This window comes from Kribbella sp. NPDC051587, from assembly GCF_044453945.1.
Classification (GTDB): domain Bacteria; phylum Actinomycetota; class Actinomycetes; order Propionibacteriales; family Kribbellaceae; genus Kribbella.
Genome location: NZ_JBITDE010000003.1, coordinates 1 through 57671 on the forward strand (window position 1 = coordinate 1; position 57671 = coordinate 57671).

A 57671-nucleotide genomic window follows, 5' to 3' on the forward strand; every position below is an offset into this window, starting at 1 on the left:
CGAACCGCCTTGGCCCGGGTCTGCTCGTCGTACTTACTCGGCATAGATGCCACCTTCCCAACGAAAGAGGTGCGCATCAAACCCGGGGTGGTTCACTCGCAACTGTCGCCTTGCCTGCGGTCGGTGCTGCGGGGCTCCGGCGGAGTGGTGGGTGCGGAGGTGAGTGCCTGGGGGTGATGTTGGGGCGGTGGTGGCGGGGGTGGTGGTTGGCTGTGTGGTGGGTGTGGGGGAGGACGGCCCGCGGCTGAGGGCGGCGGTTCCGGGCTTCCGCGTTCTCGTACGTGCTGAGTGAATTGCGCGGAGCCGGGCGGACGGGATCGGGTGGCTGTGTGCTTTGAGGGCAGGGTGCCTGCTGGCTACCTCTTGCCTCGCCGCCCCACCTGCCGTCACCGGATGGGGGCCGGATTTGGGGGCCTCTTGGTTGGGCTCGACTTCAGGAAGGAACGTGGCCGACTCATAGGCCTTTAAGAGCGAACAGCAGTGGTGCTCGTCAGGTGGTGAAGGTGATGGCGGTGGCTGGGTGGGTTGTGTTGGGTTGGTCGCCTAGGGACCAGGCGGCGACTCGGGAGACGGTGTGGGCGGGGATGGGGTCGCTTAGGCCGGGTACGGCGGGGATGTTGTAGGTGGCGTGGGCGTCGTGGGGGAGGGTGACGCGGTAGCCGCGGGCTAGGGCTGTGCGGGCGGTGGCGTGGACGCACATCTCGGACATGACGCCGGCGATGGCGAGGGAGCGGACGCCGGCGGCGATCAGGACTTCGCCGAGTGGGGTGGCGTCGAAGCCGTCGTCGCGGGGCTTGCGGATGACGTGTTCGCGTGGACCGGGCTTGACGGGGAGGTAGAGCTCCCAGCCGGGTGTACCGACCTCGTCGTCGGCGCCGGGTGGGCCGTCGTTTTGCAGGTGTACGACGACAGCGTTGGCCGCCCGCGCGCGGTCGAGGAGGTCGGTTGCGCGGTCGAGTAGGCGCTCGGCATCCGGTACGGCGTCGCTCCCGGATACGAAGGCGGTTTGCAGGTCCACGAGGATCAGCGCGTCGACAGGGCGCTGGTCCGTCGTGGGGGCGGAGTCAGAGTGGTCTGTGGTGCGCGGGTCGGGCATGGGGCCATCTTTGCGGGTGGGGAGCGGGGGCTCCAGGGGGTTTCTGTCGTTGCGGCATGGGATGCTGGGGGTGTGGCTGCTCGTAGGGGTTCTGCGCCGAAGTTGGGCGATGTGCTGCTGGTGACCGGGTCCGAGGGATTCCTGGCGGATCGGGCGGTGCGGTCGGCGATCGCGGCGGTGCGGAAGGAGAGCGCCGAGGTTGAGACGACGGAGCTTGATGCGTCGCTGCTGGATGTCGGCGAGTTCGCTGAGCTGACCGGGCCTTCGTTGTTCGCGACCGAGCGGGTGCTGGTGTTGCGCGCCCTGGAGAACCTGTCGGCCGAGATGGCTCCGCGCGTGATCGAGTACGCCGGTGCGCCGGCTGAGGATGTGCTGGTCGTGCTCGTGCATTCGGGCGGGCAGAAGGGCAAGGGCGTTCTCGACAAGCTGCGGAAGGCGTCGGTCACCGAGGTGGTGGCGACGGCACCGAAGGCTTGGGAGCTGCCGCAGTTCGTGTCCGGGGAGATCCGGTTGCACGGTGGGAGCATTGACGAGCGGGCCGCGACGGCGTTGGTGGACGCGGTCGGGCATGATCTGCGGGCGCTGGCCGGGGCCTGTGCGCAGTTGGTGTCGGACTCCGAGGGGCAGGCGGTGACCGCCGAGTTGATCGGGCGGTACTTCGGTGGCCGGGCGGAGGTCACGAGTTTCGCTGTCGCGGATGCGGCGATCCAGGGGCGGACCGAGCCGGCGCTGGAGCAGTTGCGGTGGGCGCTGGACTGCGGAGTGGCCGCCGTGCTCGTGACGAGCGCGATGGCGGGCGGGCTGCGCGGGCTGGCGAAGTTCTCGAGCGCGCCGAGTGGGATGCGCGAGGCGGACCTGGCCCGGGAGGTCGGCGTACCGCCGTGGAAGTTGAAGTCGCTCCGGCAGCAGTCCCGGGGCTGGACACCGGGTGGGCTGGCGACCGCGATCAAGGCGGTGGCGCAGGCCGATGCCGACGTGAAGGGTGCGTCCGGCGATGCCGGCTACGCCCTGGAGCGGATGGTCATCACGGTCAGCCGTGCCCACGGCCGCCGCTGAACAACCCCGGTACGAGGCAGCGTCCAGCCGTAAAAGGGCACGCAAAAACGATCGGCCGGTCCGGAAGACTGGCCGATCGTCAGGCGCGAATCAGAGCGAGGCGGCCTTCTTGAAGATGGCCGACTTGCGGTTGGCCGCCTGGTTGGCGTGGATGACGCCCTTGCTGGCAGCCTTGTCGAGCAGCCGACCGGCGACCTGAGCGGTCTCGGTCGCCTTGGCGGTGTCGCCGGCCTCGGCGGCCTCCCGGAAGCGGCGCACGGCCGTCTTGAGGGTCGACTTCACCGACTTGTTGCGAAGTCGCGCAGCCTCGTTCTGACGGTTGCGCTTGATCTGGGACTTGATGTTCGCCACGTGAGCAGAGCCTCGATCAGGAGTATGCGGTCAATACAGGAAAGGTGTCGCGCGCACAGGTCTGTAGCACCCGTGAGTGCGCGAAGAGCCAGATTACCAACAAGCCGAGCCTGTCACCAAACCGGCCGCGGTCGCGACTACGTTGGGTGGTCAGTCCTGCACGACGATCGGAGCAGCTGTGCCCAGTGATTTCGCTTTGAAGGCCATGAACACGGTTCACCGCGTCGTTCTCAAGCTCAGTGCGGGGAAGGCTGGGTGGCAGGCGGCGGACATGCCTGTGCTGAGGCTCACGACGATCGGGCGTAAGTCCGGCGAACCGCGGTCCGTGATGCTGACTTCGCCGTACCAGGAGGGCTCGACGATCGTGGTCGTGGCGTCTCGCGGCGGTGACGACAACCATCCGGCGTGGTTCCTCAATCTCCGCGACAACCCCGCGGTGGAGGTCACCTACCAGGGCGGACCCGTGCAGTCCATGCACGCCAGGGCCGCCACCGCGGAGGAGCGGGAGCGGTTGTGGCCGCTGGTCGTCGCCGATCACAAGAACTACGCCGGCTATCAGACCAAGACGACGCGCGAGATCCCGCTGGTGTTGCTGGAAGCCACGGACTAGCGCTCGGCGGCGGCCTTCAGGCGGTCGAGGGTGATCCGCATGTTGCGCCGGTTGATCTCGGAGCGCGGGCCGAAGGCGGCCTGCATCGGAAGCCTGACCAGGGCAGGGCGGCGGTCCGTCCAGGACTCGGCGACCGCGCAGCCGTCCGCGGTGGGCGTGAAGTCGTAGGACCACAGCGACACCTGAATCGGCCCGAAGAAGATCTCGAAGGTGAACCGGCGGCCCGGATCGGCCTCGAGCACCCGGCCCTGGGTCAGCCAGCGGGCCGCACCGACCCGGTTGCGGCCGATGAAACGAGCGCCGACGGCCGGCCCCGGCGTACCGGAATTCCACGTCACGCCGGTACATTCCGGGCTCCACTCGCCCATCCGGGGTAGATCGCTCACCAATGTATATAAGGCGTCAGCGGACGCTGCCACCGTGATGGTCTCGGTCAGATCCGGCATCGGGTTTTCCCTTGCGGTGCGATGACATCGTCGTGGCGAGCGTGACACCGCTCAGGGTGCGACGGCATACTCGGGGCCCCGTGACGCTGCTCACCACCGGCGCCGGATCAACAGCGAGCCCTCACCGTCCTGGAGGACCCTTGTCCCGCCGTACCCCGATCATTCTGGTCAGCGCGCTCGCCGCGTCGCTGGCCGGGCTGCCGCTGGTTCATGCCCAGGCAGCCGAGATTCCGGCGCTGCCGGACCCGCTGGTCAAGGAGTCGGTCACCGGCTCGTATGTCGTCCAGCTCGACGACGCCCCGGTGGCCGAGTACGACGGTGACATCGCCGGTCTGCCCGCCACCCGCGTCCCGGCCGGCGGCAAGCTGGTCAAGACCGCCGCGCCCGTCACGAGCTACGTGCAGCACCTGACACGTGAGCGCGACCAGGTCCTCAGCGCCGTACCGGATGCCAAGAAGCTCTACGACTACAACTACACGTACTCCGGCTTCTCCGCCGAGATGTCGTACGACGACGCCGTGAAGCTGGCGAAGTCGTCCGGCGTGAAGAGCGTCGAGCCGAGCGAGCTACAGCACCAGGACACCGTCGACACCCCGCGCTACCTCGGCCTGTCCGGCAAGGGCGGCGCGTGGGACCAGGTCGGTGGCGTCGACAAGGCCGGCGACGGCGTGATCATCGGTGTCATCGACGGCGGTTTCGTCCCGGAGCGGCCGAGCTTCGCGCCGATCAAGACCACCAAGGCGTCCGACGCGCTGATCGCGAAGAAGTGGAAGGGCACCTGCCAGGCCGGCGAGGAGGCCCCGCTCGTCACCTGCAACAACAAGGTGATCGGCGCCCGCTACTTCAACAAGGGCATCGGCACCCGCCCGATCCCGGAGGAGTTCACGTCGCCGCGCGACTACGGCGGCCACGGCACGCACACGGCCAGCACCGCCGGCGGTAACTACGGCGTCGAGATGTCCGTGATGGGTCGCGACTACGGCAAGGGCTCCGGGATGGCGCCGCACGCCCGGCTCGCGATCTACAAGGCGTTGTGGGCGGTCGACGCGACCGGTGGCGGTTCCGGTACCGACGCGGACATCGTCGCCGCGATCGATGCCGCGGTCGCCGATGGCGTGGACGTGATCAACTACTCGATCTCCGGCTCGGGTTCGACGTACGTGAACGCGACCGGTCTGGCCTTCCTGCGCGCCGCCAAGGCGGGCGTGTTCGTCTCCGTCAGCGCCGGTAACACGGGCCCCGGTGCGGCCACGGTCGGCAAGACCTACCCCTGGGTGACGACCGTTGCCAACGGCACCCATGACCGCGACATCCAGACCACCGTCACGCTTGGCGACGGCAGCAAGTACACCGGCGCCGGCATCGGCGCGGGCGTCGCGAGCTCCCCGGTGATCCTGGCCAAGGACGCCGGTCTCGCCGGTGCGAACCCGACCAACCTGGTCCTCTGCCAGGCGGGCACGCTCGACCCGGCCAAGGTGGCCGGCAAGATCGTGGTCTGTGACCGGGGCGTCAACGCCCGCGTCGACAAGAGCGCTCAGGTGAAGGCGGCCGGCGGTGTCGGCATGATCCTGCTGAACATCACCCCCGGCACGCTGGACTCCGACCTGCACACCGTCCCGTCGGTGCACCTGGACGAGAAGGCCGCCCCGGCGGTCAAGGCCTACGTGAGCGGTACGGCGAACCCGACCGCCACGATCAGCGCCGGTACGCCGGTCAAGGTCAACGCACCGAAGGTCGCAGCCTCCTCCAGCCGTGGTCCGTCCCCGGCCGGGAACGGCGACCTGCTGAAGCCGGACATGATGGCGCCGGGTACCAACGTGCTGGCCGCGACGACCTCGTTCGCCGCGAACGGCGGCGAGTACGCCTTCATGAGCGGTACGTCGATGTCCACTCCGCACGTCTCCGGTATCGCTGCCGTGCTGAAGAGCAAGCACCCGGACTGGTCGCCGATGGCGATCAAGTCCGCGCTCGCGACCACGGCCACCGACAAGGACACCGTCGGCAAGCCGATCCAGAACGACTCCGGTACACAGGCCACCCCGTTCGGGTACGGCGCCGGCATGGTCCAGCCGAAGAAGGCCATGGACCCGGGCCTGGTTTACGACTCGACGTACACCGACTGGGCCAAGTTTGTCTGTGGATCTGGTGAGGTGGCCGCCACCCACGAGCTGTGCGCGGGCGGCAAGATCGACCCGAGCGACCTGAACTACCCGACCGTCGCGGTCGGCGACCTGGCCGGCAAGCAGACCATCACGCGCACCGTGAAGAGCGTCAGCAAGCTGCCCGAGGTCTACTTCCCGAAGGTCGAGGGCGCGACCGGGCTCAAGGTGACGGTGTCGCCGAAGCTCCTGGTCATGCTCCCGGGCAAGAGTGCGACGTACAAGGTCACCATCGAGAACGCCGGTGCGCCGCTCGAGCAGTACTCGTTCGGCCGGCTGACGTGGAAGTCGGCCTTCCATAGCGTGTCCAGCACGCTGGCGGTCAAGCCGCTGACGGTGAAGGCGCCGGTGCAGGTCAAGGGCACTGGCGTGAGCGGTTCGGTGCAGGTGCCGATCACGGCCGGCTACACCGGCACGCTGAACACCAGCTCGGTCGGCCTGACCGCGGCGACGGTCGACGAGACCGTCATCAAGAAGGCAGGCGGCGTCTCGTTCCCGACCACCAACCCGCAGCCGAACGACCACGTCGCCAAGATCACGGTGAACATCCCGGCCGGCACCAAGTACGCCCGGTTCTCGACGTTCGACGCGGACTACCCGGCGGCCACTGACGTCGACGTGTACGTCTACAAGTCCGGTACGACGGCTGTGCTCGCCAACAGCGGCGGCGGTTCGGCCGAGGAAGAGGCGAACCTGGTTGCTCCGGCAGCCGGCTCGTACGACGTCTACATCGACTACTTCGCCGGTGCCGACAACCAGACGGTGAAGCTCAACCACTGGGCGCTGACCACGGCCGAAGGCAACCTGACGGTCACACCGGCCGCTCAGCCGGTCACGACGGCGGCGCAGACCACGGTCACGGCCAGCTGGACCGGCCTGACCGCTGGTACCCGCTACCTGGGCCAGCTCGCCTACACGGACGGCGGCACGGGCTCCGGCTCCACCGTGGTCCGCGTAGACAGCTAACGCACCAAACGAAAGGGCGCTCCCACCAGCACGGTGGGAGCGCCCTTTCGTCGTGTTCAGGGTCGAGCGAGGGTGATCTGGTTGCTCTTCTCCGTGCGGAGCAGCTTGCATTCACCGGTCGTGATCTCGCAGCGGAACAGCCGCTGCGGTCCCGTGGCGTCTTCCGCCCGGCTGACGAGCAGCACCTTGGTCGCGTCCTCGAACACCGGGCGCGGCGCGTTCTCGATCCGATCCGGTACGTCGAGCTTGGTGGTCTTCCCGGTGGCGACGTCGATGGTCAGCTTGCTCGTGGTGTTCACCACCTTCTTGCCATCGGGCGACAGCACCGCGGACAGGCCCAGCACGGCTTGCTCGCAGTGCTCGCGCTGAACCTCGATCGCGCTGCCCCGGAGGACGCCGATCTGCAAGCACTGGTTCTGCGTGGGCTCAGGGCTTGTGGTGTTCTTGAAAGTCTCGCCCTTTTTCGGTGCCGTCTGCTGGGGCCTTGTCGAGACGACCACGATGTCCGAGTCCGGAGTTGTCGTGATCCCGGCGTAGCCCTTCGGGACCTGCACCGAACGGGCCGCCTTCTCGCCCGGCTTCCACAGGTACAGCCGATCGGTGGAGAACGGATCGCCGGAGTCGAGCCAGATGCCGTTCTTGTTCCAGCTCGTCGCACCGGCACCGTTCGGAGGCAGCGGAATCGAGGCGACCTCGGCCCCGCTCGCGAGGTCGTGGACGACGACCCGGGCGGACTTCGTCGGGTAGGTGGTCATCGCGACCTGCTTGCCGTCCGGAGACAGGATCGGACTGAGAGCCTGCTTCGGGCCCAGGCGCTGGAAGCTTCCGTCGGTCTTCAGGATGCCGACGTGCGGTTGCACCGTCGGGCCGTTCTGCACGAAGTAGGAGGTCAGCCAGCCACCGGCGACGCGCGCTTCGACCGGGGTGAGTTCTTTTGGCAGCCGGACGGTGCGGGTGCCGTCGTACACGGTGCCCTTGGCGTTGACTCCGGTGGTGATGGTGTATGGCACCTTCGGCGCTGCGTCCGTGAGCGGAGCGGGGCGACCGGCTGGGTCTGCCTTGTCGGCGTTGAGGTGGGTGAGGCCCGTGACCGTCAGAGCCAGTACGGCGGCAACTGCGGCGGCGGTGGCGAGCATCGGCCAGACGGGCCGGCGGTGGGTGGTTTCGGCGAGCAGGCCGGGGCCTTGGTCGTTGGCCGGGATGGTGGCGGCCTTGGTGTCCAGGTAGTCGCGGAGGCGCGATTCGGTGTCGTTCATCGGAGTTCCTTCAAGCGGTCGGTCAGCGTCGCTAGGCCGCGGGAGGCGTTGGAGCGGGCGCTGGACTCGCCGATGCCCAGGAGCTGGGCGATCTCGGCGAACGGAAGGTCTAGGTAGAAGCGGAGGACCAGGACCTCGCGGTTCCGGGTGGGCAGGGCCTGCAGTGCCCGTTGCACCTGGAGCCGCTCCTCGCCGAGTACGGCGTCGCTCTCGGCGGAGGCGTTGGGGGCCTGGTGGGGTGGAATGTAGAGCCGCGCGACCCGGCGGCGGCGCAGGACCGAGCGACTGCGGTTGAGTACCGCGGTGCGCAGGTATCCGAGCGCTGCTGTCGACTCCTTCAGCGGCCAGTGCCGGTACAGGTTGGTGAAAGCCTCCTGTACGACGTCCTCTGCCGCCTGCCGGTCGTCCATCACCAGCACGGCCAGGCGGACGAGCCCCGCCCAGTGCTGCTGATAGAGCGCCGACACGGCGGTCTGCGCGTCATCACGCGCCAGCGCCCGGGCAGGGCCGCTGATGCTCACCATTTGATTCGTCACACCCCCAGAGACGCCCGTCCCCCGAAAACGCTGCTACCCGAGCCGCTCCCGCACCCACTCCAGGTGGACGAGCGCCTGCTCCCGCTGCCACGCCCGGATGGTCGGCAGGCCTGGCGGGGCCTCCTGAGCCGCTCCCCACCACTGGCCGCCCGCGATAGCGGCCATGAACCCGGTGATCGCGGGGTCGTCCGGCAGGGCCGGCAGCCGCACCGGACTGGCCCGCATGTCGGCCTGCAGGATCACAGTGTCGGTCCAGCGAGGGCCAAGGCCCGGGTGCGCCCAGTCGATGAAGACCACCCGGTCGTCGGTCAGGATGATGTTGTCGGCCCGCAGGTCGTAGTGGGCCAGCGCCTTGCCGTCGGCCATCACCCGCAGGGTGTCCTGAGCCATCGCGGCCAGCTCTTCGACCCGTCCCTCCAGCCAGTCCGGTACGGCGAGGCCGTCCGTCAGCACCTGGTCCCAGCGGCTCAGGAACTCGCGGCTCCGGACGGCGACCACAGGTGCCTCCGGCCACGGTGACGGGTCCAGGGCGTCAGTCAGCTCGGCCAGGGCGTCCAGGACGCGATCCACCTCCGGCTGCACCCAGGGGTGGGACGGGAGCCAGCCGGAGATGTCCTCGAAGAGCAGTCCGACCCAGTCACCGTCGTCGTACACGTCGAGCAGCCGGGGCGCCGACGCGAGCGGGCCGATGGCCTCGACGGCCACGATCTCCTGCCGGAACAGCGACGGCGTCTTCGGATTGAGCGCCGTACCGACGGTCTTGATGAAGGCGCGGCGGCCGGAGGCGGTGACGAGGCGGGCGGCGACGCCGGGGGAGAAGCCGCCCTGCTGGGTGGTGGCGGAGACCACGTCGGATCCGAGCGCGCCCGAGACCCAGGCCCGCACCGCGGCGGGCACCTTTTCGAAGGGTAAGCGGACTCCCGCAGCGTGTGCCATGGGTCACCACGGTAGGCGTCCCGGGTGCCGGCCGCGGCCATTTTTCAAATCCGCTGGCTCCGCATGGGATGATTGACCAGTTGTGCAGGTAGCACCACCCGAGACGAACTGGATCCCCTCCGTGCCCGCTGGCTCCACGAATGTGCCGCAGCCGGGTCGTACCGACCCGACGCTGATCCGGAACTTCTGCATCATCGCCCACATCGACCACGGCAAGTCCACGCTGGCCGACCGGATGCTGCAGATCACCGGTGTCGTCGACCCACGGCAGATGCGGGCCCAGTACCTGGACCGGATGGACATCGAGCGTGAGCGCGGCATCACGATCAAGTCGCAGGCGGTCCGGCTCCCGTTCGCCCCGAAACCGGACACCCCGGGTGGCCTGCTGGCCGCGGACGGTACGACGTACATCCTGAACATGATCGACACCCCCGGCCACGTCGACTTCACCTACGAGGTGTCGCGGTCGCTGGAGGCGTGCGAGGGCGCGGTGCTGCTGGTCGACGCGGCGCAGGGGATCGAGGCGCAGACGCTGGCCAACCTGTACCTCGCGCTGAACGCGGACCTGCAGATCATCCCGGTGCTGAACAAGATCGACCTGCCGGGCGCGATGCCGGAGAAGTACGCCGCCGAGCTGGCGCACATCATCGGCTGCCGCCCCGAGGACGTGCTCCGGGTCTCGGCGAAGACCGGTGAGGGGGTCGAGGACCTGCTCAGCGAGATCGTCGCGCAGATCGAGCCGCCGAAGGGCGTCAAGGACGCGCCGCCGCGGGCCCTGATCTTCGACTCGGTCTACGACACCTACCGCGGCGTGGTCACCTACGTCCGGGTGGTCGACGGCGAGCTGACGCACCGCGACCGGATCAAGATGATGTCGACCGGTGCCGTGCACGAGATGCTCGAGGTCGGCGTCATCTCCCCGGAGCCGATGAAGTCGAAGAGCATCGGCGTCGGCGAGGTCGGCTACCTGATCACCGGCGTGAAGGACGTCCGCCAGTCCCGGGTCGGTGACACCGTCACCGCCGCGATCCACGGTGCGACCGAGGCGCTCGGCGGCTACAAGCACCCGCAGCCGATGGTGTACTCCGGGCTGTTCCCGATCGACGGCGACGACTACCCGACGCTGCGCGACGCGCTGGAGCGGCTGCAGCTCAACGACGCCGCGCTGCAGTACGAGCCGGAGAGCTCGGGCGCGCTCGGCTTCGGCTTCCGCTGTGGCTTCCTCGGCCTGCTGCACATGGAGATCGTCCGCGAGCGGCTCGAGCGCGAGTTCGACCTGGACCTGATCTCGACCGCGCCGAACGTGGTCTACCGGGTCGACATGGAGGACGGCAAGGAGTTCGTGGTGACGAACCCGAGCGAGTTCCCCGAGGGCAAGATCGCCGACATCTACGAGCCGGTGGTGCGGGCGACGATCCTGAGCCCGAAGGACTACATCGGCGTGATCATGGAGCTGTGCCAGACCAAGCGCGGCAACCTGCTCGGGATGGAGTACCTGTCCGAGGACCGGGTCGAGCTGCGCTACACGCTGCCGCTGGCCGAGATCGTCTTCGACTTCTTCGACCAGCTGAAGTCGAAGACCAAGGGCTACGCCTCTCTCGACTACGAGCCGACCGGTGAGCAGGCCGCGGCGCTGGTCAAGGTGGACATCCTGCTGCAGGGCGAGACGGTGGACGCGTTCTCGGCGATCGTGCACCGCGACAACGCCTACGCGTACGGCGTCTCGCTGGCCGGCAAGCTCAAGGAGCTGATCCCGCGGCAGCAGTTCGAGGTGCCGATCCAGGCCGCGATCGGGTCCCGGATCATCGCCCGCGAGTCGATCCGCGCGATCCGCAAGGACGTCCTCGCGAAGTGCTACGGCGGTGACATCACCCGCAAGCGCAAGCTGCTCGAGAAGCAGAAGGAGGGCAAGAAGCGGATGAAGATGGTGGGCCGGGTCGAGGTCCCGCAGGAAGCCTTCATCGCAGCCCTCAAGACCAACGAGCCGGCGGAGAAGGCCAAGAAGTAGGTGCCCGCCATCGACATTCCGGCCGGTCTGCAGGTCGTTGCCTCGCGTGGGCAGGACTGGGCGGACTGGCTGGATCGGCTGCCGCGGTTGACCCGCGACCTGCTCGACGAGTGGGGACTGCGGGTCGACGGCGCGTCGGTGCACGGCGAGTGCGCGCTGGTCGTTCCGGTCCGCACCGGCGACGGACAGAGCGCCGTACTGAAGGTGCAGTTTCCGCACTGGGAGGCTGAGACCGAGCACCTCGCCCTGCGCGACTGGGCTGGGAACGGCGCGGTCCAGCTGCTGCGGGCGGATCCGCGGCGGTTCGCCTTGCTGCTGGAGCGGTTGGAGCCACGCGACCTCACCTCGCTGCCTGTTCTCGACGCGTGCGAGCTCGTCGGTACGACGTACCAGCGGCTGCATGTGGTCGCCGGCCCGCAGTACCGGACGTTGTCGGGGGAGCTGAAGCGGTGGCTGGAGCGGTTCCGGCAGCTGCCCGCATCGGCGCCGGTCCCGCACCGGTACGTCGAGCAGGCGATCTCGTTGTCCGAGGACTTCGTGTCGGACCCGGCCACCGACGGCCGGTTGATCCACTCCGACCTGCACTACGCGAACGTGCTGGCCGCCACTCGGGAGCCTTGGCTGGTGATCGACCCCAAGCCGCTGTCCGGTGATCCGCACTTCGAGGTCGCACCGCTGGTCTGGAACCGTTGGGATGAGATCACCGGTGACCTCCGCTTCGCCGTACAGCAGCGCTTCTACACCGCGGTCGACGCAGCCGGCTTCGACGAGGAACGCGCCCGCAACTGGGTGATCGTCCGCCAGATGCTCAACGTCCTCTGGGCCCTGGAGAGCGCGACCTCCGACGAGACTCTCCCGCAGGACTGGGTGACCCGCAACATCGCCATCGTGAAGGCCGTCCAGGACTGAGGCCTGTGAGGTGGGGCACGGTTGCTTCTGGTTGGTAGTCGCCAGCTACTAGCTTGAAAGCATGTCGCCGATGAGGGCCTCGCGGGCTCTGGCTCCGGTGGTGGTGTGCATCAGCCTGGTGGTGGCGGTCGGCGGAAGCCTTGGCTCGCCGCTGATCACAGCGGTCGCCACCCAGTACGGCGTTTCGCTGGCGGCCGCGCAGTGGACACTGACGATCGCGTTGCTGGCCGGTGCAGTAGCAACGCCGGTGCTGGGGCGACTCGGATCCGGGCCGCGGCGGCGCGGCGTCGTACTGGTGACTCTTGGCATCGTGCTGACGGGCAGTGTGCTGACCGTGCTGCCGTTGCCGTTCGCGTTCTTGCTGGCCGGTCGCGCTGCGCAGGGGGCGGGGCTGGGGTTGACCGCGCTGATGATGGCGACCGCTCGCGATCACCTCGATGAGCAGCACGCCGCGCGGACGATCGCCACGCTCTCGATCGCGTCGACCGTCGGTGTCGGGGTCGGCTATCCGTTGTCGGGTCTCCTCGCCGACCTGGGTGGTATCCGGGCCGCCTTCGCTCTCGGCCTCGTCCTCACCGCGGCGGCTCTTGTCGCGGCCGTGATCGTCCTTCCGGCGGCACCGCCACGGACCGCCAGTCGCGTCGACATCCCCGGCGTACTGCTGCTCACAGTTGCGTTGATCGCCCTGCTCCTCGTCATCAGCCAGACCGCGCTCTGGCACGAGCACACCGCGCTCGCCGTGGCGATCCTGGTGTTCTCGCTGGTCATGTTCGCCGTGTGGACATTCGTCGAACTGCGCACCGACAAGCCACTGGTCGACGTACGGCTCCTGCGGCATCCCGCCATCGCCGTCGCCAATCTCGTGATGCTGACCGGTGGCGTCGGCATGTACCTCCTGCTCAGCCTGATCAACCGCTACGTCCAGACACCGGCCGCCGCCGGCTACGGCTTCGGGCTGAACACCTTCCAGGCCGGACTCGTGCTGGTGCCGTTCTCGGTCCTGGGGTTCGCCGCCGGGCGGGTGATGCCCCACCTGCGGAGCCGCTTCGGCGCGCGATCGTTGCTCGCAGCAAGCACCGCGGTCGTCCTCGCGGCCTTCTTGCTCTTCGCGCTCGCCCGCGGTCACCTCGTCGAGCCGGTGCTCGCGATGAGCATCCTCGGTATCGGCGTCGGCTCGTTCTCCGCCGCGATGCCGGCCGTCATCCTGGCCGCGACCCCGGCGGCCGAGACCGCGAGCGCGATGGGCGTCAACCAGGTCGTCCGCAGCGTCGGCTTCTCCATGGGCAGTGCGCTCGGCGGGCTCATCCTCGCTGCCCACACCACCGCCGTCTTCCCCAGCGAAGGCGGGTACGGCGCCGCCGCCTGGACCGGGGCGGTCACCACGACCGTCACCCTGCTGATCGTCGCGGTGCTGTACCCGAAGCGCACCTAAAACACTGGTCCCAGCCCGGCGATCGGAGGAGGATGCCGGTATGCGCGTGCTGACGGTGAATGTGGTCGAGGAACTGATCCCGGGTCCGAAGGAGACGGGGCTGACCGCGATCGACAAGCGGCCGCAACCAGGACGCGTCGCGGTGGGAGAGCGCGGCCTCGCCGGTGACAGGGTCTGCGACACCGCGAATCACGGTCGCCCGGACCAGGCGCTCTACGTGTACGCCGAGGAGGACGCCGACTGGTGGTCCGGTGAGCTCAGCCGGGAGATCCCCAGCGGTCTGTTCGGTGAGAACCTCCGGACCGAGGGCCTCGACGTCACCGGGGCACTGCTCGGTGAGGTCTGGCGCCTCGGCGACGAGGTGGAGGTGATGGTCCGCGCGCCTCGCATCCCGTGCATCACGTTCCAGCACCGGATGGCCGAACCGCGATGGAGCAGGCGGTTCCACCAGGCGGGGCGTCCCGGGGCCTACCTCCGCGTCCTCCGCACCGGATCGATCGCGGCCGGCGACGCGATCACGATCCTCCACCGCCCGGACCACGAGGTGACCATCGGCCAGTTCTTCGGCGAGCAGAGCCCAGCGAAGATGCAGGCCATGCTCGATTCCGGCGTCGACCTCTGGGACGAGATCCGCGACACCGCGCGCCGGATCGCCGCCCGCCCCTAACGTCCGAAAAACCGGAGGCGGGCCCTCCGATCCTTCGGACGTTAGCGCGATGGGGTGGTTAACGTCCGAAAGACCGGAGACGGGCCCTCCGATCCTTCGGACGTTAGTGGGGTGGGGTTAGGAGGTGGTGAGTTTGTCGACGTTGGGGCCGCCGTTGGCGGTGGTGGCGACGGCTTTGATCTTGTTGCTTCCGGCAATCAGGTTGACGGTGAGGGTTTTGGTCTGCCAGGCGGTCCAGTCGCCGGTTCCGGCGAAGGCGAGTCCGGGGGAGACCGTCGTACCGTTGACTGAGACGTCCATCGGCCGGTTGACCGTCGTACCGTTGGCGTAGCGCAGTTCGATCGTGGCCGGGCCGGCCGTGGCCGCGTTGACCGTCCACTCGACTGCACTGCCGACCGCGTTGTCGTAGTTCACGAAACCGCGTCCGGTGAAGCCCTCATGGTTGGACTCGACGACACCGGCGGTGATGGTCGCGTCCTCCGCCTCGTAAGCGACAGGCTGCGGGTCCGTGGGCCCGCCGCCGTTGCCCGGGACGGTCTGCGTGGCCGTGTTCCATCCGGTGATCCGCACCGACGGTGAGGCACCCTTCAGATCAGATGTCCGGTACGTCGCTCGCAGCACGGTCGTCTCGCCAGGCCACAGGGATACCGCGTTGTCGTTCCACTGAACAGGCAGCACCGGCTTACCGCCAGCCACCACATGCGCATCAAGGTAGAACGCCGGCGTCTTCGCGGTCGACGTGTTCTTCAGCGTGACCGTGGTGATCGTGTTCTCGCCGGAGGTCGTCGTCGAGGCGTTGGCCGAGACCGGCGCCTGGGCGAGCGTCGACAGACCCTTCAGATCGGCGTAGCTGGTCGTCGGCGTGTAGTACCAGTCGGTGCTGTTCCAGTCGAGCGTGTCCGCCTTCGTGGACAGCCAGTAGATGTTCCGGCTCACCTCGGTACCCGACGAGTTCGTCAGTACGAGCTTCGCCAGGTACGTCGTCGACAGCCCGCTGACCGCGGGGATCGTCAACGCCGTCGCCTTGCCGCCGTCACCGGGCACCGTGACTCCGGCTGACTGCGAGAACTTCTCGGTCCCGTCGATGTTGTAGAGCTTGACCGACGCCGTCAGCCCCGACGCGGCCGCGTGGTTCTGGTTGATGACGGCAACGGACTTGGTGTCGTAGGAGTACTGGATGTGCAGCGGCTCGTTCGCCTTCTTGGCGCCGTAGTACGCGCCGTTCTGATCGAGATAGGCGTCGAAGAGCTGCCAGTGCAGGGATGTCCAGCCACTGTTGAGCATCCAGTAGATCAACCCGGTCGACGGGTTCGACGAGTCGGTGAAGTTGCGGTTGTGCGACTCGAACTCGGCGCGCACATTCTCGTACGCCGCGAGCTGCGCCTTCTTCACGTAGTCGTTCAGATCCGTCGGAGCGCCGTACCGGCCGGAGAGCGCGTTGCCGAACAGCTTCAGGTTGCCGAACGTCGACGACTCGGAGCGGTGGTACTGGTTGGCCGCGGGGTTCTTCCAGAGCACGTCGAGCTCGGCCGGGGTCAGCATCCGGTTCAGGGTGTCGAGGGTCGGGATGTCCGGTCCGGCCGAGGTCTCGGAGTTGAAGCTCCACGCGCCGCCGGAGTCGCTGTGCGCCTTGTCGTACCAATAGTTCGGCGGGATCCAGTCGTACGGCCCGTTCATCTTCATGCCGGACGTGCCGAGCTGCGGGGACGACTTCGCCGAGGCCGCCGAGATGATCGGCGTCTGCCAATCGGCCGCGGTCAACGCGTCGAGGTAGCCCTTCTCCTTCTCCGCGGTGGGCGCGAAGTCACTGCCGATCAGGAAGGTGAAGACGCTCGGATGGTTGCGCAGCCGCTCCGCCTCACCGGTCATCGACCGCTTGGCGACGTCCTTGTCCTCCGCGCTCCACGAGCTGCTCTCCCACTTGTCGCAGCATTCCCAACCGGGCATGGTCAGGACGCCGAGCTGGTCGGCCAGATCGAAGAACTCGTCGTTCTCGATGTGCCCTTCCAGACGAACCGTGTTGAGGCCCAGATCCTTGACATACTTGAGCTTGTCGGCTGCAGCGGTCGCATCCCAGCGCAGGAACAGGTCCGGCGAATAACCGCCACCCTTGACCAGGAACGGTCGCCCGTTGATCGAGTACGCCCGGCCGCCGCTGCTGTTCAGTGGCGCCTTCACATCCCGTACGCCGAACTTCGCCGTCGTACTGTCGGACGCCGTACCGCCGATCGACGCGGTCAGATCGATCGCGTAGAGCGGCTGCCCGCCCATCCCGGCCGGCCACCAGACGTTCGGGTTGTCCAACCCGATGGTGGCGAACGTGACGGTCTTCTTCTCCTTGGCCGCCAGCGCAACAGACTGACTGACCGGTACGCCGGCCACCGTGCCGCTGACCGTGGTCGTCACGGCGGCCGCGGAATCGTTGCGGACGTCAACCTTCGGTGCCAGGTCCACATGGTTCAGGGACGGAACCGTCAGCTTGGTGACGACGTGCGCGCCGCGTAACGCGACGGCACCACTTCGCCGTACCAGGACGTCTCTGACGATGCCCATGTTCTGATCCGGCGGGGTCTGGGCCCAGTCGATCCAGCCCATCGTGAGATCGCGCTTCGGATCGTTCGGATAGACCTTGAGTGCGATCGTGTTGCTGCCGGCATGCACCTGCGCGGTGATGTCGAGGTCGTTGCGGGTGTAGGCGCCGACCACCTGGTTCTTGTCGGCGACCCGGACGCCGTTCACCCAGACGTCGGCGCGGGACAGCACGCCGCTGAAGTCGAGGTAGGTGCGCTGGCCGGTGTCGGCGAGCTGCAGCTCCGAGCGGTACCACCACGGCACGGTGAACTGCGCCTTGTCGACGTTCTTCATGTTCGTCGAGAAGAACGGGTCGGGGTACTTGTTGTTCTGCAGGAGCCCGGCGTACACGGTCGACCGGGAGGAGACCGGCAGCCAGCCCGAGGTCGGGAAGCCGGGTTTGGTGACGGCGGAGTCGTCGGAGACCTGCGCGGAGGTCTGTAACAGGAAGCCAGGGATGGGACTGACCGAGGCAGCAGCCGCGGCGACACTGGTGGTCGGTGGCACAAGGCATCCGACGACCAGCGCACCGGCGAGCAACCAGCGGAGAGGAGATTTCATGGGCGATCCTCTGCACGAATGGTTAGGAAGGTTTCCTAACTATAGGCGCACCGCTACGGCTCCCGATAGCCCAGCGCGGCGGAGATCTTGCGGGCCGCCTCGGTCGCCGCGGGCGCCATCAGCGCCACCTGGGCGATCGATTGTTCGAGGGACAACGTGGAAATGCTGACCGCGGCGATCGCCAGCGCGGTGTGGTCGTGGATGACGGCGGCCACGCAGCGAATACCCGGCTCGTTCTCCTCGTCGTCCAGCGCGTAGCCGCGAGCACGGACCTGCGCGAGGTCGGCCTTCAGGCCGGCCGCCGTCGTGTGGGTGAGGGGAGTGCGGGCGGGCAGGCCGGTCCGGGTGATGTGCGCGTCCAGGGCCGCATCGTCCTTCTCGGCCAGCAGCGCCTTGCCGATCCCCGTGCAGTGCAGCCAGAACGCCTTGCCGACCCGGGACGGCATCCGGTACGGCTTGGGGCCGTCCAGGCGGGCGACGTAGATCGCCTCGTCGCCGTTGAGCAGGCCGACATGTACGGTGCAGCGGGTCTGGGCGACCAGGTCCGCGAGCACCGGGCGCGCGACGGTGGCCAGGTCGACGTTGGTCAGGGCGTGCCCGGCCAGCCGGAGCGCCTTCGGGCCCGGATGGTACGAACCGTCGTCGGCCTGCGCGACGAACTCGTGCTCCACCAGCGACGCCATGATCCGGTGCACGGTCGACTTGGCCAGCCCGGTCGCGTTCACCACGTCGGTGAACCGCGAGTGTTCCAGCACGGCGTCCAACACCATCAGCGTCTTGTCGATGGCCGAGGGCGAACTCATGTCGGACATCCTGCCACTCCTTATCTCGCCAGCCAGCCGCCGTCGACCGCGAGGATATGGCCGTTGACGTAGTCCGCCGCTGCGGAGGCCAGGAAGACCGCCGCACCGACGAGGTCATCCGGCCGCCCCCAGCGACCGGCCGGGATGCGGGACCGGATCGCGGTCTCGCGTTCCGGATCGGCCCGCAGGTCGGTGGTGTTGTCGGTACTGATGTACCCCGGGGCGATCGCGTTCACCTGAACGCCGGCCGCCCCCCATTCGTTGGCCAGCGCCCGGGTCAGTCCCGCGACCGCGTGCTTGCTGGCAGTGTAGGCCGGAACCGTGATCCCGCCCTGGAAGCTGAGCAGGGACGCGATCGTGACGATCTTCCCGGCGCCTCGCTCGACCATCGCGGCCCCGACCGGCCGGGTCACCGCCCAGGTCGAGTTGAGGTTCACGTCGAGCACGTGCCGCCAGTCCGCCGTACTGGTCCGGGCTGCCGGGCTGCGGCGGATGGTGCCGGCGTTGTTGACCAGGATGTCGATCCGCCGGGTCCCGGCCAGCTCGATCGCGGCCGCCTCGACGGCGTCCGGGTCGGCGAAGTCGGCGGTCACGACGGTGGCCTCGCCGCCGCCGTTCTGCTTGATCGCCTCCAGCGTGTCCTCGAGCGCGGCGTCGCGGGCGAACAGGATCAGCTCGGCGCCGGCCGCGGCGTACCCGGCGGCGATCGCTGCGCCGATACCGCGCCGGGCGCCGGTGACGAGCGCCGTACGGCCTTTGAGGCTGAACGCCTCTGCTGTCACCGGAGGTCCCGGACGTCGACACCGTCCATGTCACCGAAGGCCTGGTTCTCGCCTGCCATCGCCCAGACGAAGCTGTACGACGATGTGCCGACGCCGGAGTGGATCGACCAGCTCGGGGAGATGATCGCCTGGCGGTCGGCCACGAGCAGGTGCCGGGTCTCGTCCGGCTCACCCAGCAGGTGCACGATCCGCTCGGTCTCCGGAAGACCGAAGTACAGATAGCACTCGGTACGACGGTCGTGGGTGTGCGCGGGCATGGTGTTCCAGGTGCTGCCGGCGTGCAGCGTGGTCACGCCGAGCACGACCTGGCAGCTGCGGACGCCGTCGGCGTGGATGTACTGGTCGATGGTCCGGCGGTTCGCGGTCTGCTGGTCGCCGAGCTCGAGGCGGTTACCCTCGCCGGGGTTGACCAGCGTGGTCGGGAACTCGGTGTGTGCGGCGGCTGAGAAGAGGTAGAACGCCGACCCGGCGCCCTCGAAGACCACCTCGCGGGTACCGCGGCCGACGTACAGGCAGGCGCCGGTGGCGAGCTCGTACTTGGTGCCGTCGGCGGTGATCGTGCCCGGGCCGCCGACGTTGACGATGCCGGCCTCGCGGCGCTCGAGGAAGTACTCGCTGCGCAGCTCGGGCCAGGTGCCGAGCGTCAGCGGACCGCTCGCGGGCACGGCGCCGGCCAGCACGATCCGGTCGTGGTGGGTGAGCACCGCGGTGACCGTGTCCGGCGTGAAGAGGTCGTCGACCAGGTACTGCGCGCGCAGTCCGGCGGTGTCGAGTCCGGGCACCTGGGCGGGGTGGGTGGCGTGGCGGATCTGGAGTGGCGACTGTGCGTTCACGGAACTAGGTTCTATCTCACAGAACCTCCTGTCAAACCCCCGCTGAGCAGGCGTTGAGACGTGGAACTCTCGGCAGATTTGTTCCGGGTTCCGTGTCTTGACACCGAGTTCTGTTCGATGGAACCTTCCAGTCACTCGCCCGTTGCCCTCTGGGAGGCTCCCCATGACCGCTCTGGACTGGACAGTCCTGGTCGGCTATTTCGTGCTGATGGTGGTGATCGGACTCTGGTCCCGCACCAAGATCAAGAACGTCGTCGACTACTTCACGACCGGCGGCCGGATTCCCTGGTGGCTGTCCGGCATCTCGCATCACATGTCGGGCTACAGCGCGGTCATGTTCGTCGCGTTCGCCGCCGTCGCCTACAACTACGGCATCACGGTGTACGTCTGGTGGGCCGTGTCGATCGGTGTCGGTGTCGGCATCGGTGCCTTCCTGTTCGCCGCCCGCTGGAACCGGCTGCGGGCCAAGCACGGTGTCGTCTCGCCGCTGGAGTACCTGGCCCGGCGCTACAACCTCCCGACCCAGCAGGCGCTGGCCTACTCCGGTGCCGCGCTCAAGGTCGTCGACATCGCGTCCAAGTGGGTCGCGATCTCCATCCTGCTGAACGGATTCACCGGCGTACCGATGCGGTGGGGCATCCTGCTCACCGGCGTGGTCACGATGGCGTACGCGACGCTGGGCGGTCTGTGGGCCGATGTGCTCACCGACTTCGGCCAGTTCATCATCCAGGCGGCCGCCGGGATCGCCATGTTCGTCGGCGTACTGACCCACCTGGACGGCATCCCGACGCTGTGGAAGATGTGGGACCAACTGCCCGCGGGGCACGGTTCTGCGCTGAACGGGCCCTACACGCCGGTCTTCCTGATCGCGTTCCTGTTCATCAAAACCTTTGAGTACAACGGCGGCATGTGGAACCTGGCCCAGCGCTACATGGCTGCGCCGTCCGGCTCCGCGGCGAAGAAGTCGGCGCTGCTGTCGTCCGCGCTCTGGCTGGTCTGGCCGCTCGTCCTGTTCATCCCGATGTGCGCCGCGCCGCTGCTGGTGCACCCGGGCAAGGCCGAGCAGTCGTACGTCGCGCTGTCGCAACTGCTGCTGCCGAGCGGACTGATCGGGCTCGTGCTGGCCGGCTTCTTCTCGCACACGATGGCGATGGTCGCCTCCGACGCGAACGCGATCTCCTCTGTCATCACCCGCGACCTCGCTCCGGTCCTGGTGAAGAAGGTCCGCGAGATGACCGACGAGTCCGCGCTGAAGATGGCCCGGATCACCACGTTCACGTTCGTCACGGCGAGCATGCTGATCGCGATCGCCACCAACGGCGAAGGCGTCGTCCTGAAGATCGTGGTCGACCTGGTGGCCGCGACGATGGGCCCGATCGCCATCCCGCTGATGCTCGGCCTGCTGCCCTGGTTCCGGCGCAGCGGCCCGCGCGCCGCACTCGTCTCCTGGGCGATCGGACTGATCACCTGGGCGATCGTGAAATACGGTGTCGGCTCCACCGACACCACCCTGGTCGTCGCGTTGCCGTTGGCAACGTCTCTGGTCATCTACGTGGGCCTCGGCCTGCTGCTGCCGGAGCGCAAGGACGACGTCGACCACCTGCTCGACTCCCTCAACACCGACGACGACCCCGCGGAGGTCGCCGCCCGGCGCACCCCCGCTCTCAGCTGACAACCCCTTTGGAGAAAACCCCTATGCCCAACATCACCGTCGAACTCCTGTCCGGCCGCACCCTCGACCAGCGCCGCGAGTTCGTCGCCGCCGTCACCGACTCCGCGATCGCCATCCTCGGCGCCAAGCGCGAAGCCGTCCGCATCGTGTTCACCGAGATCGAGAAGTCCGACGTCGCCAACGGCGGAGTCCTCGTCTCCGACAGCTGACCGGCAGGCCGCCGCCCTCCCCTCCGCCCAGGGGAGCGGGGGCGGACCTGCATCACCCACTAACCGCCGCCCGCCATCGATGGAGCCCGCCGCCCACGCGGGAGCGTCCGGAGTTCACGTGACTTAGTGGGTGGTGTACGTCCGGTCCCCGAAATTGCAGTCGGCTGCTGGATTGCTCGAAGTAGGCTGTCGCCCATGCGAGTAGGAGTTTTCGGAGCCACGGGTCAGGTCGGTCGAGTGATGAGGGAGCTGCTGGTCGAGCGCTCGTTCCCGGTCGATGAGGTGCGGTACTTCGCGTCGGCGCGGTCGGCGGGGACGACGCTGCCGTTCGGTGATCGCGAGGTGACGGTCGAGGACTCGGCGACTGCCGACTTCGCGGGGCTGGAGCTGGCGCTGTTCTCGAACGGGAAGACGGCGTCCAAGGAGTTCGCGCCGCGGGTGGCCGCGGCCGGGGCTGTGGTGGTGGACAACTCGTCGGCCTGGCGGATGGACCCGGAGGTGCCGCTGGTCGTGTCCGAGGTGAATCCGGAGGATCTCGATCACCTGCCGAAGGGGATCGTCGCCAACCCGAACTGCACGACGATGGCCGCGATGCCGGTGCTCAAGCCGCTGCACGCGGCCGCCGGGCTTTCGCGCCTGGTGGTGTCGACGTACCAGGCCGTGTCCGGTTCTGGTGGAGTCGGGGTGAGCGAGCTCGAGGACCAGACGCGAGCGCTCGCTGAGGTCGGTGGACGGCTCGCGCTGGGGACCGCGGGCATCGCGCTGCCCGAGCCGAAGGTGTACGCCGGTCCGATCGCGTTCAATGTGCTCCCGCTGGCCGGGTCGATCGTTGCCGACGGCACCGGTGAGACCGACGAGGAGCAGAAGCTCCGTAACGAGAGCCGGAAGATCCTGCACCTGCCGAACCTCCCGGTCGCGGGCACGTGTGTCCGGGTGCCCGTCTTCACCGGTCACTCGCTGAGCATCCACGCCGAGTTCGAGCGGCCGATCACACCGGCCGAGGCAGTCGAGCTGCTCGGGGCCGCGCCTGGCGTCGTACTGGCTGATCTGCCGACGCCGTTGCTCGCCGCCGGCCAGGATCCCTCGTACGTCGGCCGCATCCGTCAGGATCAGTCGGTTCCGGACGGACGCGGCCTCGTGCTCTTCGTGTCGAACGACAACCTCCGCAAGGGCGCGGCACTCAACGCCGTACAGATCGCGGAGCTGATTCAGCAGCGGCGGTAGTCCTTGGTGTAGATGCCGTTGGTGGCTTGCAGGGTGTGGTCGTAGCAGCCGTTCGCTCCGAAGGACTGGAAGCGGACGGTCTGCTGCCCGGTGGCGTGGCGTTGGTCGCGGGGGACGTTGTAGATCCAGGACGCGCGGCCGTCGTAGGTCTCGTTGGTGAAGCCACGGGTGGTGCGGATGGTGTCGTGGATCTTCAGGTCGGTGACGACGTCGTAGCCGCCGGGGATGGTTGCGTTGGGCAAGAAGGTGAGGACGCCGGTCTTGCCGTAGTCGAGGTCGGTGAGCTCGACCTTGCCGCCGCTGGTGACGAGCGAGGTGTCGCGCCAGGTGGCGTCGAGGCTGTCGTTGGTCTCGCCTTCGGTCCACGTGTGCTTGCTGTCGTTGCGCAGCGTGCGTTGGACGGTGGTGCGGATCCGTCCTGCCGATGTGTCGACATAGCCACTGATCTTCAACGTACGTGACGCTTTGGTCGTGACAGAGCCCGTGGAGACCTGGTCGGACTTGGTCAGCGGGGCGACGGCGTACGAGGTGAGGGCGCCGTGGGTCTGCGCGCGGTGTGGGTCCGTCCAGACGTGCAAGTTCGGCACGGTGAACCAACCGCTCTGACCAGCCGGTACGCCGTTGACGTGGACGCGGAACTCGTGTGGCCTGCCGTCAGTGAGCAGCCCGGCGAACGGCGTCAGGTCGTAGGTCACCGGCTTGATGTCGAAGGCACGCGGCGCGGGGGAGGGGCGCCACGAGTACGGGTCCGACCAGCCACCGGTGTAGATGTACGGGTACGGCAGCGCGATCCCGGCCGGCTTGCCGTCGATCGAGACATCCACCTCCCTGTACGGCGATCCGTCCGGGCAGGAGTATCCCGTCTCGGCCGGGGCGGAGGTGTCCCAGAACTCCTCGCAGCCACCACCTGAGCCGGTCACGTAGACCTCGCCGAGGAGACGGGTCGTGTTCCGCGGGAGCGTCGCCGTACCGATGAGGTCGGATTCTTCGCGGCGCTGATCCTGCAGAGGCAGTACGACGTTCGCCGTCTTGGCGGCGGGGACGCGGCGACTCGTCGTGTAGAAGTCGAGCGTGACGGTGATGTCGAGGACGCCGGTGTAAGTGTCGTTGACGACGTTGCCGAGCTCCATCACGACGGGCTGCGGTTTGGTGAGCAGCGGGGCGTAGGAGGTGACGTCCTTCTCGACGTCCCAGGCGATGCCGTCGGTGCTCGGCTCGGGGGTCGAGGTCCGGAAGACGCCGACGCCGCCGATGGTGATGTGGCCGAGCCGGTCGTACTGGACGCCCTTCACCGCGCCGTGCATCCGCAGTACGACCTTCGACCACGGACCCTGGCAGGCGGCCGGGGGAGTGTAGGTCGAGGTGTACGGGTCGAAGTCGCGGAAGCCGTTCCGGACGATCTGCACCTCACAGTGCTTGGTGTCCGGTACGGCGACCGCCGGGGCGGGCGTCCGGGGATCGTCGTAGTCGGAGCCGAACTCCGACGGGGGCGGGGCCGCCGCGGCCGGCAGCAGTTGGCCGAGCAGCAGGGCGGAGAGTGAGAGAAGGGCCACAGGCCGTATGCGCATGTTGCGGAAACGTAATCGAGAAGGTGCAGGTGGGCAAGCGAGTGCCATGGTCTCCGGCCGGAGCTTGCACTACTCTCCAGTCACTTGACCCCCCGTTGGAGGCCATCGATGAACGCCGTGCTCAGCAACCGCAAGGACACCATGGCCCAGATGTTTCTGGACCGGGTCGCGGCGACGCCGCAGCGGGAGGCCTTCCGATACCCGGCCGGGGACGGCTGGACGTCCGTCACCTGGGCGGAGACCGACGCCCTGGTACGGCGCCGGGCCGCGAGCCTGATCGCGCTCGGTGTCGAGCCCGAGCAGCGGATCGCGATCGCCGCCAGCACCCGGATCGAGTGGGTCGACTGCTTCCTCGCGGCCGTCCTGGCCGCGGCCGCGACGACCACGATCTACCCGACCACGATGGCCGCCGACGTCGCGTACATCGTGGCGGATGCCGACGTACAGGTGATTTTCGCCGAGGACGCCGGTCAGGTGGACAAGCTGCGGGAGCACAAGTCCGAGCTGCCGTCGCTGCGCAAGATCGTGCTGATGGACGGGACGCCGGCCGCCGAGGACGGCGACTGGGTGATCTCGCTGGCGGACTTCGACGCGCTCGGTGCTGCCGAGCTGGACGCGGTCGACGACCGGATCGCCCAGGTGAAGCCGGAGCACCTCTGCACGCTGATCTACACGTCCGGTACGACGGGCCGCCCGAAGGGGGTGCGCCTGCCGCACTCCGTGTGGACGTACGAGGGCGCGGCGGTCGAGGAGACCGGCGTACTGAGTGCTGATGACCTGCAGTTCTTGTGGCTGCCGCTGTCGCACGTGTTCGGGCAGGTCCTGGTGGCAGTCCAGCTGCAGATCGGGTTCGCGACCGCGATCGACGGGCGGATCGACAAGATCGTCGAGAACGCCGCGATCGTCCAGCCGACGTTCATGGCCGCCGCACCGCGCATCTTCGAGAAGGCGCACTCCCGGATCAAGACGATGATGGCCGACGAGGGCGGTGTGAAGGCCAAGCTCTTCGACTGGGCCTTCGGCGTTGGTTCACGCGCCTCCAGGCTGCGCCAGCAAGGGACCGAGCCGACCGGTGTGCTCGCGGCCCAGCTCGCGGTCGCCGACAAGCTGGTGTTGTCGAAGATCCGCGCCCGCTTCGGTGGCCGCATCCGCTTCTTCGTCTCCGGCTCGGCGGCGCTGGACAAGCAGCTCGCCGAGTGGTTCCACGCGGCCGGCCTGCTCATCCTCGAGGGCTACGGGCTGTCCGAGACCGCGGCAGGCTCATCGCTCAACCGCCCGAGCGGCTACCGCCTCGGCAGCGTCGGCCCGGCCTTCACCGGGACCGAGATCAAGATCGCCGAGGACGGCGAGATCCTGATCAAGGGCGACGGCGTGATGAGCGGCTACCACAACCTGCCCGAGCAGACCGCCGAGGTGATGACCGCCGACGGCTGGTTCCACACCGGCGACATCGGTCACTTCGAGGACGGCTTCCTCTACATCACCGACCGCAAGAAGGACCTGTTCAAAACCTCCGGCGGCAAGTACGTCGCCCCGCAGGTGATCGAGGGCCGCTTCAAGACCCTCTGTCCCTACGCGAGCCAGTTCGTTGTCCACGGCAACAAGCGCAACTTCGTCTCGGCCCTGATCACGCTGGACCCCGACGCGATCGTCGCCTGGGCCGCCGCCAACGGCCTGGCCGGCAAGCCGTACGCCGAGATCGTCACCTCCGACGCCGCCCAGGCGATGGTGCAGGGCTACGTCGACGAACTCAACGCGGGCCTGAACCGCTGGGAAACCATCAAGAAGTTCACCATCCTCGACCGCGACCTCACGGTCGAGTCCGGCGAGATGACCCCCAGCCTCAAGCTCAAGCGCAAGTACGTCGAAACCCAGTACGCCGACGTCCTCGACGGGATGTACCAGTAGGGACTAGGACTCACGGCTCGTCGATGTAGCGACGCTCTTCGGTGACCGCGGTGGTGCGTGCCGCGCGCGGCCGGCGGCTGATCAGGAACATGGTGAGGACCAGCCCGAGCGCGCCGGCGCCCATCAGGATGTAGCCGACCATCGTCAGATCGACGCCGCTGATGTGGTCGGCGACGGCGAACGAGAAGATCGCGCCGACCGCGAGCAAGAACACTGATACACCGATTCCCATGATGGCCTCCTGCCATGAACCCCGAGGTTATGGACAGGACTGCAGTACCCCACGGGCACTCGGCGCTAAACCGCTTTCAGTCCTCGATGGGCGGGAGGGCTACCCGGATCACGATCAGGGCGAAGAGGATGAGCGTGAGGGCGTGGACGACCGTGCACCACAGGCAGATGGCGTTGATGCGGAAGAGCTCGGCCCAGATCAGGTAGCAGACCATCACGACGCCGACGACGACGCCGGCCAGGCGTAGGCGGCCCGGCCAGGGCGAGGCGGTGCGCCACAGGGGTGGCAGTGATAGGGCGAGCATGCCGAGGAAGAAGAGCAGACCGAGCAGAGCCACCGGTACGCCGAACAGTTTCGAGTACTGCGACGACGTCACCTTGAAGCAGTTGACCACGCCGGTCTCGGGGCAGGCGAGCGTCGTACCGGCGGTGAAGTGTTCATAGGTCAGGTAGGCCGAGACGAGGACGCCGACCACCGAGACGGCCAGCGTGAGCCAGGGGATCACGCCCAGGGACGATCCCCGGGCGGTCGTCGTACTCAAGTCAGGCCTTTCCGAGCTTGCCGGCGGCGGCCTTCACCGCGTCCGTGGAGCAGACGGCGGCGGGCTGGTTGTTGGTGATGCCGCAGATCGCCGCGGTGTAGACGTTCGCGGAGGCGTCGACCGCCTTGGCGATCGGGCTCGACGGGTCCTTGAGGGCCTCGGCGATCTCGGCCTGCGTCTTGCCGGCCAGGATCTCCGGGCTGTACGTCGCGCCGGAGCCGACGAACTTGCCGCCCAGGTCGATGAACGGGATCGAGCCACCGGTCTTCACGTACGGCGGGGCGTTGTAGGTCTTGAAGATCTGGTCGTCGGCCGCGCTCGGGGTGTCGAGCGGCTTGTACTGCCCGTCGGCGCCCTTCTCGTTGGTCGTCGTCTCGAGACCGGTGAAGGACAGCCACTGGCTGGTGTACTTCGCGCCGTGGAAGGACAGCGTCGGCGTGTTCGGGAACACGTCCTCGGAGGCGGAGTGCGTCGTACCGAGGTTGCTGAAGGTTCCGAACCGCGACAGGGCGACCGACACCGGCCAGCGCTCGGCGGCGCAGTACGGGCAGAACTCGGCGCCGATGTAGAGCACCCGCGGCTTGCCGTCCGCGGTCAGCGCGGGCGCGGTGATGGCCGACGGAGCAGCCTGTACGTCGTTGCTGCCGACCTTCGCGAACGTCTCCGCCGGGATCGAACTGAGCGCGGAGACGATCTGCGCGTCCGCGGCGCCGGAGGGACCGGTCGCGGTCTTGTTGTCGCCGCCACCGGCGACCTTGATGAGCACCAGCCCGCCGACGACCACCACGACGGCCACGACCGCGCCCACCGCGATCAGCAGCCGCTTGCGCCGCTCTGCCCGCTGCTGCTGCGCCCGCAACGCCGCCACTCGCTCACGCGCCTGAGCCTTCTGCTCGACCCGCCTGCTCATCCCGTATCTCCCTGCCTGGTCACCAAGTACAGAATCCCCCAAGAGCACAACTGCCGGTGATCGCCCGAAGTTCCACGTTGCGGGCAGAAATCGCGTCCTTGATCTCTCAGCAACTTGCGGGCAGCAACGATGTGCCCGTTTCGCCCTGGTCCGAAGGGACGTTTCCACGATGCTCGAATACTCCCGGCGCGACCCCCGTGGCGACCTACGGTCGGGCGTATGGCGGGCGCTGTGAGCTATCGAGACGTGTTCCGGGTACCGGAATTCCGCGCAATGTGGCTGGCCGAGCTGCAGTCGGTCGCGGGTGATCAACTGGCGCGGGTCGCGCTGTCCGTGCTCGTCTTCGCCGACACTGGCTCCGCGGCGCTGACCGGGCTGACCTACGCGCTGACATTCGTGCCGTCCCTGCTCGGCGGCCTGTTCCTCACCAGCCTGGCGGACCGCTTCCCGCGCCGCGACCTGATCATGTGGATCGACGGGCTCCGCGGTTGCCTGATCCTGCTGGTCGCCATCCCGGCGATGCCGTTCTGGTCGTTGTGCGTGCTGGTCGGGATCGTCTCCCTGCTTCAACCGGTCTTCAAGTCGGCCCAGGTCGCCTTGCTTCCCGACGTACTCGGCGAGGAACGCTTCAGCACCGGGATGGCGATCCGCAGTATCACCATCCAGTCCGCCCAGATGGCCGGCTTCGCCGGCGGCGGTCTGCTGATCGCGGTCTTCAACCCGTACGTCGTTCTCGTCCTCGACGCCCTCACGTTCTTCGGCTCCGCGATCCTGATTCGCTCCCGCCTCGCTCCTCGCCCGGCCGCTGACCGGGCTGCCGCTGCCGCTGCGGCGCCCGGCGTACGTCGTACCAGGGAGAGCGCTTGGGGGTTGTTGTTCGCCGACCCTGGCATGCGGGCCCTCACCCTGATGCTCTGGCTGATGGCGCTCGTCGCCGTCTACGAAGGCATGGCCGCCCCGTACGCCGCTCTGTTCGGCGGAGGGTCGGTCGCAGTCGGCCTCATCCTCGCCGCCGACCCGTTGGGCAGCGTGATCGGCGCGTTCCTGTTCAGCAAGTTCGTCCCCGAGGACCGCCGCCCTGGGCTTCTCGGCCCGCTCTCGATCGCGGCCGCGGCCCCGGTCGCCGTCTGCCTGCTGCGCCCCAATCTCGTCATCTCGATCATTCTCTTCGTCATCGCCGGTGCCTTCGGAACCATCGTCGTGATGCAGACGACCACCTCGATGACACTCCGCCTCCCCGACGCCCGCCGCGGCCAAGCCATCGGAGTGTCCAACTCCGGCCTCACGACCGCCACCGGCGTCAGTCCGCTCTTCGCCGGCCTCCTCGCCGACAGAACCAACGCCGCCACCGCCATCGGCTGGTTCGGCGTCGCCGGTACCGCTGCCGCCCTCTTGCTGGCTCTCGTCTGGTTCCGCGCCAACCGCTCGGCCCCGGTCCACACGCCGTGATGTTCCGCGCGTGTTCAAGCGCTGGTCCCCAGAGCACAGCAGACTGAGCAGGTTGCCGTTGCCGTCTTCGTGAGGAGCACTGGGATGAACCGGTTGGGTCGGATCGCGATTGTCGCTGTGAGCGTGCTGGGACTGACGGCAGGGAGCGCCTGGGGTGCTCCGGTGGCCTGGCCCGGTGGGTCGAGCGTGGCCACTGCTGACGGCAGCAACGTGTTCGGGGAGAACCTCAGCGGGCTGTCGTTCCAGAGCGCGAGTGTGGTCTGGGCGGTCAAGAACGGGCCGGGCAAGGCCTACCGTCTGGTCCCGGACGGAGCTGGTTGGAAGCCGGATCCCTCGGCTGGCAAGACGTTGCGGTACGCGAACGGCAAGGGTGACCCGGACGCCGAAGGTGTCGTCGCGTCGCCCGACGGGATCGTGGTGGCGACCGAGCGGGACAACAGCGACAACGACAACAGCCTGCTGAAGGTCCTCCGGTACGACGGGACCTCGTCGGCGTCGACGCTCAACGCCACCAGGGAATGGAACCTGACGAGCGACCTGCCCGACGTCGACTCCAACAGCGGGCTCGAGGGGATCTCCTGGGTGCCGGACAGCTTCCTCACGGCGCACGGATTCCGCGACGAACACACCGGTACGACGTACGACCCGGCCACGTATGCAGGTCACGGCACCGGCCTGTACTTCGTCGGTCTCGAGGACAACGGCGTGATCTACGCCTACGCCCTGAACCAGTCGTCGAGCAGTTACACCCGCGTCGCGACCATCGCGAGCGGCTTCTCCGAAGTGATGGACCTCGAGTTCGACGCCGGCACCGGCCGCCTCTGGGCCGCCTGTGACGACGGCTGCTCAGGCCGTACGACCACCCTCGAGATCAACACCGCCGGCAAGTTCGCCCCCACCGCGACCTACAACCGCCCCTCCGGCATGGCCAACCTCAACAACGAAGGCTTCGCCATCTCACCCACCTGCACCTCCGGCACCAAAACCGTCCTCTGGTCCGACGACAGCAACACCAGCAACCACGCCCTCCGCCGTGGCACCCTGCCATGTAGTAGCTAGTCGGAACGCCGACGCCGGGCAGGGCGTCGTACGGGGATGTGGAGATGGCTGTGAGCGTCGGTGTGGTGGCCGCGGTTGACGTGGTCTGGGTGCTGGGGCTCTTCGCGGTACGGCGGAGGGTGCGGCCGCGGCTGTTGTTGACGTCGGGACTCGGCTGGCTGGTCGGGGTGGTGATCTCGACCACTGGCATGCCGGCGGGGCGGGCGGTGCCCGTGGGGTTGTTGGTGGGCGCGATGGTGGCCTTGCTGTGGTCTTTGGCCACTCGGTCGGGCGTGACGTTCACCTGGGCACCGGACAAGACTTACAACCAGGACGACGGCCCCAAGCCGCGGATGGAGACCGTCGTACTGGTGGCGACTGCTTTGTTCGGGGTGGTGGCGATTGTGCTGCTCGCCACCACCCATTAGGCCGGAGTGAGGGCGGCGGCGTGTTTGCCGGTGGTGAGGGATTGGCCCTGGTCGATCATCTGGGCGGCGATGCGGTCGATGGCGGCCGAGAAGGCTTCGGAGTTGTCGGGGTCCCAGTCGGACAGGCGGGTCAGCATCCAGGTGCGGAACGCGCCGACGAAGCTCTGGAACATCTCTAGGCCGGCCGGGGTGAAGCGATATTCGCCGAGGGTCTCGGAAAGGTAGCCCGCGGCAACTAGTTGGGACGCGAGCGGCTCGACGACGCCGGGCGGCATCTTGAGGTCCGCGGTGATCGCGGCGAGGGTGGCCGAGCCGGTACTGCGGCCGCCGCGGAAGACACGCATGATGAGCCAGGCCTGGGCCATGTTGAGCGGGAGGCCGGACTCGGCAAGGACCTCGGGCGCGGGGTTGCGCTTGTGGTGCTGGACGACCAGGGCGGCGAGCTTGGAGAGTTCGTGCTCGGAGTCGAAGGACGAGGGAGCGGCGAAGTTGTCGCCGACATCGCTGGCGGCCATCCGGGCAGTGTCGCGGAGCGGGACCTGCTTGAGCAGTAGGGCGGTGAGGAAGCCGAGCGCGGCAACCGGGACCGCCCACAGGAAGACGACGTGCAGTGAGTCCGCGTACGCCGCGGTGACCAGTGACCGGGCGGCTGCGGGCAACTCGCGGACGCCGGCGACGGTCGACGCCAGGCGCGGGTCGATCTGAGCACTCTGTACGGCGGGAGCGAGCTTCTCCGGAAGTTGGTGAGCGTAGATCGAACCGAAGACCGCGACACCGAACGAACTGCCCATGGTGCGAAGGAAGCTGACGCCGGAGGTGGCGACACCGAGGTCGGAGTAGTCGACCGTGCTCTGGACGACGACGGTGGGGACGGGCATGCACAGACCGACGCCGACTCCGAGAACGACCATGAACCCGGCAGTCTCGACGTACGAGGTGTCGTTGGTGAGCAGCGACAGCAGGTAGAGCCCGCCGCCGATGAGGACGGTGCCGATGATCGGGAAGATGCGGTAGCGACCGGTCTTGCTGATCACCTGGCCGACCACGATCGACGCGACCAGCAGACCGCCGACCAGCGGCAGCATCTGCAGCCCGGACTCGGTCGCGGAGGCGCCGTGCACGAACTGCAGGTACGTCGGGAGATACGTGACCCCGCCGAGCATCGCGAACCCGATGATGAAGCTCATGATCGAGCAGACCGTGAACACGCTGGAGCGGAACAATCGCAACGGCAGCAGTGGTTCGGCGGCGCGGCGTTCGGCCAGGATGAACAACCCGAGCGCGAGCACGGAGCCCACGATCATCGCGATGATGACGGTGGACCCCCACGCGTACTCGTTGCCGCCCCAGGTGGTGACGAGCGTCAGCCCGGTCGCGGCGGCACCGATGAACAGGATGCCCAGATAGTCGATCTTCGGACTCGTCGGTGCTTTCACCGACGGAAGGGTGATCGAGGCAACGATCAGGACGACGATGCCGAGCGGGATGTTCACGTAGAACGCCCAGCGCCAGCTGAGGTGGTCGACGAACAGTCCGCCGAGCAGCGGGCCGGCGACGGTGGAGACGCCGAAGACCGAGCCCATCACGCCTTGGTACTTACCGCGCTCGCTCAGCGGTACGACGTCCGCGATCACCGCCATCGCGGTCACCATCAGACCACCGGCGCCGAGGCCCTGGATCGCGCGGGACCCGACCAGCCACAGCATCGAGTCGGCCATCCCGCACAGTGCCGAACCGCCGAGGAACAGCACGACGCTGAGCAGGAACATCGGTTTGCGTCCGTACAGGTCGCCGAACTTGCCGATCAGCGCGGTCATGATCGTCTCGGCCAGCAGATACGACGTGACCACCCACGACAGGTGGTTCGCCCCGCCCAGGTCGCTGACGATGGTCGGCAGCGCGGTCGCCACGATCGTCTGATCGAGGGCCGCGAGCAACATTCCGAGCATGATCGCGACCACTACCGCGTTCCGGGTGCCACGTCCTACCGGCTGAGCCTCGGTCTCCATGAGCCGAATGTAACGGGTCCCACACGCTCCGCAACCACAGAATCGCGGCGATCACATGACGAAAGAGTTCGCGGACCTGCGCCACTCACCAAGTGCCCCGGACGGTGGATTCTCGGGGCCGGCTGAGCGTGACGGGGTGAGCGCGACGGAGGTTGGTGAGTGGGGGCGGTCCGCTCTCCGGCGGTCCGTAGACTGGCCGGGTGCCGTCAACGTTGCCCGAGGGGGAGGTTGCGCCCCAGGACGGGGCGCTGCCGGAAGCCGCCGTCCGCGAAGCGGCTGATCGCCCGTTCGGCTTCTACCTGCATGTGCCGTTCTGTGCATCCCGCTGCGGATATTGCGACTTCAACACCTACACCGCCAAGGAGCTCGGCGGCGGTGGCTCCCAGGCGTCGTACGCGGAGACTGCCATCGACGAGGTGCGGCTCGCGCGGACCGTACTGAAGGACCTCGATCGCCCGGTCGAGACGGTGTTCTTCGGAGGCGGTACGCCGACCTTGCTGCCGGCGGCTGATCTCGCGGCGATGCTCAAGGCGGTTCGCGACGAGTTCGGTCTCGCGGCCGGCGCGGAGGTCAGTACCGAGGCGAACCCCGAGTCGGTTGATCCGGCGTACCTGGAGGCGTTGCTCGAGGCTGGGTTCACCCGGGTGAGCTTCGGAATGCAGAGCGCGTCGTCGCATGTGCTGAAGATTCTCGATCGCCAGCACACACCCGGTCGCGCGCTGCAGGCCGTGAAGGAAGCGACCGCGGCCGGCTTCGAACACGTGAACCTGGATCTGATTTACGGCACACCGGGGGAGTCGCTCGAGGACTGGCGTACGTCGTTGGAGTCGGCGCTGTCCGCGGATCCGGACCACGTCAGTGCCTACGCGCTCATCGTCGAGGACGGCACACAGTTGGCCCGCCGGGTTCGTCGTGGCGAACTCCCGATGCCGGACGACGACGACCTGGCCGACAAGTACGTGCTCGCCGACGACCTGCTCAGCCAAGCGGGTCTGAATTGGTACGAGGTCTCCAACTGGGCCCGCACCGACGACGCCCGCTGCCGCCACAACGAGCTCTACTGGCGCGGCGACACCTGGTGGGGCATCGGCCCCGGCGCCCACAGCCACGTCGGCGGCGTCCGCTGGTGGAACGTCAAGCACCCCACCGCCTACGCCGAACGCCTGACCGCCGGCCACAGCCCGGCCCACGCCCGCGAACTCCTCGACCCCGAAACCCGCCGCATCGAACGCGTCCTCCTGGAAGTCCGCCTCCGCGCCGGCCTCCCCCTGGACGTCCTCGACACCCCCGGCCGAGCCGCCGTCGACGAAGTCATCACCAACGGCCTCGTCACCCTCGCCTCCAACCGCCTAACCCTCACCAACCGCGGCCGCCTCCTAGCCGACGCCGTAGTCCGAGCCCTCCTCCCTTAACCACCCCCCGCTGGTTGACGTCCGGCGGCACGCTTGCTCGCCGCTCCAACTACGGCCGCGCACGCCGCTTATGGTTCCTCGCCGCTGCGGCCGATTTACAGTGGCGGGTGGCTGACGTCCGGCGCGTGGCTGAGGGAGATGGACCCGTCAGCGACCGCGTCCACGTCGCCTGAGCTTCCGGGCGTCGGTTGCGGCCGGTAGCGAGGAGGCCTGCAAAGTGACCCATCGTGGCGAACGCCCCCACAGGCCCTCACCGGCCATCACCCATTTGGTGGGTTCACCCATCAGGTTGTGGGTTCTGTGCCCGCATGCGAGTCCAGAACCCACCACCTCATGGGGTAACCCACCAGATGGCGGTCGCAGGGGCCACCGGGGGTAGTGCCGCGCCCGGCGACCCTCACCGGCCATCCTCATTTGGTGGGTTCACCCATCAGGTTGTGGGTTCTGTACCCGCATGCGAGTCCAGAACCCACCACCTCGTGGGGTAACCCACCAGATGGCGGCCGCAGGGGTCGCCGGGGGTACTCCCGCGCCCGGCGATACCGGATGGAGATCACGGTCGACGGTGTCCCTCGCTAACTGGTGGATTTTCGTCACCGAGTCCCCACAACTCGCCAAATTAGCGCGACCAACGCCGGCATTGGGGTCCGCCTGCTCGTTACCGGTGAACTTTTCGGCGCCTAGACCCGAAAAGTTCACCTATAACGCGAAACACGCCCCCTGCCGGTCGACCCTGTTCGCTGGGTGGAACGTTGTGTCCAAAGAGCGACCTGACCGTCTACTCGGGGCCGGTCTTGGGCCTCAGCCACAGCCCGGAAGCTCAGACAACGGGAACGCGATCGCCGACCGCGCCATCCCCCTCAGCCCCGCGCCGGACGCCAGCCGCCCGCCACTGTAAATCGGCCGCAGCGGCGAGCAACCACGAACCCACGCCCCCGGCCGCAGACGGATCGGCGAGCAACCACACTCGCCGTACCGAACAATCCCTCCCATCCCCCACGACACCCGACCATCCCCTTGAGGCATTTGAACGGATATCTCCTGAAGTGGTCCCTTCTCCCCTCGAATTTTCAGGGGAGAAGGGACCACTTGCGGGGTTATCCGTTCAAATTGCCGGAGGCGCCGGCGCGTGACCGAACGCCGTACCGGATCGGGGGCGGGCGCAGCGGCGGGACCATTGCCGCGCCGGGCGAGGCACCAACTGGGGGATTGAACAGGAAGTGGTGGGCGGGGACAGGTCATAGCTTGTTCAAGGGCGTGACAGGGGGTGCGGGCGCGACGGTCGGGTGTGTGGAAGTGATTGGTTGTTGGGTGTTGACGACTGTTGTGTGCAGCTGATGGAGTGGGAAGCGCTTGCCCACGCCTGAGGAGTTGCCGATGCCGCCCATTAGTCGACGACTGGTACTGCAGACGAGTTTGGCCGCCGGAGCGCTGGCCGTCGCGTCCGGTTCGGTGCCCTCCCGAGCTGGTGCGGTTGACGAGTTCGGGGTGCTGCGCGGTCGTTGGGTGGAGCTTGCGACTGGGGGTGCGATCGATGCGGCGGATCCCGTGTACGCCGGTGCGCTCGCCAATCTGACGCGCGAAGCCCAAGGCTTCCTCGACACGCTCAACGCGGATCCGAACCGGACGGCGTTGTGGTCCGACCTCCCGTTGAGTCCGGCATCGGGCAACTTCTCGATCAGCTACACGCGCCTCAAGACGATCGCTCTCGCTCGCGCGACCCGCGGTACGACGCTCACCAGTGATCCGGCTGCGGCGCTTGCGAGTGCGCTCGACTTCCTCAATCAGCGGGCCTACAACGAGACCTTGCCCGAGACCGGCAACTGGTGGTTCTGGGAGATCGGGGCGCCGCGCGCTCTGCTCGACACGTGCATCCTCGCGTACGACGTTCTGTCCGCCGACCAGCGTGCGTCGTACCTGAAGGCCGTTGACCGTTTCGTGCCGGACCCGAACCGCCGGACCAACTCACCATCGGTCCGCGAGACGGGCGCGAACCGGGTCGATAAGGCCCTCATTGTTGCCCTCCGCGGAATCGCCGGCGACAACGCTGCGAGCGTCGCAAAGGCCCGCGACGCGCTGAGTGATGTCGCCGAGAACGGCAAGAACAGCGTGTTCACCTACGTCACCAGCGGTGATGGGTTCTATCGCGACGGTTCGTTCGTCCAGCACGGCAACCTCGCGTACGTCGGTACCTACGGCAATGTCGCGCTCGGTGGTGTCGCCAATCTGTTCTCGCTGCTCGGCGGCTCGACCTGGGAGATCACCGACCCGAAGCGCACGGTGATTCTGGATGCGGTCGAGGCGAGTTATGCGCCGTTCATGGTGAAGGGCCTGATGATGGACGCGGTCTCCGGCCGCGCGATTTCCCGGGAGAAGGCGGGCGATCACCGCAACGGTCACGCGACCACGTCGGCTGTTCTGCTGCTCGCCAGTGGCGTCGCCGAGCCGTACGCGTCGACGTACAAGGCACTTGCCAAGGGCTGGATCAACGACGATTACTTGCCGGAAGCATCGATTCCGGAGATCTCCCGCGCGAAGGCGATCGCCGACGTCAAGCCGGCACCGGACAAGCCCAGGCACCTCCAGTTCCCCAACCAGGATCGCGTCGTCCATCGTCGCCCTGGCTGGACGTTCTCCCTCGCGCTGTCCTCTAAGCGGATGGCCCGTTACGAGTCCGGCAACGGCGAGAACCTCCGCGGCTGGTACGTCGGCGACGGCATGACCTACCTCTACAACGGCGACGAGGAACAGTTCTTCGACGCCTTCTGGCCGACCGTCGACGCCCAGCGCCTGCCCGGTACGACGGTCAGCTCCAAACCGCGTGAACCGCTCGGCAGCGGTCCCGGCACTGGCACGGTTGCCGCGTACGCCGATTGGGTCGGCGGAGCGTCGTACCAGGACACGTTAGGTGCCGTCGGCATGCATCTGATCAATCACGACAAATCCTTACAGGCAAGGAAGTCCTGGTTCTGTCTGTCCGACGCGGTCGTTGCCCTAGGCGCCGGAATCACCGGCACCGACGGCTACCAGGTCGAGACCGTCGTCGAGAACCGCATGAGCACCGCCCAACTGCTCATCAACGGTCGGACGGCAACGAACCACCTGTACGACGCCCCGCGCTGGGCGCACCTGAACGGTGTCGGCGGCTACCTGTTTCCGGAGGGCGGTCAACTCCGGGTACGCCGAGAGGACCGCACCGGCTCGTGGTCCGAGATCAACGTCGGCAATGACACCGCCGGATCAACGACGCCGTACACCCGCCACTACCAATCGCTGGTCGTCGAGCACGGTCTCGAGGCCGGCGACTACGCCTACATCCTGCTGCCCGGAGCCAACGCCTGGCAGACCGCCCTGCGCGCGCTCCACCCCGGAATCACCATCCTCGCGAACACCGCCACCGTCCAAGCCATTCGGTCGGTTCGGGACCGCGTGACGATGGCGAACTTCTGGGGCCCGGGATCGGTCGACGGCATCACGGTGGACGGCCCGGCCTCGGTGGTCGTGGGACCGACCACGATCGCGGTCTCCGACCCCAGTCGTACGGCGACCATCGTCCGGCTGACGATCGAGCGCCGTACCGGCGTGCCGGTGGTGCTCGACGTCGCGGTCGGCGGAACCCGCGGCGCGACCCAGATCTTCCAGCGAACCTGGTAACTGGCTGTGAATGCTGTAAAGATTCAGCACACGGTAATCGGCGTGGTTCGCAGCGTGACAACGCTGCATCGTATGTACTGACCTGAACTCGCCGGTATCTCAGCGTAACTATCAAAGCCTTGACATAACTGGTGAAAACGCTCGAAACTCAGCTCACTTTCGCGATCCGAGAGCGCTCTCAACTCCGTCCAGTTCCAGGGAGCCATTCCATGCGGCGCAGATACCGTGCCGGCCACCGCCCCAAACAAGCACTGCGTCCCACCGCACTACTTCTGGCCTGCGCCCTGACGCTGCTGACTGCCGCCTGCGGCGGGTCGAGCAATGCCGGCGATGCGCCGAAGATCGAGCTGACCATCGCGACCTTCAACGAGTTCGGCTACTCCGACCTGTACGACGAGTACATGGCCGAGCACCCGAACATCCGGATCGTCGAGCGGCATGCCGAAACGGTCGACGCGCACATCAAGAACCTCGACGCGAACCTGGCCAGTGGGTCCGGGATGGCCGATATCGAGGCGATGGAGATCGGCTGGATCTACAAGTACCTGGCCCGCGGGGACCAGTTCGTGGACCTGCGCGACTTCGGTGCGAACGACCTGAGGGACCGCTGGCTGGACTGGAAGGTGGCCGGTGCCACCACGCAGGACGGCCGGATCATCGGCTACGGCACGGATATCGGCCCGGAGGCGATCTGCTACCGCCGCGACCTGTTCGCCAAGGCGGGGCTGCCGACCGACCGGACCGAGGTCGCCAAGCTCTTCACCGACTGGAAGTCGTACTTCGAGACCGGCCGCAGGTTCAAGGCGAAGGTGCCGGGCTCGGCCTGGTACGACTCCGCGGTGCTGACCTGGGAGGCGATGCGGAACCAGCTGATCGAGGCCTACTACTCCAACCAGGACCGCTTCCTCGCCAGTGAGAACAAGGAACTGAAGTCCACCTGGGACCAGGTGGTTCAAGGCAGTGCAGACGGGCTCTCCGCGCGGCTGCCCGCCTGGAGCGAGCAGTGGAACAAGGCGTTCCGTGGCGACGCGTTCGCGACGATGGCGTGCCCGGGCTGGCTGCTCGGCGTCATCCAGAGCAACGCGGGCAGCGCCGGCAAAGGCAAGTGGGATGTCGCGGACGTGTTCCCCGACGGCGGCGGCAACTGGGGCGGGTCGTACCTGACCGTCCCGAAGCAGTCGCAGCAGCAGGCGGAGGCGGCCCGGCTGGCCGCTTGGCTCACCGCGCCGGAGCAGCAGGTGAAGGTGTTCAAGAAGGTCGGTTCGTTCCCGTCGACCCTGGACGCCTACGACGACCCGCAGGTGAAGTCGCAGGTCAATGCCTACTTCAACAACGCGCCGGTCGGGCAGATCTTCGTCAACCGGGCGCGGGCGGTGATCCTCAAGCAGCACAAGGGTCCGCGTGAGGGCGAGATCAACCAGGTCTTCAGCGCCGAGCTGGCCAAGGTCGACGAGGGCAAGCAATCCTCGCTGAAGGGCTGGAACAAAGCCCTGAACGATGCCGAAAAGGCCGCGAACACCAGATCGAGTGGGTAACGGGGCTCGCACACGCCCGTCAGCGCCAGAAAATAACCCCGGAAGGTAATACGGTGTGAACACACACCAACCAAGCCGGGGAGGACCGATGGACGACTCGGGTTCCCCCACGCTCGAGCAGGTCGCAGCGCTGGCCGGAGTATCGCGGGCGACCGTGTCGCGCGTGGTGAACGGATCGCCCAAGGTGCTGCCGGAGACGGTGGCCCTGGTCGAGCGCGCGATCGGCCAGCTCGGCTACGTGCCGAACCGGGCCGCCCGCGCGCTGGTGACCCGGCGTACCGACTCGGTGGCGATCGTCGTACCGGAGCCGGACAGCCGGGTGTTCTCCGATCCCTTCTTCGCCGGGATGCTGCGCGGCGTGAGCCGGACGCTGGCGCCGACGTCGTCGCAGCTCGTGCTGCTGCTCGAACCGGCCGAGGGCGATGACCAGCGGCTGTTGCGGTATCTGCGCGGCGGTCACGTCGACGGCGCGATGGTGATCAGCCACCACGGACGTGACAACGTCCTGCAGGAGCTGGCGCAACTGCCGCTGCCGATCGTTTTCAGCGCGCGGCCGCTCGGCGTCGACGTACCGGTGGCGAGTGTGGACGTGGACAACGTGGCTGGCGCGCGGACCGCGGTCGAGCACCTGCTGAGCATCGGCCGTCGCAACGTCGGCACGGTCGCCGGACCGATCGACATGACGGCCGGCCTGGACCGGCTCACCGGCTATCAAACCGTGATGGCCGAAGCGGGCCTTGCGGAAGCCGTTGCCTTCGGCGACTTCACCGCCGACGGTGGTGAGCTGGCCGCGATCGAGCTGCTCGACAAGCACCCCGATCTCGACGGGATCTTCGTCGCGAACGACCTGATGGCGACCGCCGTACTGCGGGTGCTGTCCGAGCGTGGCCGTCGGGTGCCGGCCGATGTCGCGATCGTCGGTTTCGACGACTCGGTGATGGCGACCACGACGACGCCGAAGCTCACCACGGTCCGCCAGCCGGTCGAGCTCCTCGGCGCCCGGCTGGCCGAGATGCTGCTGGCGAAGATCGGTGGCGCCGATCTGCACAGCCCCGAGGTCTACGGCACCGAGCTGATCATCCGCGAGTCCACCTGAAGCCTGAGATCTAAGGCGGATCGTTCTGGAACTGGAACTGCACGCGGACCGAGTCGTCCAGCGGTACGACGACGGTCGTGTTGGAGGCGGTCCAGTTCTGCGGGACCAGGAAGAGCCGGTTCTCGCCGACGACGAGCAGCCGCAGTCCGCGATAGCGATAGTTGAACGTCTGCCCGGTGCCGGGCCGGAGCGCGGTCTCCTCCAGACCGGGTGACCGCAGGGCGAGCTTCTCCTTCGTGTCAAGGATGACGACCGGGAAGCGGTCCAGGTGCCGCGCGTCGGACTTGGCCAGCCCGCGACCGGAGTACTGCGCTGTGGTCGCGGTCGCCCAGAACGCACTGGTCACCGTCACGACCGCGAGCAGAACGATCAGCACGCGCGGTGGACTGGGCGCTCCGTCGATCCGGCTGCGGAGATACGTGACGTAGGCGAGCGCCGCGGCAGACAGCCCGATCACGATCGGTACGACGAGTGCGTAGTACGGCATCTGGCCGAGGAACGGATAGGCGAGCAGCCCAAGAACGCCGAGCAGCAGTACGACGACGGTCACCCGGCTGGATCGCCGTACGGCGGCTGCTGTCGGGTGGATCGCGTTGTGGACGAGCAGCCCTGCGACCGCGAGCAGCGTCATCACCAGTAGCGGGACGAGTAGGGGCTGCGGACTGCGCATCACGTAGTCCTGCGTACTCAGGCCGATCGTGTCGACGTCGATGCCGAAGTACTCGTACTGCGAGCGCGCGGAGACGTACCCGAAGTAGAACAGCAGCGTGCTGATCAGCGTCACCGGCGTGACGATGCCGGCGGCGAAGCTCAGCCAGCGCTCGGCCTGCGACCGCTCGTCCGCCACCGGGTCAACCGCCGGTCGGCGTTTCGCTTGTGCTGGTGAGTTCGCCGGGCACGAAGGCGACCGAGCTGCCCACCTTCTCCGCAGCGCCCTTGAGGGTTTGGCAGTCCGCCTCGGACGCACACGTCACCACGGCTGCGACGACCACCTTGACGGGATCGCTACCCGCAGCGACCTGGCGCGCGCCGACGTAGCACGAGTCGCGCGAGTCCTTGGTCCATTGCACGTCCGGACAGGCCCGGCCCTCGCAGATTCCCTGGTCGAGCTGGAAGATGCCGTCCGGTTCGAGGGTCACCCCGCCGAGCGTGATGGTCGTCCCTTCGGCGAGGTCGACACCGGTCAACGAGACCGAGGCGCATTGCTCGACACCGGCGTCGTCGGCATTGCCGCCGGCGGGTGCAGTGGCCAGCTCGAAACCCGGTTTGCGCTGCTCCGGCTGGGTGCTCTCCGCATCGGTCGGCTCCGGCGCCGGCTCATCGGTCGACGTCGTTGTCACGCTGCCGTCAGGCGGCGTCGTACCGGCGTCTCCGGGCGAGCTGCCGCCCGACGACTGACCGCCGCACCCCACGGCCACCATCGCGATCGCTGCTACTAGTGTTGCCATCGCTGTGCGCATAACGGCCACCCCCAGAACTCAGGATGCGCCCCCGCCCGGGGGCGGACAAGCCTTCGCCGACTGCACCTAGGGGCAAGCTTTCGTTCACTCTCCGCTGTTGCATAAGTCCGTTTCTGTGACCATGGTGGTAGTTGTGAGGCAAGTGAGGCTAGGGGAGACCTGTGAGCGAACATGAGATCCGGATCGCGCTGGTTCTCAATGGTGGGGTGAGTCTGGCCGTCTGGATGGGCGGTGTGACGCACGAGCTGGATCTGATCCGGCGCTCGTCCGGGTCGGCCTCGGCGCCCGGTCCGCAGCCGTACGACGCAGTGCTGGCCGACCGCTGGCGGGAGTTGTGCCAGCGGGGCGGTGAACGGCGCCGGGTGGTCGTCGACGTGATCGCCGGAACGAGCGCCGGTGGGCTGAACGGGTCCTTGCTGGCGACCGCGATCTCGAACGGGTCGACGCTGGATCCGGGCGGTTCGGACGGGCCCTGGCTGCGGCAGAAGTGGGTCGGGCTGGGATCGCTCGAGGTGGGCAAGCTGGTGCCGTCGGCCGGGGAGAAGTCGACCTCCGTGCTGGACGGCAACTACTTCCTGCAGGAGCTGGAGAACCTGATCAAGGGCGTCGCTGATGCCGGTGAGACGGCGGCCGAGGAACCGGTCACGCTGTTCGTCACCGCGTCCGGGCTCGGGGTTCAGCAGTTCGAGGCGCGGGATGCGGCCGGCCAGCGCTTCGTCGTACCGGATCATCGGTATCTGTTCGCGTTCACGAGTGAGAACGCGGCCAAGTACGACGGCATTGATCGGTCGTTCGCGGTCAAGGACACCAACGGGTTGAAGGACACCAAGCTGCTGGCGCGGGCTGCTCGGGCGAGTGCGTCGTTCCCGGCCGCGTTCGGGCCGGTGCTGGAGACCCCGAAGCTGGCCTCGTCACCGCCACGGCTGCAGCCGACGCACGCCGACTCCGGTGCCTGGCTGGTCGACGGTGGAGTGCTCGACAACGCGCCGTTCGGGCCGGTGCTCGACGTGGTCGCGCGACGACCGGTCGCCGGTCGAGCGAGCAGATACGTCCTGTACGTCGTACCGTCCGCCGGGATCGGGAGTGCGTCGACGGCGTTGCCCGAGGCGAAGGAGCCGAGCTGGCGGGTGGCGGCGTTGTCGGCCGTGCAGTTCCCGCGCGAGGTGGACTTCCGCTCCGACGTCGAGCAGCTCGAGCGGTTGCTGCTGGAGGCGGACGCGTCCTGGTCGGACACCCAGCGACTGTTCGATCGTTGCATGGAGCAACCAGATGAGCGGGTGCGGCTGAAGGCCGCGGCGAAGGCTTTGCAACCGACGTACTCGCGAGGTCGCGCGGCCGGGGGAGTCTGGGAGGCCGTGACGATCGCAAGCCATGACCAGTCGACTGTGCTGGACGCGGCGACCGCGTTGTCCGAGGAGGAGATCGACGAGATCCTCGCGACCCAGCACCCGTGGGTGCCGAACCCGGACGGTTCGACCGCGCCGCTGCTGAACGACGCTGACGGTCATCCGCGCTGGCAGTGGGGGACCGGCTCGGCCGAGCGGGTGGTCCGGTTGATCCTGCGCTCACTGCGGAGCCGGATCGACGTGGCGCCGAAGAAGGCGCGACCCGAGCTCGAGCGGCGGCTGAAGGCAACCAGCGACTGCCTGCTCAAGGCGCAGGCCATCCGGGACGCGTTGAACGAGCAGCTCACCCTGGCGGAGCTCGATCTGCGTCCGGCCGGTGGCGCCGAGGCGGTCGCGGTCGGTCTGACCGACATCTTCGAGGACCTACAGGTCCAGCTGGCACTGGGTTCGGCCTTCGCCGACGTGATCTCGGTGATCGGCTGGGAGCTCGTCGAGACCGCGCTCGAGGTCGAGATCGTCTCGCGGTGTACGTCGGCCCGGACGCCGCAGCAGCGGAGTGCGCCATTCCAGTTCCTGCGGCTCGGGCCGGACATCGCCTTGACCCTGCTGGACGATCTGCCGGCCGGCTCGATCGCTGACGATCTGAAGGACCGGATTCTCTACGGCAGTCAGGTCGGGCACTTCGGTGCGTTCGGTGCGGCGGACTGGCGGCGCTGGGACTGGCTGATGGGGCGGCTGCACTGCGTGGCGCATCTGGGCGCGATGCTCGGCGCCGATGCGGACTGGATCCGCGAGACGCAGCGGCAGGTACTGCTGGCCGAGGGCTGGAAGCCGGAGGCGGTCGCGGACCGGATTCAGCGGCTGGCCGAGGACTTCCCGGCCGACGCCGGGCTCGGCGCGCTCAGGACGATGCGCGACGAACTAAACCAGTCGACCGAGGGACGTGCGACGACCAAGGGCCTCGCCGACCGGATGGTCGATGTCTCCAGCGGCCTCGGACCTCAGGTGGGCAACGCGGTCAAGGCGATGGCCGGGCGCAAGCAGCAGCCGGGTTCGTGGCTGTTGCGGACCGCGCGCTGGTTCACCGAGCCCGCTCGGCAGACGGTGTGGGGCCGCGTCGTCCGCGGGGTCAATCTGACCCCGGCGCACCGACCGCTGCTCTTCGAACCGTGGATGCCCGTGGTCACGATCGGTGTCGGCCTTGTGCTGCTGATCGTGGCCGCACAGATCAGCGCCGGCGCGGTGGCGCTCGCCGTACTGTCCGGGGTGCTGCTGGCCTCGGGCGCGCTCCTCGGCGCCCTCACCTTCTATGTACGGCGAGCGCGCCGGCTGATCCGTGCCTGGATCGAGAAGCGAATGCCTGAGCTCAGTCCAGCGTCACGAAATCGATGAGCTCCTCGACCCGGCCGAGCAGGCTGGGGTCGAGGTCGGCGAAGCTGTTCACCTTGGACAGGATGTGTTTCCAGGCCGCGGCGACGTCGGCCTGGTCGGTGGCCGGCCAGCCGAAGGTCTGCAGGACGCCTTTCTTCCAGTCCTGGCCGTGCGGGATCCGCGGCCAGGCCTTGATCCCGACCGAGGACGGCTTGATCGCCTCCCACACGTCGATGAACGGGTGCCCGACGACCTTCACGTACCGGTTGTCGATCTGCGCCGCGATCTTGGACTCCTTGGAGCCCTCGACCAGGTGGTCGACCAGGACGCCGAGCCGCCGGCCGGCGCCGGGCTGGAACCGGTTCACGATCCCCGGCAGGTCGTCGATCCCGCCCAGGTACTCGACGACGACTCCCTCGATCCGCAGGTCGTCGCCCCAGACCTTCTCGACCAGCTCGGCGTCGTGCCGGCCCTCGACGTAGATCCGGCTGGCCCGGGCCACCTTCGCCCGGACGTTGTCGACGGCGACCGACCCGGACGCCGTACGGATCTTCTTGGCCGGCCCGGCCTTCTTCGGCGCGACCAGGCTGACCGGCTTGCCGTCCACCCAGAAGCCAGGACCCATCGGGTACGTGCGGATCTTGCCGTGCCGGTCCTCGAGATCGACCACGCCGTGCTCCCAGCGCACGATCGCCCCGACGAACCCGGACGAGGGTTCCTCGACGACCATGCCCTTCGCGATCTCGACCTCGACGGTCCGCCCGTTCTTGGGCTTGCGCCAGTCCCCACTCAGTACGTCGTTCCCATACCGATCAGCCACCCGGACACCGTACCGGCTCCTAACGTCCGAAGGTCCGGAGACGGGCCCTCCGATCCTTCGGACGTTGTCTCGCAGCTGTCGCTAACGTCCGAAAACCCGGAGACGGGCCCTCCGATCTTTCGGACGTTACGGGTCAGGCGCGGGCGGGTTCGCGGGACGGGGTCAGGCGGGTGAGGAGGAGGAAGGCGATGAAGCCGGCGATCAGGCCGACCACCCAGGAGTAGTCGTACAGGGGCTTGAGCAAGGGGATCAGGCCGTCGGCGGGGAAGGGGCCGGAGCCGGGGTTGGAGTAGGCGCCGCCGACGGCGAGGACTGCGCCGAACAGGGTTGCGACCACGGCGCGCCAGTTCCAGCCGGACGCGTACCAGTAGCGGCCGGACGACTTGTAGAGGTCGGGCAGGGCGAGCGCCGTCCGGTCGATGAACCAGTAGCCCGCGATCAGCACGCCGGCGACCGAGGCGAGCACGCCGCCGTAGAAGGACAGCCAGACGAAGATGTAGATCGACGGGTCGGAGATCAGCCGCCAGGGCTGGATCACGATGCCGATCACGCCGGTGAGCAGACCGGCGGTGCGGAAGTTCAGCCAGCGCGGCAGGGCGTTCGCGAAGTCGTACGACGGGCTGACCACGTTGGCCGCCACGTTGCACGACATGGTCGCGAGGATCGCCATGATCAGGCCGACCGTGACGACCACCGGGTTCTCGAAGCGGCGGGTGAGTTCGACCGGGTCCCAGATCGCCGAACCGTAGACGATGACCGTGCCCGAGGTGGTGATGATCGAGACCAGCGCGATGAACGACATCGTCGTCGGCAGGCCGATGATCTGCCCGATCACCTGCTGGCGCTGGCCTTTGCCGAACCGGGTGAAGTCCGGCATGTTCAGGCTGAGCGTCGCCCAAAAGGCGATCATGCCCATCAGCGACGGCGCGAAGATCTTCCAGAAGTCCGCGTCCCAGCCGAGCTTCGACGGCTGCGACAGGATCGGCCCGAACCCGCCGGCCTTGACCAGGATCGCGATCATCAACGCCAGGAAGGCGACCGTGACCAGCGGTGCCGCCCAGTTCTCGAACCGCCGCAGGCCCTCGATCCCGCGCCAGATCAGCACCATCTGCAGTGCCCAGAAGAACGCGAAGCTGAGCCACATCGTCCACGGATGACCGGCGACCGCGGACGCGTCGGTCCAGCCCTTGCCGAACAGCTCACCGACGATCACGTAGATCGCCTGACCGCCGATCCAGGTCTGGATGCCGAACCAGCCACAGGCGATGAACGCCCGCAGCAGCGCCGGGAAGTTCGCGCCCCGGACACCGTAGAAGGCACGCGCGAAGACCGGGAACGGGATGCCGTACTTGGTGCCGGCGTGGCTGTTCAGCAGCAGCGGGACGAGCACGATCAGGTTCCCCAGCGTGATCGTCAGGAACGCCTGCAGCCAGTTCATCCCGAGCGCCACCAGCCCCGCGGCCAGCAGGTAGCTCGGGATGTTGTGCGCCATCCCCATCCACAGGGCGGCGTAGTTGTACGTCGTCCAGTTCCGCTCCGGCAGCTTGGTCGGGGCGAGCTCCGCGTTGCCGTACCGGCTGTTCGCGATCGCGTCCGGATCGGTCAGTTCGACCCGGCCGTCCGGGTGCGTCGTCTGCTCAGTCGTGGTGGCCATGGATCAAGTTGCGCCCTTCACCCAACCGCTGTCAACGAGTAACTGTCACTTCACCAGACGGAGTGCGAACGGGTACTTGTAGGGCAGGCCCTTGCTGGCGGCAATGGTCGCCAGGATGGCGAAGACGAGCGCGGCGGCCCAGATCACGAAGAACGTGACGAAGCCGATCAGCACGACCATCAGGATCGAGGAGACGATGTACCCGATCGTGACGGTGATCTGGAAGTTCAGCGACTCGACGGAGTGCGCGCGCACCATCGGCGACTTCTCGCCCTGGACGAGCAGCACGATCAGCGGGGCGATGAAGCCCAGCACGATGGTGCCGATGTGGGCCAGCAGCGACCAGGTGCGCTCGTCCTGCGGGCTCAACGGCTGCTGCTGGTACGCCTGCGGCTGCTGCTGGTACGGCGGGACGTTGTCGTCCTGCGGTGGACGGTGATTCTCGGGTTCGGCGTTCTGCGGTTCGGTCATCCCAGCACGGTAGGGGAACCAGGTGGAGCGATGGTCACGGTGTGGCCGCGAACGTGCACCTGTGCACGTTCGGGAACTCAGCTCGGCCCGAGCAGCGGGATGGTCGGCCGCCGGGGCGGCCCGAGGACGGCGTACGCGCGCTTGATCGCGTCCTGCAGCCCGGCCGGATCCCACGGCCAGCCGTCGGTGTGCTCGAGTGCCTTCTCCAGTGACGTCCCCGCGTGGTGCAGGTCGGAGATCGTGTTGGCGACCTGCCCGATCTCGTCCCGCTGCGCGGTGGCGAAGGCCGCGTCGACGACCGCACCATGACCCGGTACGACGATCGCGCCCTGCGGCATCGTCCCGATGATCCGTTCCAGCGTGTCCGGCCATTCGAGCGGGAACGAGTCGTCGCCGTACTGCGGCGGCTGTGACTCCTCGACCAGATCACCCAGGAAGAAAACGTTCACATCCGGTACGACGACCACCGCGTCGCCGTCGGTGTGCGCGTTCCCCAGGTACAGCAGCTCGACCCGGCGGTCCCCGAGGTCGATCACCTTCGCCACGGAGAACGTCTCGGCGGTCAGTTCAGCCGCGGCCACCGTGTTCTCGTGCGCGTACGCCGTCGCCTCCGTGAACACGCTGTTCCCGTTGACGTGGTCGAAGTGCGCGTGCGTGTTGACCACCCATCGCACCGGCTGGTCGGTCAGCTCACGAATGTGCTCCAGCAGTTCCGACGCTTCTTCGGTCGTCGCCCGGGTGTCGATCACCAACGCACCCTCGGACCCGACCACCAAACCGACGTTCAGGTCCCACTCGTCGTACCGCCGTACCCAGCACCTGTCGCCAACCTCGGTCCATACGCTCACGGCGACGACACTACTTGCCGATCACATCGCCCCTGGTCACCTGGTCCTTGCCGAGCCCGCGCAGGAGCAGCCCGACGTTGTCCCCGGCGTTCGCCACCGTGGTGGTCTTCCGGAACATCTCGATGGCGTCGATCTGGGTCTGCAGCAGCATCTGCCCGGCCCGGCTGACCACCACCTGGTCGCCGACGGCCGCGCTGCCCGACAGCACCCGCCCGGTCACGACCGTGCCGCGACCGGTGATCGTGAAGACATCCTCGATCGCCATCCCGAACTCTCCGGGCGGCGCGAGATCCTGCGGCCGCCCCTCGTGCGCCTTGGCAAGCAGCACCTGGGGATCCATCGGGTTCTCCCGCTTCCAGAACTTCCAGCTCATGGCCTGACCCTAGACCGCCGCCGGGGCGGAAGCTTAAGGTCGTTGCGAATCTTCCGGTGGCAATCACGAAACTTTCGAAGGGTGGTCCGTGTGACGACACGACGCGCGCTGGTGGTGCGGGGTGGCTGGGACGGGCATGTGCCGGTCGAGGCGACCGAGTTGTTCATCCCGTTCCTGAAGGAGAACGGGTACGACGTGACCACGTCGGAGAGCACCGAGAGCTACCTGGAGCTGGACGGGGTGGATCTGGTGCTGCAGTGCGTGTCGATGGGGGAGACCAAGCCGGAGCACATCAAGAGCCTGGCCGACGCGATCCGCGGCGGGACCGGGTTCGCGGGCTGGCACGGCGGGATCGTGGACTCGTTCCGGGACAACACCGACTACAGCTTCATCACCGGTGGTCAGTTCATCGCGCATCCGCACAACTTCACCGACTACCGCGTCGAGGTCGTCGCGGAGCACCCGATCGTCGAGGGCATCACGCACTTCGACGTACACACCGAGCAGTACTACCTGCACGTGGACCCGACCAACAACGTGCTCGCGACCACCACCCTGGCCTCGCACCCGGACTTCCCCTGGATCGAGGGCGCCGTGATGCCGGCGGTCTGGACGCGCACGTGGGGTGAGGGGCGCGTGTTCGTCTGCACGGTCGGCCACAAGCTCGACGACTTCGACGTACCTGAGGTGCGCACGATCATCGAGCGGGGGCTGCTGTGGGCGAGCAAGTGACTCGCGTTGGAATTGTCGGCACCGGCGTCATCTCCGGCACCTACCTGGACCACCTGTCCAAGCTCCCCGGCGTAGAGGTGGTTGCAGTCGCCGACCTGGACCTCAGCCGCGCCCAGGCCGTCTCCACCGACAGCATCCGCGCGCTCTCGCCAGACGACCTGTATGCGGCCGACGACGTAGACATCGTCGTTAACCTCACCATCCCCGCAGCCCACGCCGCCGTACACCAGGCTGCTCTGGCAGCAGGCAAGCATGTGTACGGCGAGAAGCCGCTGGCCATGGATCGTGCTGAAGCCGAACCACTCCTCAAGTACGCCGCTGCGAACGACCTCCGGATCGGCTGTGCACCAGACACCGTTCTCGGCACGGGAACTCAGACAGCCCGCGCAGTGATCGACCGCGGCGACATCGGGACACCGCATGCCGCGACTGCCTTCATGGTGACGCCCGGCCACGAGCTATGGCATCCGGCGCCCGAGTTCTACTACCAGCCCGGTGGCGGACCGGTGCTCGACATGGGCCCGTACTACGTGACCAGCCTGGTGACCCTGCTAGGGCCGGTACGACGGGTGACCGCGCGCGCCGGCCAGTCCAAGCAGGAGCGGATGATCCACACCGGTCCCCGCGCTGGGACGGTCTTCCCGGTCGAGGTGCCGACACACCTCACCGGCGTACTGGAGCATGAGTCCGGTGCACTGACCACCGTGCTGATGTCCTTCGACGTGTGGGCCGGACGGCTGCCGCGGATCGAGGTGCACGGCACTGACGGCAGCCTGTCCGTCCCAGACCCGAACGGGTTCGACGGGCCGGTGGAACTCGTTACCGCAGCGCAGCGCGAGTGGACCGAGGTGCCAACCGCGGGCGGGTACGCCGGAGCGGGTCGGGGCGTCGGTGTGGCCGACATGGCGCGCGCTTTGCGCAACAGCGAACCACACCGGGCGAACGGCGAGCTGGCGTACCACGTGCTCGACGTACTGGAGTCTTTTATCGACTCTGCCGTGCAGGATCAGCCCCTTGATGTGGCGAGTACGGTGACGCGCCCCGCAGCCGTTCCATTGGGAGCGACGCCTGACACCGCCTAGACTGGCACTCTGACTATTTGAGTGCCAAGAGTCTTGAGAGGGTGGTGCGCGTGCTGGACGAGCGCAAGCTGGATGTGCTCCGCGCCATCGTCGAGGACTACGTGGCGACCCATGAGCCGGTCGGCTCGAAGACACTGGTCGACCGGCACAACCTCGGGGTCTCCCCGGCCACCGTGCGCAACGACATGGCGGCGCTGGAGGAGGAGGGGTACATCACCCAGCCCCACACCAGCGCCGGCCGGATCCCGACCGACGCCGGGTACCGGCTCTTCGTCGACAAGCTGAGCACGGTCAAGACGCTGTCCGCGGCCGAGAAGAAGGCGATCACGTCCTTCCTCGGCGGCGCGGTCGACCTGGACGACGTCGTACGGCGGACCGTCCGGCTGCTCGCGCAGATCACCCGCCAGGTCGCGATCGTGCAGTACCCGTCCCTGAACCGGTCGAGCGTCCGGCACATCGAGGTCGTCACGATGACCCCGCGTCGGCTCCTGCTCGTGCTGATCACCAGCAACGGCCGGGTCGAGCAGCGGATCGTCGAACTGCCGCGCGACGTCGACGACCAACTGGTCGCCGACCTGCGCTCGCGGCTGAACACGGCGATGGTCGGCCAGCGGCTGACCGACGCGACCACCACGCTGGCCACGGTCACCGACGCGTTCGCGCCGGCTGACCGCCCGCTGGTCGCCGCGATCGTCACCACCCTGCTCGAGGCCTTCACCGACGAGATGGGTGAGCAGCGGATCGCGGTCGGCGGCGCCGCCAACCTGACCCGGTACGGCGACGACTTCGAGCGGAACGTGAAGCCGGTGCTGGAGGCGCTGGAGGAGCACGTCATCCTGCTCAAGCTGCTCGGTGAGGCGACCCACCCGCAGACGCTGACCGTCCGCATCGGTCACGAGAACCCGTACGAGGAGCTGGCCACCACCTCGGTGGTCGCGACCGGCTACGGGTCGAAGTCGGAGGCGCTGGCCACGCTCGGCATCGTCGGCCCGACCCACATGGACTATCCCAGCACGATGGGCGCTGTCCGCGCCGTCGCGCGTTACGTCAGCCAGATCCTGGCCGAATCCTGATGCCCTCAACCAACCCCTGGTCTGGAGTATGAGCACCGATTACTACGCCGTCCTAGGCGTCAGCCGTGACGCTTCAGCGGACGAGATCAAGAAGGCGTACCGCAAACTGGCGCGCCAGTACCACCCGGACGTGAACGACTCCGAGGACGCGCACCACAAGTTCCAGGAGATCGGCCGCGCCTTCCAGGTGCTCAGCGACCCGCAGAAGCGGCAGATGCACGACCTCGGTGGCGATCCCTTCGCGTCCGCCGGGGGCGGCGCCGGTGGGTTCGGCGGCGGCCAGGCCTTCACGTTCACCGACATCATGGACGCGTTCTTCGGCCAGACTGGCGGGGCCACCCGCGGGCCGCGGCCGCGCACGCGCCGCGGTCAGGACGCGCTGATCCCGCTGCGGATCGACCTCGCCGAGGCGGCCTTCGGGACGACCCGCGAGCTGAAGGTCGACACCGCCGTACTGTGTCCGACCTGCTCGGGTTCCGGCGCGGCCGCCGGCTCCGAGCCGGTCACCTGCGAGATCTGCCACGGCCGTGGCGAGGTCACCCACACCCAGCGTTCGTTCCTCGGCGAGGTGCGCACGATGCGCCCCTGCCCGAACTGCCGCGGCTTCGGGACGACCATCCCCAACCCGTGTGTCGAGTGCGCCGGTGACGGCCGCGTCCGCTCCCGCCGTACCGTCACCGTCAAGATCCCCGGCGGCGTCGACTCCGGCACCCGGGTGCAGCTGTCCGGCCAGGGCGAGGTCGGCCCCGGCGGCGGCCCGGCCGGCGACCTGTACGTCGAGATCGAGGTCGAGCAGCACGAGGTCTTCACCCGCAACGGCGACGACCTGCACTGCACCGTCACGCTGCCGATGACGGCGGCCGCACTCGGTACGACGATCGACCTGCCGACGCTGGAGGGCGAGACCACCCCGCTGGAGATCCGCCCCGGCACGCAGTCCGGTACGGCGATGACGCTGACCGCGCGTGGTGTACCCCGACTGCGGCACGCGGGTCGTGGTGACCTGATCGTCCAGATCATCGTCGAGACCCCGACCAAGCTCGACGACAGCCAGATCGACCTGCTCCGGCAGCTCGCGACGGCGCGCGACGAGGAACGCCCGCAGGGTCAGATCCAGGCCGCCCACAAGGGCGTCTTCGGTCGCCTCCGCGACGCCTTCGGCCAGCACTAACGATGGGTGTCGCGGTCTTCTTCGCCGCCGACCTCGACGGCGAAGAACTGACGCTGGACGGTGCGGAAGGCCGGCACGCCGCCGTCGTACGGCGGATCGGTCCCGGTGAGCGCATCCGCCTGACCGACGGACGAGGCTCGTGGGCCGAAGGGCCAGTGGCCACCGCCTCCAAGTCCGGCCTGACAGTGACCGTCGATCAGCGGGGGAGCGACCCGGCCTCGGCGGCCCGGCTGGTCGTCGTACAGGCCCTGCCGAAGGGCGAGCGGGCCGAGCTGGCCGTCGAGATGCTGACCGAGGTCGGCGCCGACGTGATCGTGCCGTGGAACGCGGAGCGGAGCCAGTTCCGCAGCAACCCGGAGCGGTCCGCGAAGACACACGCCAAGTGGCAAGCCTGGGCCTTCGAAGCCAGCAAACAGTCCCGCCGCACCTGGTTCGCCGAGGTTGCTCCCATCGCCACCACCCCCGAGATCGCGAAGCTCCTCCAGGACGCGGCCCTCCCCGTAGTCCTCCACGAAGAAGCCACCATGCCCTTGGCTGGCCTAGAGGTTCCGCCCACCGGCGACATCGTGATCGTCATCGGCCCCGAAGGCGGAATCACCCCCACCGAACTCGCCGCCTTCGCCGTCACCCCCGTCCGCCTCGGCACCACCGTCCTCCGCACCTCAACCGCCGGCGTAGCCGCCGCCTCGGCGCTACTAGCCCGCTCCCGCTGGAGTTAAACAAGGGTGGGGTAGTAGACCCACCCGTGCAGGCCGCGCGTGGATCTGCAGTCTTGCCCGCCCGGGTCGGCGGTGGTGCGGCGTGTGCGGCCCGCTGAGGTTGTCACAGGGAGCCGGCGCCTGCACTCGGCGGCCCGGCGACGGTCCTTGGCCTCGCCGTCGCGTGAACACTCCCAGCCCTCCGCGCGGGCCGTCGCCCCGCTCGGCAAGGTAGCGGCCAACGTCCGAAAGAACTGCGGGCGTGGTCTCCGGATCTTCGGACGTCAGGTGTGGTGAGCCCGGCTGGGTCGGGTTTGGGGAGAGTTTGCCCCGGCCGGGACGAGACCTGGGGCGGATTTGCGCCCCGAATCGGGCCAATATTCGCCCCACACTGGTTGGGCTCCGACCCGAATCCTCCCCGGAACCGAGGTGGGGGAGGCGGCCTGGGGCTGGGAAGTTCTCCCTGTCGTTTGCGGGGTGTAGCGCTCCCCAACGACATCTCGCGTTCTATGACCAGGCCGCGTTGGATGCGGGCCGAACATGCCGCCGCGTGGCGGATCTTGTATGACGGCGACTACCGCCTTGGAACTGTGCACCTTCACCACGATTGACGGCGTGGGGTCGGCAGCCCAGCACGGAGGTTGCAGCGGCTCTGCGGTGGAGTTAGCGGACGACCTCGACGGTTTTGGTGTCCATGTCGCTGATGGTGCCGTCGGCGGCTGAGGTCAGGTAGGCCTCGATCTGCCAGAGGCCGGGGGCGAGCTTGAGTTGGAAGGTGAACTCGGAGAACTTCTGGCCTTCGGCGGTGTTGACGACGCTCTTGCGCATGTCGCCGGTCTTCAGGTTGGTGGCTAGGTAGTTCACGGTTGCCTCGGAGGCGGCGGCCAGTCCTTGGACGGTCACCGGGCTGGTGGCCGCGGATCGATCGGTGGGGGACTCGATCGAGACGAGGGCCTCGACGTCGACTGCTTGGGCGCGGCCTAGTGGTGTGCTCGTGTCGATGGTGCCGAAGAGTTTGGCGCCGGCCTTGCCTCGCTGGGTGACTTGGACGGGCTGGGTGCTGTCGTTGAGCGCGCCTTGGACGGTGTAGACCAGTTGCTGTGCTGCGATCTCGGCGGTCGAGGCGTCGATCTCTGCTACCGGGAACTGCTTGAAGTCGACCGTCACTACTCCGTCTGCTCGGGTCACCGAGCTCACTTCGGCGCCTTTCCAGACGGAGTAGTAGTCGGGGTCCTCCGGCTGCTTCGCTGTCATGATCTGGACCGCTTGGAAGGCCGGTCGGCCGGAGACCTTCGTCCAGGTGCGGTAGAGGCGCGTGGTGGATCTGGCCTGCGGAGTGGGCTTCTTGGCGCTTGTCTTGAGCGGTACGGCGTCGCCGAGCCAGTAGATCGGCACGGCCTTGCTCGCGACCATCGGCTCGGGCTCGCCGGGTTTGACCGCCTGCGTCGACTGCTTCGGCAGGGTCGGTGCGGTGGTTGGGTCGTTGCGAGGGGTGACCGACGTACTGGTCGGTGCACCGCTGGCGGAGGTGAGGGTGCCTTGGCCGGCTACGGCGTCGCCGTCGTTGGCGGTGTTCAGGTTGCCGTTGAAGACGGTGAACGCGCCGATCGCGGCCGCCGTACCGATGGCGGTGAGGCCGGCGCCGACCACCCAGGGGCGGCGGGTGACGGGACGCCGTACGGCGTGGGCCCGGGTGAGGATCTCCGGCAGGGCATCGGTCGGCTCGATCCGGTTCGCCTCGTTGGCCAGCGACCGGCGCATCAGCTCGTCGAACGGGTCATCGTTGTTCATAGGTTCTGCTCCAGCACCTGGCGCAGCGACTTGGTCGCTCGCGCGGCATGGCTCTTGACCGATCCCCGGCTGATGCCCATCGTGTCGGCGATCTCCGCCTCTGACAGGTCACCGTAGTACCGAAGCACCATCACGGTGCGCTGTTTCTCCGGCAAGGTGCGCATCGCTTCGATGACCCGGTCGGTCTCGGCCGTCCGCAGCGCGGCCTGCTCGGCGCTGGGCTCGTCCGGCAGGCTGCGCGGCATGTGCTTGTCGACGACGACCAGGTGGCGCTGGCGGGAGCGGGTGCGGTTCACCACCGCGGTACGCAGGTAGGCGAGTGCCTTGTGGGGGTCGCGCAGCCGGTGCCAGCGGCCGTGCATCGCGACGAACGCGTCCTGCACGATCTCCTCCGCCGATCCGGTGTCACGCAGCAGCAAGGCGGCGAGGCGCACCAACGACGTGTAATGCGCCGTGTAGACAGCCGTCAGCGCCTCGTCGGCATTCCACGAGGACTCATGTGTCACGCACTCTTCGTACACCACCGCAGGTTGTGCCACACAACAGAGACGCGAAGGGCTCGTCCCAGGTTGACAACAGCGGCGGGTGAACCATCGTGGTGGCACTCTCTGTGCATGAAGCAGCACGGAGACGGTCACTGGTGCGGTCACCGGGACATCACGTACGCCGCTGTCGCGCGACTGTACGACCGCACGGGCCGGGACGGTCTGAGCCGCCAGGAGTACTCCGAGCAGCTCGACAAGGCGCAGGCCTACCAGGACCGCCCGCTGGGCGCCGGCGTGATCAAGAACTTCGGTGGCACCGGAAAACCCTTCGTGTACGCCGGAATCGGGCCGACCGGACACTCGGCGTACGCGAATCCTGACGCTCAGCGAGCACACTTCATGGCCGACCCGTATCGGCGTGGCGGCGACAACCTGCAGTCGAACACCGAGTACCTCTTCGAGGAGTTGAGCGCGGCCCACGCGGCCGAGTCGCCGCGTGAGGAGATGCACCACCTCGGTGCGGCCGTGCATGCCCTGCAAGACAGCTACTCGGGCGCTCACGCCTGGCGAGAGCTCTCCGTGTACGACGGGGATCCCACCGCGCGCGTGCAGTCGTTGCACGTGTTCACACCGGGGCACGTGGTCGGGCTGGACAAAGAGCGCAACACGCACGCGGACGAGTTCGACTCACCGCCGGCCAGGTCCGGGTCCACGTTGGCCGCGATCGAGGCGACGTACCGGATGTTGCGGGCCTACGAGGCGAACCGGGACAAGCCGCCGCAGGAGGCCGAGTTGGCGCGGCGAGAGGCGCTGGGTGAGCTGGTGCGGCCGGGGGAGAACGTCAAGGTGAACCTGCATCCCACGCCGGAGTGGACCGCCGAGCGAGACCAGCGGCTAGCACTGGAACAGGCCGGTCCGGGCGCTCAGCAGTCGGGTGAACTGAGCCAGTTGCGGGGTGTGCTGGCGGCTCAGGCCACCCCTGGTAGTGGGGTTCAGGTGCCGGCAGAACGGGCTGCTCGGGGCGTGTCCCGGGAAATTGGCAGTGAGGGTGTCGGACGAGGCGGCTAGCATGGACGGATCAACCTCAGTTCCCTGAGTCACACCGTTCGGGAGGAAGAGCCTGTCCAGGCCACGCAGTATCGAACCGGAGGCGCGCGCAGACGGCGCCGCCGCCACCCCGCAGACGTCGCACAAGATCGTCGTGCCCAACAGCATCGACATGGTGGCCCTGCTCGGAGCCCGGGACGAGTTCCTCCGCATCATCGAGAAGGAGTTCGCCGCCGACATCCTGGTCCGCGGCAACGAGATCACGCTGACCGGTGAACCCGCCGAACTGGCGCTGGCCGAGCGGCTCCTCGACGAGCTCGTCGTGGTGATCCGGACCGGGCACGGCCTGACCGCCGACTCGGTCGAGCGGAGCATCGCGATGGTCA

The 57671-nt window shown here is 67.9% G+C and carries 50 protein-coding genes (1 of these 50 running past the window's edge); 26 read left to right on the plus strand and 24 right to left on the minus strand.

Going from position 1 to position 57671, the window contains the following annotated elements; all coding sequences use genetic code 11:
* Window positions 1-490: 490 nt before the first annotated feature.
* Window positions 491-1096 (minus strand): isochorismatase family protein, encoded by a 606-nt coding sequence (locus ACIA49_RS12220; protein WP_396377190.1) that lies wholly within the window; start codon window positions 1094-1096, stop codon window positions 491-493.
* 72 nt (window positions 1097-1168) lie between these two features.
* Between ACIA49_RS12220 and holA the strand changes: the two genes are divergently transcribed.
* Window positions 1169-2152 (plus strand): DNA polymerase III subunit delta, encoded by a 984-nt coding sequence (gene holA / locus ACIA49_RS12225; RefSeq protein WP_391545410.1) that lies wholly within the window; start codon window positions 1169-1171, stop codon window positions 2150-2152.
* A 90-nt stretch (window positions 2153-2242) separates the two neighbouring features.
* Here the strand turns inward: holA and rpsT are convergent, their stop codons facing one another.
* Complete coding sequence (gene rpsT, locus ACIA49_RS12230; protein ID WP_396377191.1) at window positions 2243-2503, minus strand: 30S ribosomal protein S20; 261 nt, start codon at window positions 2501-2503, stop codon at window positions 2243-2245.
* A gap of 205 nt (window positions 2504-2708) precedes the next feature.
* Between rpsT and ACIA49_RS12235 the strand changes: the two genes are divergently transcribed.
* A complete protein-coding gene (locus ACIA49_RS12235) occupies window positions 2709-3113 on the plus strand; it encodes a nitroreductase/quinone reductase family protein (protein WP_396377192.1) in 405 nt (134 codons plus the stop codon).
* Here the strand turns inward: ACIA49_RS12235 and ACIA49_RS12240 are convergent.
* Window positions 3110-3559 carry an SRPBCC family protein gene (locus ACIA49_RS12240; RefSeq protein WP_396377193.1) on the minus strand — a complete coding sequence of 150 codons (450 nt, stop codon included), beginning with the start codon at window positions 3557-3559 and terminating at the stop codon, window positions 3110-3112. The two genes, ACIA49_RS12235 and ACIA49_RS12240, sit on opposite strands and share 4 nt — an antisense overlap.
* A gap of 140 nt (window positions 3560-3699) precedes the next feature.
* On the opposite strand from ACIA49_RS12240, the gene ACIA49_RS12245 reads away from it, so the two are divergent.
* The gene (locus ACIA49_RS12245) at window positions 3700-6684 is read left to right on the plus strand and encodes a S8 family peptidase (RefSeq protein WP_396377194.1); all 2985 of its coding nucleotides are present in this window, start codon (window positions 3700-3702) and stop codon (window positions 6682-6684) included.
* 56 nt (window positions 6685-6740) lie between these two features.
* Here ACIA49_RS12245 and ACIA49_RS12250 read toward each other — a convergent pair whose 3' ends face one another.
* Genes ACIA49_RS12250 through ACIA49_RS12260 form a run of 3 tightly spaced genes read right to left on the minus strand, consistent with a single transcriptional unit; the run spans window position 6741 to window position 9373 of the window.
* Complete coding sequence (locus tag ACIA49_RS12250; RefSeq protein WP_396377195.1) at window positions 6741-7940, minus strand: hypothetical protein; 1200 nt, start codon at window positions 7938-7940, stop codon at window positions 6741-6743.
* On the minus strand, window positions 7937-8464 hold the full coding sequence (locus tag ACIA49_RS12255; RefSeq protein ID WP_396377196.1) for an RNA polymerase sigma factor: 528 nt from the start codon (window positions 8462-8464) through the stop codon (window positions 7937-7939). Before ACIA49_RS12255 ends, ACIA49_RS12250 begins: the two co-directional genes overlap by 4 nt.
* A gap of 45 nt (window positions 8465-8509) precedes the next feature.
* Window positions 8510-9373: a phosphotransferase family protein gene (locus ACIA49_RS12260; RefSeq protein ID WP_396377197.1), complete on the minus strand. Its 864-nt coding sequence runs from the start codon at window positions 9371-9373 to the stop codon at window positions 8510-8512.
* A 160-nt stretch (window positions 9374-9533) separates the two neighbouring features.
* Between ACIA49_RS12260 and lepA the strand changes: the two genes are divergently transcribed.
* The 4 genes from lepA to ACIA49_RS12280 all read left to right on the plus strand — a co-directional run bounded on the left by lepA (window position 9534) and on the right by ACIA49_RS12280 (window position 14428).
* Complete coding sequence (lepA, locus tag ACIA49_RS12265) at window positions 9534-11420, plus strand: translation elongation factor 4 (RefSeq protein WP_396377198.1); 1887 nt, start codon at window positions 9534-9536, stop codon at window positions 11418-11420.
* On the plus strand, window positions 11421-12329 hold the full coding sequence (locus ACIA49_RS12270) for an aminoglycoside phosphotransferase family protein (protein WP_396377199.1): 909 nt from the start codon (window positions 11421-11423) through the stop codon (window positions 12327-12329).
* Between the two features lie 61 nt (window positions 12330-12390).
* A complete protein-coding gene (locus ACIA49_RS12275) occupies window positions 12391-13761 on the plus strand; it encodes an MFS transporter (protein ID WP_396377200.1) in 1371 nt (456 codons plus the stop codon).
* Between the two features lie 40 nt (window positions 13762-13801).
* Window positions 13802-14428, plus strand: a complete 627-nt coding sequence (locus ACIA49_RS12280) for an MOSC domain-containing protein (protein ID WP_396377201.1) — start codon at window positions 13802-13804, stop codon at window positions 14426-14428.
* Window positions 14429-14545: 117 nt separating this feature from the next.
* On the opposite strand, the gene ACIA49_RS12285 is transcribed toward ACIA49_RS12280, so the two are convergent.
* From ACIA49_RS12285 to kduI, 4 genes are read right to left on the minus strand one after another with little or no spacing between them, the layout of a single operon-like run.
* A complete protein-coding gene (locus ACIA49_RS12285) occupies window positions 14546-17560 on the minus strand; it encodes a glycosyl hydrolase 2 galactose-binding domain-containing protein (RefSeq protein ID WP_396377202.1) in 3015 nt (1004 codons plus the stop codon).
* Between the two features lie 53 nt (window positions 17561-17613).
* Entirely contained in the window at window positions 17614-18363 is a 750-nt protein-coding gene (locus ACIA49_RS12290) for an IclR family transcriptional regulator (protein WP_396377203.1), read from the minus strand.
* A gap of 20 nt (window positions 18364-18383) precedes the next feature.
* Window positions 18384-19145, minus strand: a complete 762-nt coding sequence (locus ACIA49_RS12295; protein ID WP_396377204.1) for an SDR family oxidoreductase — start codon at window positions 19143-19145, stop codon at window positions 18384-18386.
* The gene (kduI, locus tag ACIA49_RS12300) at window positions 19142-19978 is read right to left on the minus strand and encodes a 5-dehydro-4-deoxy-D-glucuronate isomerase (protein WP_396377205.1); all 837 of its coding nucleotides are present in this window, start codon (window positions 19976-19978) and stop codon (window positions 19142-19144) included. The genes ACIA49_RS12295 and kduI overlap by 4 nt, the downstream gene beginning before the upstream one ends.
* 163 nt (window positions 19979-20141) lie before the next feature.
* Here kduI and ACIA49_RS12305 point away from each other — a divergent pair, with 163 nt between their 5' ends.
* The 3 genes from ACIA49_RS12305 to ACIA49_RS12315 all read left to right on the plus strand — a co-directional run bounded on the left by ACIA49_RS12305 (window position 20142) and on the right by ACIA49_RS12315 (window position 23083).
* Window positions 20142-21650, plus strand: a complete 1509-nt coding sequence (locus ACIA49_RS12305; RefSeq protein ID WP_396377206.1) for a sodium:solute symporter family protein — start codon at window positions 20142-20144, stop codon at window positions 21648-21650.
* Window positions 21651-21673: 23 nt separating this feature from the next.
* On the plus strand, window positions 21674-21859 hold the full coding sequence (locus ACIA49_RS12310; protein ID WP_145808799.1) for a tautomerase family protein: 186 nt from the start codon (window positions 21674-21676) through the stop codon (window positions 21857-21859).
* Window positions 21860-22054: 195 nt separating this feature from the next.
* On the plus strand, window positions 22055-23083 hold the full coding sequence (locus ACIA49_RS12315) for an aspartate-semialdehyde dehydrogenase (RefSeq protein ID WP_396377207.1): 1029 nt from the start codon (window positions 22055-22057) through the stop codon (window positions 23081-23083).
* On the opposite strand, the gene ACIA49_RS12320 is transcribed toward ACIA49_RS12315, so the two are convergent.
* Window positions 23068-24651: a peptide-N4-asparagine amidase gene (locus ACIA49_RS12320; RefSeq protein ID WP_396377208.1), complete on the minus strand. Its 1584-nt coding sequence runs from the start codon at window positions 24649-24651 to the stop codon at window positions 23068-23070. The genes ACIA49_RS12315 and ACIA49_RS12320 overlap by 16 nt on opposite strands.
* A gap of 108 nt (window positions 24652-24759) precedes the next feature.
* Between ACIA49_RS12320 and ACIA49_RS12325 the strand changes: the two genes are divergently transcribed.
* Window positions 24760-26559, plus strand: a complete 1800-nt coding sequence (locus ACIA49_RS12325; protein WP_396377209.1) for an AMP-dependent synthetase/ligase — start codon at window positions 24760-24762, stop codon at window positions 26557-26559.
* Between the two features lie 10 nt (window positions 26560-26569).
* Here the strand turns inward: ACIA49_RS12325 and ACIA49_RS12330 are convergent, their stop codons facing one another.
* The 3 genes from ACIA49_RS12330 to ACIA49_RS12340 form a co-directional block, all read right to left on the minus strand.
* On the minus strand, window positions 26570-26791 hold the full coding sequence (locus ACIA49_RS12330; RefSeq protein ID WP_396377210.1) for a DUF6458 family protein: 222 nt from the start codon (window positions 26789-26791) through the stop codon (window positions 26570-26572).
* Window positions 26792-26867: 76 nt separating this feature from the next.
* Window positions 26868-27296 carry a vitamin K epoxide reductase family protein gene (locus ACIA49_RS12335; protein WP_396377211.1) on the minus strand — a complete coding sequence of 143 codons (429 nt, stop codon included), beginning with the start codon at window positions 27294-27296 and terminating at the stop codon, window positions 26868-26870.
* 37 nt (window positions 27297-27333) lie between these two features.
* The gene (locus tag ACIA49_RS12340) at window positions 27334-28242 is read right to left on the minus strand and encodes a DUF929 family protein (protein WP_396377212.1); all 909 of its coding nucleotides are present in this window, start codon (window positions 28240-28242) and stop codon (window positions 27334-27336) included.
* Between the two features lie 219 nt (window positions 28243-28461).
* On the opposite strand from ACIA49_RS12340, the gene ACIA49_RS12345 reads away from it, so the two are divergent.
* The 3 genes from ACIA49_RS12345 to ACIA49_RS12355 all read left to right on the plus strand — a co-directional run bounded on the left by ACIA49_RS12345 (window position 28462) and on the right by ACIA49_RS12355 (window position 31157).
* Complete coding sequence (locus tag ACIA49_RS12345; RefSeq protein ID WP_396377213.1) at window positions 28462-29691, plus strand: MFS transporter; 1230 nt, start codon at window positions 28462-28464, stop codon at window positions 29689-29691.
* Window positions 29692-29775: 84 nt separating this feature from the next.
* The gene (locus ACIA49_RS12350; protein WP_396377214.1) at window positions 29776-30750 is read left to right on the plus strand and encodes a hypothetical protein; all 975 of its coding nucleotides are present in this window, start codon (window positions 29776-29778) and stop codon (window positions 30748-30750) included.
* A gap of 44 nt (window positions 30751-30794) precedes the next feature.
* A complete protein-coding gene (locus tag ACIA49_RS12355) occupies window positions 30795-31157 on the plus strand; it encodes a hypothetical protein (protein WP_396377215.1) in 363 nt (120 codons plus the stop codon).
* On the opposite strand, the gene ACIA49_RS12360 is transcribed toward ACIA49_RS12355, so the two are convergent.
* Entirely contained in the window at window positions 31154-33166 is a 2013-nt protein-coding gene (locus ACIA49_RS12360; RefSeq protein ID WP_396377216.1) for a DHA2 family efflux MFS transporter permease subunit, read from the minus strand. The two genes, ACIA49_RS12355 and ACIA49_RS12360, sit on opposite strands and share 4 nt — an antisense overlap.
* Before the next feature lie 200 nt (window positions 33167-33366).
* Between ACIA49_RS12360 and hemW the strand changes: the two genes are divergently transcribed.
* The 4 genes from hemW (at window position 33367) to ACIA49_RS12380 (ending at window position 40863) form a co-directional block, all read left to right on the plus strand.
* The gene (gene hemW, locus ACIA49_RS12365; protein ID WP_396377217.1) at window positions 33367-34578 is read left to right on the plus strand and encodes a radical SAM family heme chaperone HemW; all 1212 of its coding nucleotides are present in this window, start codon (window positions 33367-33369) and stop codon (window positions 34576-34578) included.
* 1377 nt (window positions 34579-35955) lie between these two features.
* Window positions 35956-38232 carry a polysaccharide lyase 8 family protein gene (locus ACIA49_RS12370; RefSeq protein ID WP_396377218.1) on the plus strand — a complete coding sequence of 759 codons (2277 nt, stop codon included), beginning with the start codon at window positions 35956-35958 and terminating at the stop codon, window positions 38230-38232.
* Between the two features lie 209 nt (window positions 38233-38441).
* The gene (locus ACIA49_RS12375) at window positions 38442-39767 is read left to right on the plus strand and encodes an ABC transporter substrate-binding protein (protein WP_396377219.1); all 1326 of its coding nucleotides are present in this window, start codon (window positions 38442-38444) and stop codon (window positions 39765-39767) included.
* An 88-nt stretch (window positions 39768-39855) separates the two neighbouring features.
* The gene (locus tag ACIA49_RS12380; protein WP_396377220.1) at window positions 39856-40863 is read left to right on the plus strand and encodes a LacI family DNA-binding transcriptional regulator; all 1008 of its coding nucleotides are present in this window, start codon (window positions 39856-39858) and stop codon (window positions 40861-40863) included.
* 10 nt (window positions 40864-40873) lie between these two features.
* Here ACIA49_RS12380 and ACIA49_RS12385 read toward each other — a convergent pair whose 3' ends face one another.
* Window positions 40874-41710 (minus strand): hypothetical protein, encoded by an 837-nt coding sequence (locus ACIA49_RS12385; protein ID WP_396377221.1) that lies wholly within the window; start codon window positions 41708-41710, stop codon window positions 40874-40876.
* A 4-nt stretch (window positions 41711-41714) separates the two neighbouring features.
* On the minus strand, window positions 41715-42323 hold the full coding sequence (locus tag ACIA49_RS12390; RefSeq protein WP_396377222.1) for a hypothetical protein: 609 nt from the start codon (window positions 42321-42323) through the stop codon (window positions 41715-41717).
* Window positions 42324-42484: 161 nt separating this feature from the next.
* Here ACIA49_RS12390 and ACIA49_RS12395 point away from each other — a divergent pair, with 161 nt between their 5' ends.
* Window positions 42485-45061, plus strand: coding sequence for a DUF3376 domain-containing protein (locus ACIA49_RS12395; protein WP_396377223.1), 2577 nt, complete (start codon window positions 42485-42487; stop codon window positions 45059-45061).
* Here ACIA49_RS12395 and ACIA49_RS12400 read toward each other — a convergent pair.
* The 5 genes from ACIA49_RS12400 to ACIA49_RS12420 all read right to left on the minus strand — a co-directional run bounded on the left by ACIA49_RS12400 (window position 45036) and on the right by ACIA49_RS12420 (window position 49206).
* Window positions 45036-45860 carry a DUF3097 domain-containing protein gene (locus tag ACIA49_RS12400; RefSeq protein WP_396377224.1) on the minus strand — a complete coding sequence of 275 codons (825 nt, stop codon included), beginning with the start codon at window positions 45858-45860 and terminating at the stop codon, window positions 45036-45038. The two genes, ACIA49_RS12395 and ACIA49_RS12400, sit on opposite strands and share 26 nt — an antisense overlap.
* Before the next feature lie 133 nt (window positions 45861-45993).
* On the minus strand, window positions 45994-47514 hold the full coding sequence (locus ACIA49_RS12405) for an NCS1 family nucleobase:cation symporter-1 (protein WP_396377225.1): 1521 nt from the start codon (window positions 47512-47514) through the stop codon (window positions 45994-45996).
* Between the two features lie 45 nt (window positions 47515-47559).
* Window positions 47560-47985 carry a DUF4870 domain-containing protein gene (locus tag ACIA49_RS12410; RefSeq protein WP_396377226.1) on the minus strand — a complete coding sequence of 142 codons (426 nt, stop codon included), beginning with the start codon at window positions 47983-47985 and terminating at the stop codon, window positions 47560-47562.
* 77 nt (window positions 47986-48062) lie between these two features.
* A complete protein-coding gene (locus ACIA49_RS12415; protein ID WP_396377227.1) occupies window positions 48063-48833 on the minus strand; it encodes an MBL fold metallo-hydrolase in 771 nt (256 codons plus the stop codon).
* A gap of 10 nt (window positions 48834-48843) precedes the next feature.
* Window positions 48844-49206 carry an EF-Tu/IF-2/RF-3 family GTPase gene (locus ACIA49_RS12420; RefSeq protein ID WP_396377228.1) on the minus strand — a complete coding sequence of 121 codons (363 nt, stop codon included), beginning with the start codon at window positions 49204-49206 and terminating at the stop codon, window positions 48844-48846.
* Between the two features lie 90 nt (window positions 49207-49296).
* Here ACIA49_RS12420 and ACIA49_RS12425 point away from each other — a divergent pair, with 90 nt between their 5' ends.
* Genes ACIA49_RS12425 through ACIA49_RS12445 form a run of 5 tightly spaced genes read left to right on the plus strand, consistent with a single transcriptional unit; the run spans window position 49297 to window position 53983 of the window.
* Window positions 49297-49938 carry a ThuA domain-containing protein gene (locus ACIA49_RS12425; RefSeq protein WP_396377229.1) on the plus strand — a complete coding sequence of 214 codons (642 nt, stop codon included), beginning with the start codon at window positions 49297-49299 and terminating at the stop codon, window positions 49936-49938.
* Window positions 49935-51020: a Gfo/Idh/MocA family protein gene (locus ACIA49_RS12430; RefSeq protein ID WP_396377230.1), complete on the plus strand. Its 1086-nt coding sequence runs from the start codon at window positions 49935-49937 to the stop codon at window positions 51018-51020. Before ACIA49_RS12425 ends, ACIA49_RS12430 begins: the two co-directional genes overlap by 4 nt.
* 50 nt (window positions 51021-51070) lie before the next feature.
* The gene (gene hrcA / locus ACIA49_RS12435) at window positions 51071-52093 is read left to right on the plus strand and encodes a heat-inducible transcriptional repressor HrcA (RefSeq protein ID WP_396377231.1); all 1023 of its coding nucleotides are present in this window, start codon (window positions 51071-51073) and stop codon (window positions 52091-52093) included.
* Window positions 52094-52121: 28 nt separating this feature from the next.
* Window positions 52122-53264, plus strand: coding sequence for a molecular chaperone DnaJ (dnaJ, locus tag ACIA49_RS12440; protein ID WP_396377232.1), 1143 nt, complete (start codon window positions 52122-52124; stop codon window positions 53262-53264).
* Window positions 53265-53266: 2 nt separating this feature from the next.
* Window positions 53267-53983 carry a 16S rRNA (uracil(1498)-N(3))-methyltransferase gene (locus ACIA49_RS12445; RefSeq protein ID WP_396377233.1) on the plus strand — a complete coding sequence of 239 codons (717 nt, stop codon included), beginning with the start codon at window positions 53267-53269 and terminating at the stop codon, window positions 53981-53983.
* A 642-nt stretch (window positions 53984-54625) separates the two neighbouring features.
* Here ACIA49_RS12445 and ACIA49_RS12450 read toward each other — a convergent pair.
* Window positions 54626-55753, minus strand: coding sequence for a Gmad2 immunoglobulin-like domain-containing protein (locus ACIA49_RS12450; protein ID WP_396377234.1), 1128 nt, complete (start codon window positions 55751-55753; stop codon window positions 54626-54628).
* A complete protein-coding gene (locus ACIA49_RS12455) occupies window positions 55750-56259 on the minus strand; it encodes a SigE family RNA polymerase sigma factor (RefSeq protein WP_391545459.1) in 510 nt (169 codons plus the stop codon). The genes ACIA49_RS12450 and ACIA49_RS12455 overlap by 4 nt, the downstream gene beginning before the upstream one ends.
* Before the next feature lie 108 nt (window positions 56260-56367).
* Between ACIA49_RS12455 and ACIA49_RS12460 the strand changes: the two genes are divergently transcribed.
* Both ACIA49_RS12460 and ACIA49_RS12465 read left to right on the plus strand, forming a co-directional pair.
* The gene (locus tag ACIA49_RS12460; protein WP_396377235.1) at window positions 56368-57306 is read left to right on the plus strand and encodes a hypothetical protein; all 939 of its coding nucleotides are present in this window, start codon (window positions 56368-56370) and stop codon (window positions 57304-57306) included.
* A 151-nt stretch (window positions 57307-57457) separates the two neighbouring features.
* A protein-coding gene (locus tag ACIA49_RS12465; RefSeq protein WP_396377837.1) for a PhoH family protein crosses the window boundary here: on the plus strand, window positions 57458-57671 show its 5' end (the start). 719 nt of this gene lie beyond the right edge of the window; only the first 214 of its 933 coding nucleotides appear in the window; it begins with the start codon at window positions 57458-57460; the stop codon falls past the right edge of the window.

Coding starts and splice junctions, on each gene's coding strand:
- ACIA49_RS12220 (WP_396377190.1), bottom strand. CDS start 1,096: ATGCCCGACCCGCGCACCACAGACCACTCTGACTCCGCCCCCACGACG.
- ACIA49_RS12235 (WP_396377192.1), top strand. CDS start 2,709: ATGAACACGGTTCACCGCGTCGTTCTCAAGCTCAGTGCGGGGAAGGCT.
- ACIA49_RS12240 (WP_396377193.1), bottom strand. CDS start 3,559: ATGCCGGATCTGACCGAGACCATCACGGTGGCAGCGTCCGCTGACGCC.
- ACIA49_RS12250 (WP_396377195.1), bottom strand. CDS start 7,940: ATGAACGACACCGAATCGCGCCTCCGCGACTACCTGGACACCAAGGCC.
- ACIA49_RS12255 (WP_396377196.1), bottom strand. CDS start 8,464: ATGGTGAGCATCAGCGGCCCTGCCCGGGCGCTGGCGCGTGATGACGCG.
- ACIA49_RS12275 (WP_396377200.1), top strand. CDS start 12,391: ATGTCGCCGATGAGGGCCTCGCGGGCTCTGGCTCCGGTGGTGGTGTGC.
- ACIA49_RS12280 (WP_396377201.1), top strand. CDS start 13,802: ATGCGCGTGCTGACGGTGAATGTGGTCGAGGAACTGATCCCGGGTCCG.
- ACIA49_RS12285 (WP_396377202.1), bottom strand. CDS start 17,560: ATGAAATCTCCTCTCCGCTGGTTGCTCGCCGGTGCGCTGGTCGTCGGA.
- ACIA49_RS12290 (WP_396377203.1), bottom strand. CDS start 18,363: ATGAGTTCGCCCTCGGCCATCGACAAGACGCTGATGGTGTTGGACGCC.
- ACIA49_RS12305 (WP_396377206.1), top strand. CDS start 20,142: ATGACCGCTCTGGACTGGACAGTCCTGGTCGGCTATTTCGTGCTGATG.
- ACIA49_RS12310 (WP_145808799.1), top strand. CDS start 21,674: ATGCCCAACATCACCGTCGAACTCCTGTCCGGCCGCACCCTCGACCAG.
- ACIA49_RS12315 (WP_396377207.1), top strand. CDS start 22,055: ATGCGAGTAGGAGTTTTCGGAGCCACGGGTCAGGTCGGTCGAGTGATG.
- ACIA49_RS12320 (WP_396377208.1), bottom strand. CDS start 24,651: ATGCGCATACGGCCTGTGGCCCTTCTCTCACTCTCCGCCCTGCTGCTC.
- ACIA49_RS12325 (WP_396377209.1), top strand. CDS start 24,760: ATGAACGCCGTGCTCAGCAACCGCAAGGACACCATGGCCCAGATGTTT.
- ACIA49_RS12330 (WP_396377210.1), bottom strand. CDS start 26,791: ATGGGAATCGGTGTATCAGTGTTCTTGCTCGCGGTCGGCGCGATCTTC.
- ACIA49_RS12340 (WP_396377212.1), bottom strand. CDS start 28,242: ATGAGCAGGCGGGTCGAGCAGAAGGCTCAGGCGCGTGAGCGAGTGGCG.
- ACIA49_RS12345 (WP_396377213.1), top strand. CDS start 28,462: ATGGCGGGCGCTGTGAGCTATCGAGACGTGTTCCGGGTACCGGAATTC.
- ACIA49_RS12350 (WP_396377214.1), top strand. CDS start 29,776: ATGAACCGGTTGGGTCGGATCGCGATTGTCGCTGTGAGCGTGCTGGGA.
- ACIA49_RS12355 (WP_396377215.1), top strand. CDS start 30,795: ATGGCTGTGAGCGTCGGTGTGGTGGCCGCGGTTGACGTGGTCTGGGTG.
- ACIA49_RS12360 (WP_396377216.1), bottom strand. CDS start 33,166: ATGGAGACCGAGGCTCAGCCGGTAGGACGTGGCACCCGGAACGCGGTA.
- ACIA49_RS12370 (WP_396377218.1), top strand. CDS start 35,956: ATGCCGCCCATTAGTCGACGACTGGTACTGCAGACGAGTTTGGCCGCC.
- ACIA49_RS12375 (WP_396377219.1), top strand. CDS start 38,442: ATGCGGCGCAGATACCGTGCCGGCCACCGCCCCAAACAAGCACTGCGT.
- ACIA49_RS12380 (WP_396377220.1), top strand. CDS start 39,856: ATGGACGACTCGGGTTCCCCCACGCTCGAGCAGGTCGCAGCGCTGGCC.
- ACIA49_RS12390 (WP_396377222.1), bottom strand. CDS start 42,323: ATGCGCACAGCGATGGCAACACTAGTAGCAGCGATCGCGATGGTGGCC.
- ACIA49_RS12405 (WP_396377225.1), bottom strand. CDS start 47,514: ATGGCCACCACGACTGAGCAGACGACGCACCCGGACGGCCGGGTCGAA.
- ACIA49_RS12410 (WP_396377226.1), bottom strand. CDS start 47,985: ATGACCGAACCGCAGAACGCCGAACCCGAGAATCACCGTCCACCGCAG.
- ACIA49_RS12420 (WP_396377228.1), bottom strand. CDS start 49,206: ATGAGCTGGAAGTTCTGGAAGCGGGAGAACCCGATGGATCCCCAGGTG.
- dnaJ (WP_396377232.1), top strand. CDS start 52,122: ATGAGCACCGATTACTACGCCGTCCTAGGCGTCAGCCGTGACGCTTCA.
- ACIA49_RS12445 (WP_396377233.1), top strand. CDS start 53,267: ATGGGTGTCGCGGTCTTCTTCGCCGCCGACCTCGACGGCGAAGAACTG.
- ACIA49_RS12450 (WP_396377234.1), bottom strand. CDS start 55,753: ATGAACAACGATGACCCGTTCGACGAGCTGATGCGCCGGTCGCTGGCC.
- ACIA49_RS12460 (WP_396377235.1), top strand. CDS start 56,368: ATGAAGCAGCACGGAGACGGTCACTGGTGCGGTCACCGGGACATCACG.